Here is a 57,671-nt window from a genome sequence, read left to right as displayed (position 1 = left end):
GCGTGCCGCGCACGGAGTGATCGACATTCAGCGCCAGCAGCAGATTGTCGTAGATGGTCTGGCTCTCGAACACCGTCGGCTTCTGGAATTTGCGGCCGATGCCGAGCTCCGCGATCTTGGTCTCGTCCAGCAGCGTCAGGTCGTGAATGCCGTCGAAATAGACGTCGCCCTCGTCCGGCTTGGTTTTGCCGGTGATGATGTCCATCATCGTAGTCTTGCCGGCGCCGTTAGGGCCGATGATGGCGCGCATCTCGCCGGGAGCCAGCACCATCGACAGGTTGTTGATGGCATGGAAGCCATCGAACGAGACATGAACGCCGTCGAGATAGAGCTGTGCGGAGGTGATGCGCTTCTGCCGGGCTTCCGCTTCGCGTGCTGCGACCACTGGATCAATGATAGCGGGCGCGTGAGACACCGGCGTTGCCGGGACTGGCGTTTCGATCATAGTCATGACGCCTTCTCCGCCAGATGAGGTTTGGTGACGCCATCTTCCGCTGCGGCGCTATCGGCATTCGCGCTATTGCTGGCTTTGCGGCTTTCCGACCATGCATTGAAGGTGCCGATGATGCCCTTGGGCAGCAGCAACGTCACAAGAATGAATAGCGCGCCCAGCATGAACAGCCAGTAGGGAGCAAGGGCGCCGGACGTGAACACCGTCTTGGCGTAGTTGACCACGACCGCGCCGAGCGCCGCACCCACCAGCGTGCCACGACCGCCGACAGCGACCCAGATCACCGCTTCGATGGAGTTGGCGGGGGCGAATTCGCCGGGATTGATGATGCCCACCTGCGGTACATAGAGCGCGCCCGCAACGCCGGCCATGCAGGCCGACAGCGTGAACACGAACAGCTTGTAGGATTCGACACGGTAGCCCAAGAACCTTGTGCGGGATTCGGCATCACGTATGGCGATCAGCACCTTGCCTAGCTTCGAGGTGACGATGGCGCGGCAGACGAGGAAGCCGATGATCAGCGCCAGACAGCTCAACGCGAACAGCGCCGCACGCGTGCCGTCGGCCTGCACGTTGAATCCGAGGATGTCCTTGAAATCGGTCAGGCCGTTATTGCCGCCGAAGCCGAAATCGTTGCGGAAGAAGGCCAGCAGCAATGCATAGGTCATCGCCTGGGTGATGATCGATAGATACACGCCCGACACGCGCGAGCGGAAGGTGAGCCAGCCGAACACGAAAGCCAGGATGCCCGGCGCGATCAGCACCATCGCCGCCGCGAACCAGAACATGTCGAAGCCGTACCAGTACCACGGCAGCGCCTTGTAATTCAGGAACACCATGAAGTCCGGCAGGATCGGATTGCCATAGACGCCGCGCGAACCGATTTGGCGCATCAGATACATGCCCATGGCGTAACCGCCGAGCGCGAAGAAGGCACCGTGACCGAGCGAGAGAATGCCGCAATAGCCCCAGATCAGATCGATCGAGAGCGCGAGAATGGCGTAGCAGACATATTTGCCGAACAGCGCCATCAGATAGGTCGGTACCTGCAGCGGCGAATCCGCCGGCAGCAGCAGGTTCGACAGCGGAATGAGGATGCCGACGGCGGCGACGATCAGCAGGAAGATCGTGGCGCTGCGATCCAGCGTGCGGGTGAGGAAATGCGGCGTCATGCTTCGATCGCCCTGCCCTTGAGCGCGAACAGACCGCGCGGCCGTTTCTGGATGAACAGGATGATCAGCACCAGGATGGCGATCTTGCCAAGCACGGCGCCTGCGACCGGCTCGAGGAACTTGTTGGCGATGCCGAGCGAGAATGCACCGACCAGCGTGCCCCACAGATTGCCGACGCCGCCGAACACCACGACCATGAAACTGTCGATAATGTAGCTCTGGCCGAGATTGGGCGAGACGTTGTCGATCTGCGACAGCGCCACGCCGGCAATGCCCGCAATGCCGGAGCCGAGACCGAAGGTCAGCGCATCCACGCGCGAGGTGGCGATGCCCATGGAGGCTGCCATGCGGCGGTTCTGGGTGACGGCGCGCATCTCGAGTCCGATGCTGGTGTAGCGTAACATCGCCAGCAGGATCGCGAACACGGCGAGCGTGAAGCACAGAATCCAGAGCCGGTTGTAGGTGATGGTGAGCTGACCCAGCTCGAATGCGCCGGACATCCAGGAGGGATTACCGACCTCGCGATTGGTCGGGCCGAACATGGTGCGCACCGCCTGTTGCAGCACCAGCGACAGCCCCCAGGTCGCCAGCAGCGTTTCCAGCGGACGGCCATAGAGGAAGCGGATGATGGTGCGCTCGATGACGATGCCGAGGAGACCAGCGACGATGAAGGCCAGCGGCACGGCCATCAGCAGCGAGTAGTCGAACAGGCCGGGATAGCTGGTGCGGATCACGTCCTGCACCACGAAGGTGACATAGGCCCCGATCATCACCATCTCGCCATGCGCCATGTTGATGACGCCCATCACGCCGAAGGTGATGGCGAGGCCAATGGCGGCGAGCAAGAGAACCGAACCGAGCGACAGGCCGTACCAGGCGTTCTGGCCGATCGACCACAGCGTCTGCCGGCTGTTGATGGCGGTGACGGCGCTGGCCGCGCTGCGCGCCACACCAACGGTCTGATCGGCCGGCAGGCTGGTGAGCAGCGCCAGCGCGTCCTGATCGCCGCGGCCCTTGATGATCGCAATGGATTCGATCTTCTCGGCCTCGGTCGCATCTTCCTTGTAGAGCAGGATCGCGGCGCGGGCTTCGGTGAAGGCCTGCTTGGCGGATTTGTTGGTTTCCTTTTCCAGCGCGGTCTCGATCACCGGCAGCATCGCGGTCTCGTGGCTCTTGAACACTGATTGCGCCGAAGCGATGCGCTTGGCGGGATCCGGCGACATCAGCGTGAGCCCGCCCAGCGCGGATTCGATACTGCGGCGAAGACGATTGTTGAGGCGCACCGCTGCGGCACTGGCCGGCACTTCGGCAACGGCCTCGCCGGTCGCGGCGTCAGTCACCTTCCCGTCCGCGCCGGTGAGATAAACCTTCTTGCTGTCGGGATCGGCGGAGAGCCGGCCTTCCTGCAGCGCGGTGATCACAGCGAAAGCCTGCGGATTGCCCGAGGTGGCGATGATGCCCACGGCTTCGTCGCTATCGGAGAAATCATCATTGGCGAATTTGGCGACGGCATCCTCGAAAGGACCCGCAACGGCCGGAATAGCGGTCGCGACGATTAGCAGAAATGCAACAGCGATCGCGCGGAAACGATAAAGGAGATCAGTCACTGGAAAACCCCGGCCGAAGAAAAAAGAGAAGGCGACGGATTCACCGCCTTCTCCAGTTTTGGGAGTCTCGAGAGTCGAGATAGACACGAAACCATCAACCGTCATTGCGAGGAGCGAAGCGACGAAGCAATCCAGAAGCCGCAAACAAGAAAGAACTGGATTGCTTCGCTGCGCTCGCAATGACGGAGAGTGTGTGGAGCTAACTTACGAACCCTGACCGCCGCACTTGTTGGTCTTGGTGTTGAAGTTGCCGCACTTCTTGCCGACCCAGTCGCCGATCAGGTCCTTGGAGCCGTCGAGCTCCTTCGACCATGCATCGCCAGCCACCAGCGCCGGGGTCTTCCAGACCACGTCGAACTGGCCATTGGCCTTGATCTCGCCAATGAACACCGGCTTGGTGATGTGGTGGTTCGGCAGCATCTTCGAGGTACCGCCGGTCAGGTTCTTGGCTTCGATGCCGGGCAGTGCATCGATGACCTTGTCGGCTTCGATCGACTTGGCCTTTTCGACCGCCTTCACCCACATGTTGAAGCCGATCACGGTGGCTTCCATCGGGTCGTTGGTCACGCGCTTCGGATTCTTGGTGAAGGCCTGCCATTCCTTGATGAACTTCTCGTTCTCAGGGCTCTTGATCGACTGGAAGTAGTTCCAGGCCGCGAGATGGCCGAGCAGCGGCTTGGTGTCGATGCCGGCGAGTTCTTCTTCACCCACCGAGAACGCAACCACCGGAATGTCGGTCGCCTTGATGCCCTGGTTGCCGAGCTCCTTGTAGAACGGAACGTTGGCATCGCCGTTGATGGTCGAGACCACGGCGGTCTTCTTGCCGGCCGAGCCGAACTTCTTGATGTCGGCGACGATCGTCTGCCAGTCGCTATGACCAAATGGCGTGTAGTTGATCATGATGTCTTCCTGCTTGACGCCCTTCGACTTCAAGTAGGCTTCGAGAATCTTGTTCGTGGTGCGCGGATAGACGTAGTCGGTGCCGGCCAGCACCCAGCGCTTCACCTTCTCGTCCTTCATCAGGTAGTCGACAGCCGGGATCGCCTGCTGGTTCGGAGCAGCACCCGTGTAGAACACGTTACGCTCGGACTCTTCGCCCTCGTACTGCACGGGATAGAACAGGATGTTGTTCAGTTCCTTGAACACCGGGAGAACCGACTTGCGCGACACCGAGGTCCAGCAGCCGAACACGACGGCAACCTTGTCCTTGGTGATCAGCTCGCGCGCCTTTTCGGCGAACAGCGGCCAGTTTGAAGCGGGATCGACCACCACGGCTTCGAGCTTCTTGCCGTTCACGCCGCCCTTCTTGTTCTGCTGGTCGATCATGAACAGCACGGTGTCTTTCAACGTGGTCTCGGAAATCGCCATGGTGCCCGACAGCGAGTGCAGAACGCCGACCTTGATGGTGTCGTCTGCGGCTTTGGCCGGCGAAAATGCCGACAGGCCCAGAGCCAGACCCGTTGCCGCGGCCATCAGGCTGCGACGCGAGATCGGCTTGGCTATTGCGTGAGTCAAATTGGTAATCATGTGCGGTCTCTCCCTGACGCAGACGAAATCAATGCGGAACGGCCCCACGGCCGGCGCGTTAAGGAGATCGCAAGAAGTGTGCCAGCCCTCGAACACACGTTAAGTTATTGGGACTACTCGCATGTTTGCGATTTTCGGAAAGCGCGGAGGTTTTCCTGTTTATTTCTTGTGCAGAAAAATTGATCATGCACACGGCAAACAGCTTAAATAATCGCCAAAAATTGCCTCATGTCTAAATTTCATGCAGCGGTATTTTGTCGCTGCTTTTAACCCTCGCACCGATTAACCTTGAATCCGCCGCCTTGCTGTTCCATATCAATCGAACGACCTAGAGAATCATCAGGTCCTTGCGAGCCGCGTGTTCTGATCCCGTCTTTACTCTGATCTCCTCAGGGCAGTTCGACGGTTTCTGGCTTGCCCCTTCAGCTAACCAGAACTGACGCCCCAAACACGCGGGTGTCCCAGACACACTCGCGCGCTCCCTGGCCCCATGGTCTTTGAATCATGGCCGGGCGCCTGCTTTCACTTTGGAAAGATTAATCTTTTGACCACCTTTCAGGAATTCGGCCTCGCCGATCCCATCACCCGTGCGCTTAAAGAAGAAAACTACACCACCCCGACCCCGATCCAGGCCCAGACCATCCCGATTGCCATCACCGGCAAGGACGTGATCGGTATCGCCCAGACCGGCACCGGCAAGACCGCTTCCTTCGCGCTTCCCATCCTTCACCGCCTGCTCGAGAACCGCATCAAGCCGCAGCCGAAGACCTGCCGCGTGCTGGTGCTGAGCCCGACCCGCGAACTCTCCGGCCAGATCCTCGACTCGTTCAACGCCTATGGGCGCCATATGCACCTCGCATCGGCGCTGGCCATTGGCGGCGTGCCGATGGGCCGTCAGGTCCGTTCGCTGATGCAGGGCGTCGACGTCCTCGTCGCCACCCCGGGCCGCCTGCTCGACCTCGTGCAGAGCAACGGCCTCAAGCTCAACATGGTTGAGTTCCTGGTGCTCGACGAAGCCGACCGCATGCTCGATATGGGCTTCATCAACGACATCCGCAAAGTCGTCGCCAAGCTCCCGATCAAGCGCCAGACGCTGTTCTTCTCGGCCACCATGCCGAAGGATATCGCCGATCTTGCCGAAGCAATGCTCAAGGATCCGGCCCGCGTCGCGGTGACCCCGGTTGCCTCCACCGTGGAGCGCATCAGCCAGCGGATCATGCTGGTCGATCACTCCGCCAAGCCGACGATCCTCGCCCAGATACTCAAGACCGAGACGGTTGACCGCGCACTGGTGTTCACCCGCACCAAGCACGGCGCCGACAAGGTCGTGAAGGGGCTCGAGCGCGCCGGCATCGCCGCCGCCGCGATCCACGGCAACAAGTCGCAGAACCACCGCGAGCGCACGCTGGCCCAGTTCCGCACCGGCGAAATCCGCACCCTGGTGGCCACCGACATCGCCGCCCGCGGCATCGACGTCGACGGCATCACCCATGTGGTGAACTTCGACCTGCCGAATATCCCGGAAACCTATGTCCACCGAATCGGCCGTACGGCCCGTGCCGGACGCGAAGGCATCGCAATCTCGCTTTGCGCGGGCGAGGAAATGGCGTATCTGCGCGATATTGAAAAGCTGATCCGCATTTCGCTTCCGAAGGAAGACCGCCGCACCCCAGGCCGCAACGACGTGGGGCCGTCGCCTTCCCAGAACCGTGGCGGTCAGCGCAACGGTCGCTCCGCCCCGCACGCACCACGCAGCAATGACGGAGCGCCCAGCAAGAACGCGCGCAATCGTCGTCGTCCGCATGGCGGCAACGGTGGCGCATCGCAACCGAACCGCGATCATGGTCGGAACGAGAATGCGAGACACGAGAATGCACGGCATGAGCCGATCTCACGTCCGGCCAACCAGGCTGGAACTGCGACCAAAGAAGGGATGCAGGGCGTTGCCTTCCTGCACCGCGAAAGCCGACCGAATACAACCCCGAACCGCACCCAGCGGCCACGCTAACAGCCGATCGATCTGGAGCTAACAATGGCCAAAGAAGAGCTGATCCAGTTCGAAGGACTGGTGACCGAAATCCTCCCCGATGCACGCTATCGCGTGCAATTGGACGCAGGACACGAAATCGTCGCCTACACCGCCGGCAAGATGAAGAAGAACCGCATCAAGACGCTGGCCGGCGATCGCGTGACCATCGAGATGTCGCCCTACGATCTCGAAAAGGGTCGTCTGATTTTCCGCCACAAGGACGAGCGTCCCGGCGGTCCTCCGCGTGGCGCACCGCCGCGCGGTCAGTTCCGTCGCCGCTAAGCGCATCCAGCGTTTAAACTGTCGACAGTTTAAAATCGCGACGACAACCCATCCGCGCATCGGATCACTCGCGATGCGCGGATGGGTAAGCGTTCCTGACCGTTCGTGCGCAATCAAAAAATCGTGCGCGTCAGGATTGTTTTGAGGGGGCGCTTCCCCTAATATGAGTTAATCGATTTTCGGCCGGACGACATTATCTATCCCCCGGTGCAGCCGGTCTAGACTGACGACCCTTCCAAAAATTCGATGTCACCAGCCCACATTTGTTTCGTGGGCTACACTATATCTTTGAGAAGGGACTACCCCCATGAGCATGGGAACAGTGAAGTGGTTTAACGCGACCAAGGGCTTCGGCTTCATTCAGCCGGACGATGGTGGCAACGACGTGTTCGTTCACATCTCCGCCGTTGAGCGTGCCGGTCTCGGCACCCTGCGTGAAGGCCAGAAGATCAGCTACGAAATCGTTGCTGACCGTCGTTCCGGCAAGTCGTCGGCCGACAATCTCCGCGCCGCAGGCTAAACGATCACTCGCAAGCTTGATGCTTGCGAATTGATCGACTGAATACGAAAAGGCCGCGCTCTCGAGCGCGGCCTTTTTTCTGAAGCATGATCCGGGAAAGTGGACCGACGATCGTTCGCTGCAACTACAAACGCGCAGCGCATGATCGCAAATTACGGCGTGCAGCTCGTCACCATCACGACGCATGACGTTTGCCGCGGTCGCGTGAACATCGCATCGGACAGCGCGAGCCCGCCCTTCGGCACGACCCAGCCGATCGTCGGCACGTAGTCATAGTTGGCCTCGCCGAGGATCAGATACTGGTTCGGCAGATAGTTCCCGTTGGCGTCCTTGACAATCAGATTGGTGGGAACCGATACGATGTCGTTCACTTTCCTGACCACTTTCCCGACAAGAAAATCGCCGCGCGTCCACACCACCTTGGCGATCTTGGTCGACGGATCGATATATACCTGACTGATCGACGCCTTGAGCTGCGTCTTGTCATAGGGCGTCAGCATCGCATCGGCGATGATGAAGAAATTCGAGACATCGGTTTCCGCCAGTGTCGTGTAACGTGACGCCAGGTCGGCCATGCCCTGTGAGATCTGGCTGACTTTGCGATCGATGGCAAAGCCGTTGGTAAGGTCCAGCATGCCGAAGAACATCAGGAATATCAGCGGAATGATCATCGCGAACTCGACCGCGGATACGCCTCTCGTATCGTCTCGCAACAGCAAGGCCCGTCGCCAGGCTGCCAGTGCTGCCATCCGCACGCGCATTGTCCCGATCCCTGCCATCACTGCGGCCCGGTCGCCGCTGTCGCGGCCAGCAGGCGCTTGCTGCTCGTCGTTCCACGACTGATATTGGCGATGTTGTAGCCGAGGCCCGTCACATAGAGCGGCCACTGATAGAAGGCGCGCACGACCACCGTCTTGCTGGTTGGACAAGCCGGCGGCTCGTAGACGAAATTCGTCGACACGTAGTTGCCGCCGGCGTCGATCGGATTCGAAATGTTGATCGTTGTGCCGGGATCGTACGAGCGCACGTCGATGTCGATCTTGGCGCAATCCATCAGCGCCGATGTGCGCGCGCAGATCGGCGTTTTGAAATCGACGACTTTAGCTGCAGCGGAACACGTATAGACCGACCGCGCACCATCCTCGACGGCGGTTTCAAGGACCTGACCGGCGAAGAACACCATGCCGGTTTCCATGATGGCAAAAATCAGTGCGAAGAAGACCGGCGCAATCATAGCGAATTCGACCGCGGCCGAGCCGTTGCTGTTATGGCCGAAGCGGCGCAGGCGCCCGGCGAGCGTCGCCATCGAAATCAGCGGTAGCAGCATCTGCAAGTGCCTCGGTGATAGGAAATAACTACCGCCGAGGTGTATCGGAAACAGATTGTTGAAGTGTTTCGCCGGATCGAGACAAGATGGCTCGATGGGCTAACCCGCGATTAACCATGTGGCAGGAGGCTTGCAATGGTGTCCGGGCGGGATTGGCCTGACCGACGAAAAGTGGTGGCTTAGAGCATGATCCCGAAAAGTGGATACCGGTTTTCGGATAGGATCATGCTCCAATAAAGAAAAACGTTAGAGTCTGATTCATCGGAGATGAATCAGACTCTAGTTGTTCCTCGCCCCGATCGTCGCGGCCTGACTGCCGATGGCGCCGGCCTGATCCATCGTCGACTTGAAGAAGGTTTCCCCGTCACCCAGCGTCAAACGCCGCTCGCAATTCGCCGCGCAGCTATAGGTCTCCCGGCTCATACCGCGATAGACGGTCACAACCTTGTCGGTCGGGCCTTCCACCTGAATGACGCGGTCCATCAGCACGGAGCCTGTGCGATCAATGGCAATCACATTGGTGGCGCCATAGCTCTTGCCGGTGACAACGACCATGCCGCCGGCCTGCAGCGTCACATCGGCGATCAACGGGTTGCCGACCACGATGGTCGCGATCTTCTCGGGAAATTTGACGAGCCTGGCCTGATCGACGCTGACTGTGATCAGATCATTCGCAGGGGCCGCAAGACCGCCCGCCGGCAACAGCATGGTCCCTGCCGCCAGAGCACGGGCCACAAACACCGCGCGCATCCGCGCGCGCTTCGACTGAAACGACATCCTGTACTCCGGGACGATACAAGCCGACAAAAGCAGATACGCAGCGGTGCCGGCGCCCGACATGGCAAATGTGCCGTTAATTGATGAAGGAACTGGAAACGGCGGGGGCAGGGTGCATGATGGACGCTGTCCCGGCTTAGGAAGCCTGGATTGACTGGCATTCCGGGGCACTCGAAGGCGGCGAGGCCACTGCAGTGAGAACCTCAACCACTCCACCTGGAGCGGCGGGGAATCTCGACATGTTCAGCGCAAAACAGATCGGGATTCCGGGTTCGCGCGCGTAAAGATGCGCGCACGCCCCGGAATGACAGTGTGGGGCGGCAAGACAGCACCCAAACATTTTTTCCTATCTCTCGTTGACAATATCCCCATAAGGTTTATATTCCCATCCATCCTGCCCCACCGAGAGGGGCGATCGCGATCGTCACGTTCGCGGGGTGGGATGCGGTGGACGCCGGAGATGCGGCGTCACGCGATTCATGGGGGACGTCTGTCTTCGGGCAGGACGGATCTGCGCCAGCACTGCCACTGGCAAGGAGACGGCCGACCCTGGGATGGAAAGACTCCCTGGACAGTGTGACGGACGACCAAGTCAAAACGTGTCCGGCCTATTCGCTTGAGGCTCCCTTCCCATCGCCTTGGGACTTTAATTCGCGATCGGAGCGTTCGTCGAGGCAAAGTGCAAGCAACCGAAAAAACACCGCAGGCGGAACGTCGGGCACTCGCTCGGCGCCTCCGAAAGTCCTGATGCACTCTAGATTGCGGAAGACCGCATTCGCATCAGGCCCAAGGGTGCAACGGGCACCCGGCGTTCCGCACGCCCTCTCACAAGGGGCGGGAATGCAAAGGACGACGGCGCCCCCGCGCCGCAAACAATGGGGGCGATGACGCATGTCTGAAGAACAGTGGCTGTTTGATAGTTGAATCTGCGATGGCGCGTAGGCGCCAGAGGAATCCCTCCCTCAGCGCGGCTACGCCGCTTGGGGGAGGAGCAGGAGAGCGCGCTACTGCTTGAACGGATAGGCCAGTTGGCCGGTGAATTCGGTCGGCAACGGCTCGCCGTCGACACCGTAATTGTCCGGCAGTTCACCCTTCGGCATGCGGAAGGTCCCGAACATGATATCCCAGATCGGAAACGTGCCGGCGAAATTGGTGTTGCCGCCGCGCTCCAGCGACGTGTGGTGCCAGCGGTGGAACACCGGCGTCGCCAGCACATATTTAAACGGCCCGAGGGTCCAGTTCAGATTGGCGTGCACGAAAGCCGAGTGGAAGGTCGTGAACGGTCCGACCCACAGCATGATGTTCGGCGAGATACCGGCCATCAATAGCAACACGTCGACCGCGACGGTGCCGAGAAACAGGTTGACCGGATGAAACCGTGCAGCGGAGATCCAGTCGATCTCTTCCGACGAATGATGGATGGCGTGGTATTTCCAGAAGCCGCCGCCGTGATACATCCGGTGCAGCCAGTAGAGCATGAAGTCGGACACCACGAGAAAGAAGATCCCCTGTACCCAGAGCGGCATCTGCGCCAGCGGCCCGTGGCCGTTGTCGTAGAAGGCAATCAGTTCATCGGCATCGTGAATATTGAAGACGACGGCAGCGCCGACCACGAGGAGTCCGATTCGTACGACGCGGGTGATCAGCGGCACGAAGAACCAGTAAACCACGTCGGTCACGATCTCCGTCTTGCGCCACCAATGCTTGCCGGGATTGCAGGCCCAGAAATGCGTCAGCACCGTGAAGACCACCGCAACAACCAGCGTGATCGGCACCACCTTCATGATGGTCTCGCCGAACATGTTCAGGACTTCCATGGGGAGTATAGTCATCGCGACCTCGTAGGCTCCGGAGGCCAAGAGTTACCGCGGTATGCTTAAGGAGCAATGAAGCGAAAAGGACACGCCTGGTGTCATCACACCCAAGTCATTCTAAAATCGCCTTAAGTAGGTATTTACCGTGCAAAAGAAGAGACAAATGCGACCGACTTTCATCAATCGAATTAACCGCACTGCAATTCCCCACTCCTAGTGTCCCCTCATGGTCACGGTGCTGAGAACGCCGGGGAGACCAGGCATCACGATCGACAGCCACGTGCACATATGGAGTTTTGTATTATGAAGAACCTCGTTTCGCGTTTCATGAAGGATGAGTCCGGCGCTACTGCTATCGAATACGGCCTGATTGCTGCCGGCATCTCGCTGGCCATCATCGCGGTCGTTAACGGCCTCGGCTCGAACCTGAACGGCAAGTTCACCTCGATCAACGGCTCGCTCAAGTAAGCGACTGTTACGAGTGCATCAAAGGCTCCGGTGTCCGGAGCCTTTTTTGTTTCGGAATGCTGCTGAGCCGTCCTCGTCAAAAGTGTAATGCGTATGAGACACCCGGACATTCCCCGCTTTGTCCTGCAGGAACTTCAGATCTCGCTCCGCGACCCTGCCGGCCTGGTCTGCGCCGCATTGATCCTCGCGCTGGTCGCTGTTGCGATCCAGATCGCCAGCGTTTGGTAAATTCTTTCTTGTTGTCCGATTGTTCATTTCTGCTGGCTAGGTTTTCCGTCGTCGCCGTAACGGGCCCTTGAAGCCATGATCCTCGATTTGACGCGCCTCCTGCTGTTCCCGGGCCTGATGGCCTATGCGGCGATCAGCGACCTTTTCACGATGACCATTTCGAACCGCATCTCGCTGCTGCTGGTGGCGGGCTTCGCTGTACTGGCGATCTTCGGCGGGATGGGTCTTCACGATGCGCTGTCGCATCTCGGCGCGGGGGCGACCGTGCTGGTGGTCGCTTTCGCCTGTTTCGCGTTCGGCTGGATCGGTGGCGGCGATGCCAAGCTCGCCGCAGCCGCGGGATTGTGGTTCGGCTTCGACCATCTCCTGAACTACCTCGTTTATGCCTCGCTGTTCGGCGGCGCGCTCACATTGCTGCTGCTCCAGTTCCGGCAGTGGCCGCTGCCCTATGCGCTCGGCGGCCAGCCCTGGCTGATGCGTCTGCATCACAAGGAAACCGGCATCCCTTACGGTATTGCCCTCGCCCTCGGCGCACTGCTCATTTACCCCGACACCGGATGGGTGAAGACGATCGACCTGGCGCGTCTCGCTCTTCACTAAGATCGGAACTTTCTATTAACGCGATTTAGATACCGCTCATTAACCATGCTTTGACGAATAACTGGTCAACTCCCGTTACAGCGGCGGCAGCGTCGCGGCGTAATGTGGAAAGTTGAAGCGTATGAATACCGCACGCATTGTGGTCCTCGCCATTGCACTCGGCGCTGGCAGTGTGGCGCTATATCTTGCGAGCACATCGGACGCACCGCCGCCCCCTCAGGTCGCCGAAGCCCCGACAACTGACGTTCTCGTTGCCAAGGCCGATATCGCGCTCGGTCAGGCGCTCGGTCCCGATGATGTCCAGTGGCAGTCCTGGCCCGCATCAGCGGCGAGCACCAATGTCATCAGCCGTAACAGCCGCCCGGACGCCGCGACGCAAATCGCTGGCTCCATCGCGCGGTCGGCCTTCATTGCCGGCGAACCGATCCGCGAACCGAAACTGGTACGCGCCAATGGCGCTGGCTTCATGGCCGCCGTTCTGCCGACCGGCATGCGCGCCGTCTCCACCGAAATTTCGCCGGAAACTGGCGCCGGCGGCTTCATCCTGCCAAACGACCGCGTCGACGTGATCCTGTCGAAGCGCGAACGCGGTACGGATCGCAGCGGCATTGAGGTCATCAACTCCGAGATCATCCTGAATAATATCCGCATCCTCGCCATCGATCAGGCGCCCAAGGAAAAGGACGGTCAGAACTCAGTCGTCGGCAAGACCGCAACGCTCGAATTGAAGCCCGAACAGGCCGAGTTGCTCGCCCGCGCGCGGCAGAGCGGCACGATCTCACTGGCATTGCGGGCCCTGGTCGACGCTAACGCGCCTGCGCTGGTTGAAGATCCCAATGGCGGTAAGCGCGACAGTATTAGCATCGTGCGTTACGGCATCCCGTCGACCGCGACCATGACGAAGTGATGAAGAGGACGCAGGCGATGAAGCGCATCACAACAGGCGGATCGATGCGGGCTCTTGCAGCCCGCGCGCTGTCGCTCACCGCCATCACGGCGCTCACGATCAATCCCGTATTGACGCCCGTTTTCGCGGCCGACTCCGCGTCCATGCAAGCCGGCAGCGCCGGCGCCTTGAACGCAAAATTCCTGCCGCTCGGCATCGGCAAGTCGATCGTTATCGACCTGCCGCGCGACATCAAGGATGTGCTGGTCGCCGATCCCAAGATCGCCAACGCCGTCGTGCGTTCGGCGCAGCGCGCCTACATCATCGGTGCGACCGTAGGCCAGACCAACATCGTATTCTTCGACGTCAACGGCCAGCAGATCGCCGCCTATGATATCGCCGTCACGCGCGACCTGAATGGTATTCGGGCCGCGCTCAAGCAGACCATGCCCAATACGGATATTCGCATCGAAGGTCTCGGCGATGGCGTGATGCTGTCGGGTACGGCATCGAGTCAGGTCGAAGCGCAGCAGGCCGCGGACCTCGCGGCGCGCCTCGTCGGCGGCATGGACAAGGTCGTGAACAGCATCTCGGTGCGCGGGCGTGATCAGGTCATGCTCAAGGTCACCGTTGCGGAAGTCCAGCGCAACATTGTCAAGCAGCTCGGCGTCGATCTGTCGGCGTCGATGAGCTACGGCACGTCCGTCGTCAACTTCAACAATAGCAACCCGTTCACGGCGCGCGGCGGCAGCCTGGTCTCCGATAATGCCCTCAAGGCATCCTTCGGATCGACGCCATCCGTCACGGCAACGCTGAAGGCGATGGAAAACGCCGGCGTCATCCGGACGCTCGCCGAGCCCACGCTGACCGCGATCTCCGGCGAGACCGCCAATTTCCTTGCGGGTGGTGAATTCCCGGTCCCCGGCGGTAATACCTGCGATCCCACGACGCGGATCTGTACGACGCAGATTACCTTCAAGAAATTCGGTATTTCGCTGGGCTTTACGCCGGTGGTTCTGAGCGAAGGTCGTATCAGCCTGCGTGTCGGCACCGAAGTCTCCGAGCTGTCGCAGGAAAATTCCGTCACGATCAGCGGAACGTCGATCCCGGCGATCAAGGTCAACCGTGCGGACACCACGCTCGAGATTCCGTCCGGCGGTTCGATGGTGATGGCCGGCCTTATCAAGCAGCAGACCAAAGCGGCCATCAGCGGCCTGCCGGGCATGTCGCAATTGCCTGTGCTGGGCACGCTGTTCCGCAGCCGGGATTACGTCAACAACAACACCGAGCTGATGGTCCTGGTCACGCCCTATGTGGTCCGCGCCGTCGCGCAGAAGGATCTCTCGCGTCCGGACGACGGCTTCGTGGATGCATCCGATCCGCAGGCCGATCTGCTCGGCAACGTCAACCGCATCTATGGCGCACCGCACCGCACCGAGCCGACCCAACCGACGCGCAGCTATCGCGGCGTTTTCGGCTTCATCACGGATTGAGACGGGGCAAGTATCCGATGACCATGATCAATCACACAGCGATACACTCTTCGCGCACACGGAATGCCACTGGCGCGCTGCTGGTCCTGGCGCTTGCGCTCGGCGGCTGCAAGACCGTTGCGCAGGACACCACGTCGAGCATACCGGACGATTACCGGCTGCGGCATCCCATCGTTGTCGAAGAACGGGCCAAGACCACCGAGGTCTTCGTCGGCAGCCAGCGCGGCGGCCTGTCGGCCACACAGCGCGCGGATGTCGTATCGCTCGGTCAGGACTGGTTGCGCGAAGGCACCGGCGTCATCACTGCGGAGGTGCCGGTCAATACACCGAATGCACGCGCCGCCAAAGAGTCTTATCGTGAGGTTCATTCACTTCTGATGGCGATCGGCGTGCCGCAGAACGGCGTCCTGATGCGCAGCTATCAGCCGAGCGATCCGCGTATGTTGCCAACCATCCGCGTCAGCTACCCGCTGATCGCGGCTTCGGCCGGTCCGTGCGGCACCTGGCCCGACGACCTTGCGTCGTCGATCAAGAACAAGGGCTATCTCGCGAACAAGCCGTACTACAATCTCGGCTGTGCGCAGCAACGCAATCTCGCCGCCATGGTCGCCAATCCTTCGGATCTGGTTCAGCCGCGCGCCGAAACCCCTGTCTATGCCGGCCGACGTACCGTCGTGCTGGACAAGTATCGCAAGGGTGAGAGCACCGCGACGACCTATCCCGAAGACAAGACCAGAATCAGCAATGTGGGCCAATGATTAGCTACGCGCAGAAAACCGCAGACGAGCAGCCCTCCGCCGCAACACCCGCGGCAGAGGAGCATATTGCGCCGGCACCGCGGGTGTCGGTGCAGGCGTTCTGCGAGACAGTGGAAACCGCTGCCGCTGTGCAGGCCGCCGCCGAGGACAGGCGCCTGGGCAAGGCTCACATCAAGATCCAGATGGGCGGCATGCCTGCGGCCATCGAGGCCTATCGGTCGGCACCGACGCCTAACGTCATCGTTCTCGAGACCGAACCGCGCGGCGACATTCTCGCTGGCCTTGATCAACTGGCGACTGTTTGCGATTCCGGTACCCGCGTCGTGGTGATCGGCAAGGTCAACGATGTCACGCTCTACCGCGAGCTCGTTCGTCGCGGCGTCAGCGACTACGTGATCGCGCCTGTTGTGACCATCGACGTCGTTCGTTCGATCTGCGGACTGTTCTCGGCACCGGAAGCCAAGGCGGTCGGCCGCATCATTGCCGTGGTCGGCGCCAAGGGCGGCGTCGGCGCGTCCACCATCGCTCACAACGTCGCCTGGGCGATCGCGCGCGATCTGGCACTGGACTCCGTTGTCGCAGATCTCGATCTCGCCTTTGGAACTGCCGGGCTGGACTACAACCAGGACCCGCCGCAGGGCATCGCCGACGCAGTGTTCTCGCCGGATCGTGTCGACACCGCCTTCATCGATCGTCTGCTGTCGAAGTGCACCGACCATCTCAGCCTGCTGGCTGCCCCCGCCACGCTGGACCGCGTCTACGATTTTGGCGCCGAGGCCTTCGACTCGATCTTTGACACGCTGCGGTCGACAATGCCCTGCATCGTGCTCGACGTGCCGCATCAATGGTCGGGCTGGACCAAGCGGGCCCTGATCGGCGCGGACGACATCCTGATCGTTGCAGCACCGGATCTCGCCAACCTGCGCAATACCAAGAACATGTACGATCTGATCAAGGCCTCACGCCCCAATGATCGCGCACCGCTGTACTGTCTCAATCAGGTCGGCGTTCCAAAGCGGCCCGAAATCAGCGCCAGCGAATTCGCCAAGGCCATCGAGACACCGCCGATCGTCACGATCCCGTTCGATCCGCAGATGTTCGGCTCGGCCGCCAACAACGGGCAGATGATTGCCGAAATTGCCGCCGGCCATCGCACCACCGAACTCTTTCTGCAAATTGCGCAGCGGCTGACGGGCCGCGGTGAGGCCAAGAAGCCACGAGGATCCTTCCTGGGTCCGTTCCTGGAGAAATTGCGGTCGAGGTAATTCACCGCATGGAGTGTTGTCGTGTTTGGTAAGCGTAGCGGAACAGATACCGATGTCCGGGCCGTCAAGCCCACCAGCGCGCCGGAGCCCTCTCCCGGCGCGATGGCTGCGTCTGCGCCACCGGCTGTGTCATCGCCGCCGCTGTCACCCGCGCGTGCTGCACCAGCGGCCCCCGTCATCGCAGAGCGTCGCTCCGAAAATTACTATCAGGTCAAAGCCACGATTTTCGGCGCCCTGATCGAGGCGATCGACCTCGCGCAGCTCGCCAAGCTCGACGGCGAATCCGCGCGCGAGGAAATCCGCGACATCGTTAACGAGATCATCGCGATCAAGAACATCGTGATGTCCATTGCCGAGCAGGAAGAACTGCTCGACGACATCTGCAACGACGTGCTCGGTTACGGGCCACTCGAGCCGCTTCTGGCGCGCGACGACATCGCCGACATCATGGTCAATGGCGCCGGCACAGTGTTCATCGAAGTCGCCGGCAAGATCCAGAAGACCGGTATCCGTTTCCGCGACAATCAGCAGCTGCTGAATATCTGCCAGCGCATCGTCAGCCAGGTCGGCCGCCGCGTCGACGAATCCTCACCGATCTGCGACGCTCGTCTTGCCGACGGTTCCCGCGTCAACGCCATCGTGCCGCCGCTGGCCATCGATGGTCCCGCGCTGACGATTCGTAAGTTCAAGAAGGACAAGCTGACGCTCGAGCAGCTGGTCAAATTCGGCGCAATCTCGCCGGACGGCGCCCAGATCCTCCAGATCATCGGCCGCTGCCGCGCCAACGTGCTCATCTCCGGCGGTACCGGTTCGGGCAAGACCACGCTGCTGAACTGCCTCACCAACTATATCGACGACGACGAGCGCATTATCACCTGTGAGGACGCCGCTGAACTTCAGCTGCAGCAGCCCCACGTGGTGCGGCTCGAAACCCGGCCGCCGAACATCGAGGGCGAAGGCCAGGTCACGATGCGCGAACTGGTGCGTAACTGTCTGCGTATGCGTCCGGAGCGGATCATCGTCGGCGAAGTCCGCGGACCCGAGGCATTCGACCTGTTGCAGGCGATGAATACCGGCCATGACGGCTCGATGGGCACCCTCCACGCCAACAATCCGCGTGAAGCGCTGTCGCGCTGCGAATCCATGATCACCATGGGTGGCTTCTCGCTGCCCTCGCGCACCATTCGCGAAATGATCTGCGCGTCCATCGACGTCATCGTACAGGCCGCCCGTCTGCGCGACGGCTCGCGCCGCATCACGCACATCACCGAGGTGATGGGCATGGAAGGCGACACCATCATTACGCAGGACCTGTTCGTCTACGACATGGTCGGTGAAGACGCCAACGGCAACATCATCGGACGACACCGCTCGACCGGCATTGGCCGCCCGCGGTTCTGGGATCGTGCCCGCTATTACGGCGAGGAGAAGCGGCTCGCGGCGGCGCTCGATGCTGCCGAAGTCATAGCGCCGAACTGAGGAGCGAATGATGAACATGCAGGCGCTCGCATTGGCATTCATGGCCAGCATCGCTGTCGGCGGTCTGGCCTGGGTTTTTCTCTATCCGCTGTTGTCCGGCGAGAAGAAGGCCGAAACCCGCCGCGCATCGGTCGCGCGGACGGAGCCCGTGGCGCGCCAGGTCGACAGAAACCAGCGCTCCCGGCGCGAGCAGGTCGAAGGATCTCTCAAGGAAGTCGAAGCACGTCTCCAGAAGGAAAAGAAGATCCCGCTCGGAATCCGGATCGCGCAGGCCGGCCTCGACTGGAGCGACCAGAAATTCATGGTGATCTCCGGCATTCTGGGAGGCGGAAGCTTCCTGGTGACCATGATGTTTGGCGGCGGTCTGCTCGCGGCCGCCGGTCTCGGATTCGCCGCCGGCTTCGGCCTGCCGCGCTGGATCCTCAGCTTTCTCAAGAAGCGGCGCGAGGCGGCCTTCCTCAAAGCGCTTCCAGATGCTGTCGACGTCATCGTTCGCGGTATCAAGGCCGGTCTGCCGCTATTCGACTCGATCAAGGTTGTCGCCGCCGACGCGTCGGAACCCCTACGCAGCGAATTTCTTGCCATCATCGAAACTCAGACCATAGGTATGCCGCTCGGCGAGGCTTGTGCACGACTCTATGAGCGCATGCCGCTTCCGGAGGCCAACTTCTTCGGCATCGTCATCGCGATTCAGCAGAAGTCGGGTGGCAACCTCTCGGAAGCTCTTGGCAATCTCTCCAAGGTGCTGCGCGACCGCAAGAAGATGGCCGAGAAAATCCAGGCCATGTCGATGGAAGCCAAGGCGTCCGCCGGCATCATCGGCTCGCTGCCGCCGATCGTGATGTTGCTCGTCTATCTCAGCACGCCTGAATATATTTCGCTGCTGTGGACCCATCCGACAGGCCGCCTGATGCTGGCGGCCTGCGTGGTCTGGATGTCCTGCGGCATCTACGTCATGAAGCGCATGATCAACTTCGACTTCTGATGGTGCCAGCATGCTCGATCTCCTGATAGCAAAGCTTCACGACATCCGTTTCATGACGATGCTGCTGGCCGCGATCGCGGTTGCGGCAACGGCCTACAGCCTGCTGACGCCGCTATTCGCCGGCGATGGCCTCGCCAAGCGAATGAAAGCGGTCGCCAGCGAGCGGGAGCGGCTGCGGCAGCGCGAGCGGGACCGCATGGCCAAAGGCGAGAGAGTGTCGCTGCGCCAGACGCCGAAGCAACTCGTCTCCAAGGTTGTGACCGACTTCAACCTCAGCAAATGGCTGGCGCAGGAAGCCGCGCTCGACAAGCTGGTCATGGCCGGCTATCGCGGCCAAGCGCCCTATATCACCTTCCTGTTCTTCCGCGCTGTGACACCAATCGTGTTCCTCGTCTTCGCGATCCTCTATGTGTTCGTCATCTCGCGCATGGAACAGTCGATGCCCATCAAGATCGGCATGTGCCTCGGTGCCGCCTATCTTGGCCTGCAGGCGCCGATGATCTTTCTCAAGAATGCAATCACCAAACGCCAGCTTTCGATCCGCCGCGCGTTTCCGGACGCTCTCGATCTGCTGCTGATCTGTATCGAATCCGGCATGTCCATCGAAGTCGCGTTTCGCCGCGTGTCCATCGAGATCGGAACGCAGTCGGTGGCGCTGGCCGAGGAATTCACACTGACCACGGCCGAACTGTCTTATCTGCAGGATCGCAAGGTTGCATATGAGAACCTCGCAAAGCGTACCGGATTGGAGGGCGTCAAATCAGTCTGTCTGGCGCTAATGCAGTCGGAACGCTACGGCACTCCGCTCGGTCAGAGCCTTCGCGTGATGGCGCAGGAAAACCGCGACATGCGCATGAACGAAGCCGAGAAGAAGGCCGCCGCGCTGCCGCCGAAGCTGACGGTGCCGATGATCCTGTTCTTCCTGCCGGTTCTGTTCGTCGTCATTCTCGGCCCAACGGGCATCAAGGTCGCAGCGATGCAGTGACGCCGGTGAGCTTGGCCTTGCTCAGCGTCATTGCGAAATTTGACCTGCGAGAAATTACGACCGACGCGGTGCGTCGTCGTCCCGGGCGCCCAGGCGGGGCTGACCTTTACTGCTCAGCATCTGCTTGAGATAGGCGACATTCGCCGCTGCTTCATCTGGCGGCAGGTCAGCCCTCACAATGGATTCCGCTTCACCGAACCGGCCTTGCAGGCCAACCACGAGACCGAGATTCTGGCGAACGCGCGGATCGACATTGCCGCGGCCCTGCGCGCGGCGCAGCGTCGCCTCGGCCTGCGGCAGATCCTTCGAAAGCATGTAGGACAGACCGAGATTGGAGAGCACGGACGGCTCCTCCGGCCTGATCTTCAGCGCGCTGTCGTAGTAACGGCGGGCTTCGTCATGCCTCCCCATCTGGTCAAGGACGGCGCCTTGTGCCGACAGGATACGCCAGTCCGGATTGGCTGGGCTATGTGCGGTGGTCAGCACATCGAAGGCGCGCTGGAAGCTGCCGGCGTCGGCCAGCGCGCGGCCGTAGCCTGCCAGCAGCGGCCTGTTGCCGGGATTCGTCAGCGTCGCCTGTTCGAACACCGAAACGGCCTGGGCCCGCTGGCCGTTGGCCCGGAGCGCCTGGCCGTAACGCAGGGCAGCGTCAGCATCCTTGGGATTGGCGCGATAGCGTTCGCCATAGACTTCGGCAGCACGCGCGGGATCGGCATCGGCTGGTGCTTCCGCCCGAGCGCCAAGGGAACCGGTGATATCGGACATGCCCGCCGTCTTGCAGCCGGCAAGGCCTGCGGCCAGGATCGCGGTCACCGCCGCGGTCGTCAAAAGCCGGGCAAGACAAGGGGGCTGACGCATGACAGGTTGACTCAACAATGGAGCGAACGGGCGGGCCGGATGCCTTCAGCAATAGAGTGTTAACCCTAATGGCTGGTTAATCGGCGCGGGCCACGCCATATCCTCCCATACCGTCGCTTGACGCCCTTTGCGCTTCAGGTGTCATTGCCGCTCCCCTTCGCGAGATTCTGCATATGCATTCCGCCTTTGAGACCGCCGCCGCATCCGCCATCCCGATCACCTTCGCGACCAAGACAAACTGGCCTGAAATCGGCGCGGCACTCCCCGCGCGGGCGAGAGCTTTCGCCGCGGCCAACGGTTTTGCGGCGAAGCCCGGCGCCTGGCTGGCGCTGCCAGCAGACGATGGCGCCATCGCCCAGGTGATCTTCGGGCTGGAAGACGACAGCGCGACCTACCGTGACCTGTTTCGCCCCGGACAGTTGCCCGGCCTGCTGCCGCCGGGCACCTACCGTTTCGCCAACGCCCCCCACGACACCCGCCTCGCCGTACTCGCTTTCGCCCTCGGCAGCTATCGTTTCGGCCGTTATCGCAAGAATGATGAGCCCAAGGCGAAGCTGGTGCCGCCGGATGGTATCGATGTCGCCGATATCAGCCGCATGGCCGAGGCTGCAGCATTGGCGCGCGATCTCATCAATACGCCGTCGAACGATATGGGACCGGAAGAACTCGCCGCGACCGCAAAGAATCTCGCCACGCGTTTTGGCGCAGAGTTCAACTGCATCGTGGGCGACGACCTCGTGCAACAGAATTTCCCACTGATCCACGCTGTGGGCATGGCCTCGACACGTGCGCCACGACTGATCGATTTCTCCTGGGGAGATCCGTCGCATCCCAAGGTGACGCTGGTCGGCAAGGGCGTCTGCTTCGACACCGGCGGTCTCGATCTCAAGCCATCGAGCGGCATGCTGATCATGAAGAAGGATATGGGCGGTGCGGCCAATGTCCTGGCGCTGGCGCTGATGGTGATGGACGCCAAGCTCAAGGTGCGGTTGCGCGTACTGATCCCTGCGGTGGAGAACGCCGTTGCCGGCAACGCCTTCCGCCCGCTCGATATTTTCAAGTCGCGCAAGGGCCCGACCGTCGAGATCGGCAACACCGACGCCGAGGGCCGCCTGGTGCTGGCCGATGCGCTGGCCTATGCCGATGAGGAGAAACCGGACCTGCTGGTCGATCTGGGCACGCTGACCGGCGCCGCACGCGTGGCGCTCGGCCCCGATCTGCCGCCCTACTACACCAATGACGAAACGCTTGCGCTCGACATCGCGCGCTGTGCGAAGGAGCAGAACGATCCGCTGTGGCGGCTGCCGCTCTGGGCTCCCTACGATGCGTGGCTCGACTCCAAGGTCGCCAACATCAACAACGCGCCCTCCGGCGGCTTTGCCGGCTCAATCACATGCGCGCTATTCCTGCAGCGTTTCGTCGAAGCTGCGAAGAGCTGGCTGCATGTTGATATCTATGGCTGGACGCCATCGGCGAAGCCAGCGCGCCCCGAAGGTGGCGAATGCCAGGCTGCACGTGCAATCTATCAGCTATTGAGTCAGCGCTATGGATAAACGAGATCCCCGGCTCACGCCTGCGCGACCTGACGTGGCCGCGCGATATCTTGAAGGTCAGGTCGAGGCCGCACGTTTCGTCGACGGCGAAGAATTCGAGGTTGCCGATGGCGTCGCCTCCATGCGGCTCCAACCATTCTCCGGCGCCGAAATGAATACGCAGGCCTTGAAGGGCGAGCGCTTCACCATCTACGATCGCAACGACGAAGGCTGGGCCTGGGGCCAACTCAATGGCGACGGCTATGTCGGCTGGCTTTCGGATCTCGCACTCTATCCACCCGGGCCGACGCCAACACACAAAGTGACCGCGCTCCGGACGTTCCTTTTCCCTGGGCCCTCCATCAAGCTGCCGCCGACAGATACGCTGCCGCTCGGCGCGCGCCTGGCCATCGTCAAGATGACCGACGCGTTTGCGATAACCAATGCCGGACATTGCGTACCGCGGCGGCATGTCACGGAGATCGATGCGTTCGAGACCGATTTCGTTGCGGTCGCCGAGCGCTTCGTCGGCACACCCTATCTCTGGGGCGGCAAGAGCAGCCTCGGTATCGATTGCTCGGGGCTGGTGCAAATCGCGCTGACCGCCGCAGGAACTGGGTGCCCGCGTGACAGCGACATGCAGGAGAGCGGCCTCGGCCGCGCCTTGTCAGACGCCAAGATGCAGCATCTGAAGCGCGGCGATCTGATCTTCTGGAAGGGCCACGTCGCCATCGCCCGCGATGCCGACACGATCGTGCATGCCAATGCGCATCACATGGCGACGGCCATTGAAGACACGAAAGGCGCCATTGCGCGGATCAGGGCGGCCGGCAGCAACGTCACGAACATCAAACGGCTGGACTAGGCACCGCGCGCTCGTAGTAATCCCGCAGTCGGTCACGATGCAGCGCCAGCCATTGCAGGGCGCTAACCATCAAGCCGTTGTAAACTGCGCCGCTATCCAGCGCCGCGATCGCCTCGTCGATGGAGACCACGAAAGGCCGCGTATCCTCCGTCTCTCCGACGAGGCCACCCCGAACAGGCACCTTGCTGCTGTCGACGAAGCCGAGAAAGAACGTGATATATTCGTCGGTGCAGCCTGGCGTTGGCAGCACGCTATAGAGTTCAAACAAACGCTGCGGCGTTACGCCGATCTCTTCCGCGCATTCTCGCGCAGCGGCAGCGAGCGGCGTCTCATCGCCATCGATCCGCCCGGCGACGATCTCGACCATCTCGCCACGCCCCGTGGCCAGATGCGCCGGTAAACGGAACTGGTGAATCAGCACGATCTTGCCGCGCTCCAGATCGATGGGAATTACTGCTGCCACCTTGCTCGCGCGCAACACATCGCGCTGCTGCCGCAACGTCTCATCGTCCGCGCGAATGATCGCGATGTCGTAGCGCTCGTAGGTCATGAAGCCGCGTCCGACCACCGTCGGGGCCGAGACAGCGACATCGGCAGCACGGTCTGCAATGGCGGGACGGTGATCGTTGTCTTTCGTCATCGTGTCCTACTGCGCAGCATCCCCGCCCGGTGCCGTTTCGATCCTGAACGCTGCGGCAAACAGCGCGCGGGTGTAATCGCTCTTCGGATTCTTGAACAGCTCGGCCGCCGGCCCTTCCTCGACCACCTTGCCATGGCGCATCACGATGAGATGGCTGGCCAGTGACGCGACCACGCGCAGGTCATGCGAGATGAACAGATAAGTGAGATCGCGCTTGCGCTGCAGCTCGCGCAGGAGGTCCACCATCTGCGCCTGGAACAACATGTCGAGCGCGCTGGTCGGCTCGTCCAGAACGACGAAACTCGGCTCCAGCACAGCAGCGCGCGCGATGCTGATACGCTGGCGCTGGCCGCCGGAGAATTCATGCGGATAACGGAACCGCGTCTTCGGATCGAGCCCGACATCCTGCAGTGCCTTGACGACGCGCGTCTCACGATCCTCCGGCGAAAGAGAGGGCTGATGCACGCTGAGCCCCTCGGCGACGATATCTCCGACTGACATACGCGGCGACAGCGCCCCGAACGGATCCTGAAACACGATCTGCATGTCACGCCGGATCGGCCGCATGTCCTTGAATTGCAAACCCTGGATATCCTTGCTCAGGAACACGATCGGCCCCTGCGAGGAGATCAGCCGCAGCAGCGCAAGACCGAGCGTGGTCTTGCCCGAACCGGACTCGCCGACGACACCCAGCGTCTCGCCCTGGCGCACCTTCAGACTGACGCCGTCCACGGCCTTCACGTGACCCACCGTCTTGCGCAGCAATCCGCGCTTGATCGGAAACCAGACCTTGAGACCGTCCGTCGACATCACCACCGGCGCTTCCGGCCGTGGCGGCGCAGGATCAGGCTTCGGCTCGGCTGCGAGCAGCGCCTTGGTGTAGGCATGCTGCGGCGACGTGAACACCTGCTCCACCGGACCCTGCTCGACGATCTTGCCATTGTTCATGACGCAGACGGTGTCGGCGATACGGCGGACGATGCCGAGATCGTGGGTGATGAAGAGGAGGCTCATGCCGAGCCGCTGACGAATATCGGCCAGCAGAGCGAGGATCTGCGCCTGCACCGTGACGTCCAGCGCCGTGGTCGGTTCGTCGGCGATCAGCAGATCGGGCTCGTTCGCGAGCGCCATCGCGATCATGACGCGCTGGCGCTGACCGCCAGACAGCTGATGCGGATAGCTGGCGAGACGCGTTTCCGGATCGGGAATGCCGACTTGCGTCAACAATTCCAGCGTTCGTTCGCGCGCCTTGTTGCCGCGAATGCCGTTATGGAGTTGCAGTATCTCGCCGATCTGCGCACCGATGGTGTGCAGCGGGTTCAGCGAGGTCATCGGCTCCTGGAAGATGATAGAGATATCGTTGCCGCGGATGCCGCGGATCTCGCGCTCCGACATGCTCAGGAGCTCATGGCCCTTGAAGCGGATATGGCCGGACGGATGTGATGCCGTCGGATAGGGCAACAGCCGCAGGATCGACATGGCGCTGACGGATTTGCCCGAGCCGGACTCGCCCACAAGCGCAACGCACTCGCCGCGTTTGATCTCGAACGACACCCTGTCGACAGCGACCGACGTATTGCCGCCATGGTGGAAGGCGACCGAAAGATCGCGCACATCGAGCAGCGGCTGGTTGATGGCATCCATGCTGCGGCCCTACCTGAACGTCTTGCGCGGATCGAAGGCATCGCGCACGCCCTCGCCGATGAAGATCAACAGCGACAGCATGATCGCCACCGCAAAGAAACCGGTGAAGCCGAGCCATGGCGCCTGCACATTGGCTTTGCCCTGCGACAACAGCTCGCCGAGCGACGGCGACCCCGGCGGCAGACCGAAGCCGAGGAAATCCAGCGCGGTCAGTGTCATCACCGAGGACGAGACGATGAACGGCAGGAACGTCATGGTAGCGACCATGGCGTTCGGCAGCAGATGCCGGATCATGATCTTGGCATTGGATACGCCGAGCGCCCGCGCCGCCATGATATATTCGAAGTTGCGACCGCGCAGGAATTCAGCGCGCACGAGGCCAACCAGCGATACCCATGAGAACAGCAGCAGAATGCCGAGCAGCACGAAGAAGCCGGGCACCAGCACCGATGACAGGATCAGCAGCAAATAAAGTGACGGGATCGCACTCCAGATTTCGATGAAGCGCTGAAAGGCCAGATCAACCCAACCGCCGAAATAGCCCTGCACACCGCCGGCAGCGATGCCAATGATCGACGAGACGATGGTAAGCGCGAGACCGAATAGCACCGAGATGCGGAAGCCGTAGATCAGCCGCGCAACAACATCGCGGCCCTGATCGTCGGTGCCGAGCCAGTTATATTCAAGGTCGCGGCAGCTCTTGAGGCCCTTCTTCTCGACCACCGGCTTGCACTGTTCTTCAGTGAGCATCCATGTCGGTTTAGACGGTGCCGGCGTCGGCAGATCGAGATTATGCGTATCGTAGGAATAGCGGATCAGCGGCCAGAGGATCGTGCCGTTCTTCTCGGCGATCAGCTTCTGCAGGAACGGGTCGCGATAATCCGCGGCCGTCTCGAAGTCGCCGCCGAAGGTCGTCTCCGAATAGGTAACGAAAGCCGGGAAATACATCTTGCCGTCGAACTTGATGAAGAACGGCCGGTCATTGGCGATCACCTCGGCGAACAGCGAGATGAAGAACAGGAACAGGAAAAGCCAGAACGACCAGTAGCCACGGCGATTGGATTTGAAGTTCTGCCAGCGGCGCTGGTTGAGTGGCGAGATGCCGAGCGGATGCCGCGATGGCGGCACGGCTTCGCCGAACGGCGACTGTGTGGTGCTCTCCACGGGAAGGGGCGCGGTGATGGTCATCAGACTTCTCGCGCCTCAAAGTCGATCCGCGGATCGATCCACATATAGGCCAGATCGGACAGCAGGTTCACCACCAGACCGACCAGCGAGAAGATGAACAACGTGCCGAACACCACGGGATAATCGCGGTTGAGCACGCTCTCGAAGCCGAGGAGACCGAGCCCGTCGAGCGAGAAGATCGTCTCGATCAGCAGAGAACCCGAAAAGAAGGCGTGGATGAATGCGCCCGGGAATCCGGCGATCACGATCAGCATGGCATTGCGGAAGATGTGATTGTAGAGCACCTGCCGTTCGTTGCAGCCCTTGGCGCGTGCGGTCATCACATATTGCTTACGGATTTCATCAAGGAACGAGTTCTTGGTCAGCAGTGTCATGGTGGCGAAGGCGCCGAGCACCATGGAGATCAGCGGCAGCGTCATGTGCCAGAAGTAGTCGATGATCTTCCAGTACCACGGGAACTGGCTCCAGCCGTCCGAGGTCAGACCGCGTAGCGGGAAGATGCTCCAGAACGATCCGCCTGAAAACAGGATGATCAATAGGATTGCAAACAAGAAGCCGGGAATGGCGAAACCGACAATGATGACGGCTGAGGTCCAGGTGTCGAAGCGCGAGCCGTCCTGCACCGCCTTGCGGATGCCGAGCGGGATCGAGATCAGGTAGGTGATTAGCATCATCCAGATACCGAGCGACATCGAGACCGGCAGCTTCTCCTTGATCAGTTGCAGCACTGTCGTGTCACGGAAGTAACTCTTGCCGAAATCGAAGCGGGCGAAGTTCCACAGCATCAGCGCGAAACGTTCCGGCGCCGGCTTGTCGAAGCCGAACTGCTTTTCAAGGCTCTTGACGAAATCCGGATCAAGCCCCTGCGCGCCGCGATATTTCGAATTCACCGCGTCGCCTGCGGCGCCCGGCTGCGCACGGTTGCCGAAGTCGCCGCCGGACGAGCCGGAGACGCGCGACGCGCCGGTATCGGCACCGCTGAGCTGTGCGATCACGCGCTCGACAGGACCTCCGGGCGCAAATTGCACCACCACAAAGGAGACGAACAGGATTCCCAACAGCGTGGGAAACATCAGCAGCACGCGCCGTGCGATATATGCGCCCATGCTATTTGGCCTGCTCACTTGAAGGTTTTGCGGACGCCCACCACAGATCGGGGGCACCGACGCCGATATATTTCGGCAGATTGGCGGGATGGCCGAACACATCCCAATAGGCCACGCGATGCGAGGCGGAGTACCATTGCGGCACCCAGTAGCGGCCGGCGCGGATGACACGATCCAGCGCTCGCGCCGCGAAAACCAGCTTGGGCCGCGTATCGGCGGCGATGACTTCGTTCATCAGGGCATCGACCACAGGATCGGAAATGCCGGCGAGATTGTTCGAGCCCTTGGTCGCTGCCGACTGCATCGAGAAGAACGAACGCAGCGAATCACCGGGAATGGTGGAAAAGCTGAAACGTTCGATGGCCGCATCGAAGTCGAAATCGTCGCGGCGTGCGCGGAATTGCACGGGATCGACAAGGCGCACACTGGCCTCGATACCCAGCGTGCCGAGATTCTTGATATAGGGCATGTGATGCGCCTGGAAAGCAGGCTCATCGAGCAGAAACTCGATCTTGAACGGCTCACCCTGCGCCGTCATGCGCTTGCCGTCCTTCATTGCGCAACCTGCGTCGTTCAGGAGCTGGATGGCCTTGCGCAGCAGCGCACGGTCCTGACCTGATCCATCCGATGTCGGTGGCAGATAGGGCGCTCCGAAAACCTCGGCCGGCACCTTGTCGCGGAATGGCTCCAGCAATGCGATCTCTTCCGGCGACGGCGCGCCGGTCGCCATCAGGTCAGAGTTCTGGAACGGTGACACCGTGCGCACATAGGCGCCATACATGATGGTCTTGTTGGTCCATTCGAAATCGAATGCGTTACCGAGCGCCTCGCGCACACGCGGATCCTTGAACTTGGCGCGGCGTGTGTTGAGGAACCAGCCCTGCGCACCGGACGGTGTGTCGTCGGGCAGCATCTCCTGTTTGACCCGGCCATCCTTCACCGCCGGGAAATCGTAACGCGTGTTCCAGATGCGCGAGGTGAACTCCTCGCGATACAGATAATTGCGGCCGGTGAAGCCTTCGAAAGCCACGTCGCGGTCGCGATAGAAGTCGAACCGCACCGTATCGAAATTGTAGCTGCCGCGATTGACCGGAAGGTCCGCGGCCCACCAGTCCTTCACACGATCGAATTCGATATAGCGTCCGACCTCGAAGCGCCCGACCTTGTAGGGGCCGCTGCCGAGCGGCGTCTCCAGCGAGGTCTCATCGAATGCGCGTTTGTCGTAATAGGCCTGCGAGAAGATCGGCATGCCGGCGACAAACAGCGGCACATCGCGGCCGCGTTTCTCGGCGAATGTCACCACCAGCGTCAGGTCGTCCACAGCCTCGGCCTTCACCATGTCGCGCATCTGCTGCGTGATGATGGGATGGCCCTTCGTCTTGAGGGCCGTCAATGAGAATGCCGCATCGCGTGCAGTGAGCTTGCTGCCGTCGTGGAAGCGAGCTTCCGGCCTCAGCGTAAAACGATAAGTCAGGCCATCGGCAGAGATCTGCACGGACTTCGCGACCAGCCCGTACATCGCGTCTGGCTCGTCGCCCGCACGCACCATCAGCGGGGCGAAGGTCATGCCCATGCCCTGCGCGCCGTCGCCCTTCAGAACATAGGCGTTCAGCGAATTGAAGGTCTGGAACGACTGGTTGAATGCACGGCTCGACGGCACCGTCGAGAAGGCGCCGCCCTTCGGCGCCTTGACGTTGACGTAGTCGAAATTCGGAAAATCGGCCGGATATTTCAGATCGCCAAAGGCGGAGATGCCGTGGGCTTCGCTCGGCGCCTGTGCCAAAGCGGGGCTGAAGCGCGAAGCCGCGATAGCGCCGATCCCGAGACCCAGCACGTGCCGACGATTGAGCTGCGCCATGCGCGATGTGCTCCTCAAGAGCGCTTGCCGATCTTTGCGGCCTTGTCGGCGTCGTACCACCAGATGGCTGGGAAACCCGACTGGCCGTATTTCGGCGGCTCGGGCGGTCGGCCAAAGCGATCCCAGCGCGCGGTGCGGACCTTGTTGTAGGTCCATTGCGGCACCACGAAGTTATTCCACAGCAGCACGCGATCCAGCGCCTTGGTCGCAGCGACGAGATCGTTGCGGTCCTTGGTGAAGATCACGCGATCGATCAGCTTGTCGATCGCAGGATTCTTGATGCCGACGATGTTGCGTGAGCCGGCCATATCGGCAGCCTGCGAGCCCCAGAATTCACGCTGCTCGTTGCCGGGTGACAGCGACTCCGGCCAGGACGACACGACGATGTCAAAATCCCAGGTCCGCAGCCGGTTCTCATATTGGGTGGCATCGATGGTGCGGACCGACACGCCGATGCCGAGACGTTCGAGCGACGGCTTGAAGAACAGCATCACGCGCTCGAAAGAAGGATCCTCGCCGAGCAATTCCAGCTCAAACGGCGCACCGGTCTTGGCATTGACCAGTTTGCGATCACGGACTTCGTAGCCCGCTTCCTTGAACAATTGTAGCGCTTCGCGAAGATTGCCGCGTACATTTTCAGCACTGCCACCGACCGGATTCGTATAGGGCTTGGTGAAAACCTCCGGTGGCACTTCGGCACGCACCGTCTCCAGAATCTCCAGCTCCTTGCCTTCCGGCAGGCCCGACGACGCAAGCTCGGTGCCGTCGAAATAGCTGGAGATGCGCTTGTACTGGCCGAAGAAGATCTGCTTGTTCATCTCCTCGAAGTCGAACGCATAGTTCAGCGCGCGGCGAACACGCGCATCCTTGAACTTGTCGCGGCGAATGTTGAGCGCGAAGCCCTGCATGATGCCCGACGAGCGATTGAGGAATTCTTCGAGGATGACGCGCTTCTCGGCCACCGCCGGAAAGTCATAGGCCGTCGCCCAGTTCTTGGCGCTGTTCTCGGTGCGCCAATCCACCTGGTCGCCCTTGAAGGCTTCGAGCGCGACGGTCCCGTCACGGAAATACTCGTAGCGCAGCTCATCGAAATTATTGCGACCGACATTCACGTTGAGGTCGCGGCCCCAATAGTCTTTCACGCGCTCCACCGACACCGAACGGCCCGGCACGAAATCCTTGATGCGGTAGGCGGCGCTGCCGAGCGGCACCTCCAGCGTGGTGCTGCCGATGTCGCGCTTGGCGCCGGAAGCGTTCGTGCCCTCCCACCAGTGCTTGGGCAGCACGGTGAGCTGGCCGACGATCTGCGGCAATTCGCGGTTGCCGGGTGCATCGAAGGTGAACTTGATCTCGCGCTCGCCGACCTTCTCGGCCTTCACCACATGGCGGTAATAGGCAGAATATTGCGGGTGATATTTCTTGAAGGACTCAAGCGAAAAGATCACGTCTTCCGGCGTCACCGGCTTGCCGTCATGCCACCTGGCATTCGCGCGCAACCGGTACGACACCCAGGAATAATCCTCGGGGTGGCTGACGGCTTCGGCCAGTAATCCATATTCGGTCGAGACCTCGTCCAGCGATCCCGTTGTGAGAGACTCGTAGATCAGCCCAACGGCACCCGCGAGATTGCCCTTCACGCCGGCCACCGCAATGTTGAAATTGTCGAAGGTGCCGATGGCGATCTGGCGGACGGTGCCGCCCTTGGGCGCTTCCGGATTGACGTAGTCGAAGCGCTTGAACTCCGCCGGATACTTGATCTCCCCGAACAGGGACAGCGCATGGCGCCATTCTGCACCTTTTGCCGCAGACTGGGCACTTGCTGCATCGATGACGGAGAGGCTGCCCGTACCACCGATGACAGGGGCAAGTGCGGCGAAGGCGCTGGTCTGGAGAAGGCGGCGTCGGGAAATCGTCAATGTGCTGAATCCTGTGAACCGAAGCAGTCTATTAGAACGGTCATATAAGGCGAGGGTTCGACCGATTATGCCGGCTTTTCCGCAGGATACCACCCGTCACGCTGGTTGCATCCTAACGCGTTGCGGCCAAACGTCCCGCTTAAGCTTTGGTAATGCAGATACGAAAACGGCCAGGCTGAGCCTGGCCGTTTAATCGATGATAAATTACCAAGGAACAGCGTTACGACACCGTCCTCATTTCGCTGCAGTGGGCAGCGGCACCGGCTTATCGGCGAGAGTTGCCAGATAGGCGATCACGTCGGCGCGCTCGCTATCCTTTTGAATGCCGGCGAAGCCCATGGCCGTGCCCGGCACGGTGCCCTTCGGATTGGCGATGAACTTGTTCAGCTCCTCGAAGGTCCAGGTGCCGCCCTTGGCCTTCATGCCCGCCGAGAAGTTGAACCCGGCCTTGCCTTCGCCCACCTTCTCATTGACGACGCCGAACAGGTTCGGGCCAACGCGGTTCGGACCGCCCTTTTCGAATGTATGGCAGGCAGCGCACTTCTTGGCTGCGGTTGAGCCCTTCTCGACCGAAGCGGTCTGCAGCAGCTTCTCGATCGGTTCGGACGGCGCGGCAGCGGCCTTGGCACCGCCGGCAGCCTCTTCCTTCACGGCGATATCAAAGCCGGGCTTTTCCATATGCTTCGGTGAAAACACGGCCTGGGCGGTGAAATTCGTCACCATCAGAACCAGGCAGGTGCCGAGAATGGCGCCCATAATCTTGTTGAGTTCGAAGGAGTCCATAGTCGAAAAGCCCCACGCCGTTTTAGGTCATTGGAAGGCCGCTCCAACGGCCTCGACACACTCAGGAATCACGTTCCTGCGGCCCTTGGGCCTGCCGTTTTGAGATAACGGTTTGCCCATCCTCTGGCAACCCGTATAAACGCCGCGCCCTTTGATCTGCATCATACTTTTCGGGGGGAAGATCACTGGAATCCAAGCCGATTTTGACATGACAGACACACGCACCCTGGTGCTCATACCCGCCCGCATGGCCGCCACCCGCCTGCCCGGCAAGCCTCTACTCGATATCGGCGGGCTGCCGATGATCGTGCATGTGGCGCGACGCGCCAAAGAGGCCGGTCTGGGCCGTGTCGCCATCGCCACCGATACGGCCGACATCGCGGACGCCGTTAAAGCCCACGGGTTCGAGGCGGTCATGACCTCCCCGGACCATCCATCAGGGTCCGACCGGATATTTGAGGCCCTGTGCAAACTGGACCCGGCCGGGCACGTCCAGACCATCGTCAATGTCCAGGGCGACCTGCCCACTATTCCGCCGGGCGACATTAGCGCCGCGGTCCGCCTGCTCGACGACCCCGCGGTCGACATCGCGACCCTGGCGACCGAGATCCACAAGGATGACGAACATACCAATCCGAGCGTGGTGAAGCTGATCGGCTCGCCAGCCGGGCCCGACCGGCTGCGTGCGCTGTATTTCACCCGCGCCACGGCGCCCTATGGCGACGGGCCCCGCTACCATCACATCGGGCTTTATGCCTATCGGCGCGCCGCGCTCGAAGCCTTCGTCAAACTCGCGCCGTCGACACTGGAGCTGCGCGAAAAGCTCGAACAGCTGCGCGCACTTGAGGCCGGCATGCGGATCGATGCCGCCATCGTCGATAGCGTCCCACTGGGCGTCGATACGCCCGCCGATCTCGAAACTGCCCGCCGCCTGCTGGCAAAAACCTGAGCGACTGATACAAGGCCCGCCATGACCATTCCCAAAAATCAGATCATGAAGATCGCATTCCAGGGCGAGCCCGGCGCCAATTCCCATATCGCCATCGTCGAGGCGTTTCCGAATGCCGAGCCGCTGCCGTGCGCCACCTTCGAGGATGCGCTGGCCGCGATCACCTCGGGCGAGGCCGATCTCGGCATGATCCCGATCGAGAACTCGATTGCCGGCCGCGTCGCCGACATCCATCATCTGCTGCCGCAGTCGGGCCTGCATATCGTCGGCGAGTGGTTTCTGCCCATCCACCACCAGATGATGGCGCTGCCCGGCGCGAAGCTCACCGACATCAAGACGGTGGAAAGCCACGTCCACGCGCTCGGCCAGTGCCGCCGCATCATCCGCAAGCTCGGCATCAAGGCCATCGTCGCCGCCGACACTGCGGGCTCGGCCCGCGCGATTGCCGAACGCGGCGACAAGAGCTGCGCCTCGCTGGCCTCGCGGCTCGCGGCAGATATCTACGGGCTCGAAATTCTCGCCGAGGACGTCGAGGACGAGGATCACAACACCACGCGTTTCGTCATCCTTTCCAAAGACGCCAAATGGGCGCCGCAGGGCTCCGAACCGCTGGTCACCAGTTTTGTTTTCCGCGTCCGCAACCTTCCTGCGGCGCTCTACAAGGCACTCGGCGGCTTCGCCACCAACGGCGTCAACATGACCAAGCTGGAAAGCTACATGGTCGACGGCGAGTTCTTCGCCACGCAGTTCTACGCCGATGTCGACGGCCATCCGGATGACCGCAACCTCGCTTTCGCGCTCGAAGAGCTGAAGTTCTTCTCACGCGAATTCAGGATCGTCGGCGTCTATCCGGCGCATCCTTTCCGCGCGACCTTCGGCGAACCGACCTCGTAACCGGCAAGTTCAGGACGACGCCGGCCGGACGTGATCGGTCAGCGCATGCGTCGCCGCCATAGGCGAACCGGGCAGAAATAGCTGAACCGGACGGATTTCATAGACCGCAGTCGGATTGACGCGGCGCAGATCGCGCGCGGTCGCGACGGCGTCCTCACGGGTCGCACAATCGACGACATAGAAGCCGAGCAACTGCTCCTTGGTCTCGGCAAAAGGACCGTCGATGATCACGCCAGCGCCGGGTCCGCGCAAGGTGAATGCACCCTTGGTACCTCCGAGACGCGCAGCCGGCCCCATCCGGCCGTCGGCCGTCAGCTTCTCGTGAAGCTCATGAAGATTGGCCATCACCGCAGTGTCTTCGTCGGCCGTCCAGGACACGACGACGTCTTCGACGTGATAGGCCAGAATTGCATAGAGCATAGGTTTTACCTCGTGTGGTGACGGCGCCGATCCAAGGACGTTTCGGTAGTCCCGATCCCGACATTGCCTCTCGAAACTTTACGACGCCTCGCAAATTGACGCATCCGCCGCAACCAACTCGACGATATTGCCGTCCGGATCGGTGACGTAAATGGAGCGCCAACCGATCCATCGGTGTTCGTAGGTGTTCGGCTTGAAACCCGCTTTCGTCAGGGCATCGAGAGCAGGCTGATAGTCCGATAACGCAATCTCCAGCGCAAAGTGATGCAGAGTGGGCGCCCGCGAATCGGGAGCGGACCATTCCGTGTCGTCACGATTGGACGGCTGATCGGCCCTGAAAAGGCCGATGATACGGTGATGGCCTTCAAAGCCGTCCTCCACTTTGAGAAACACGATCCGATCGTCGAAGGCGCGCAGCAGACTGAGGCCAAGGACATCTCGATAGAAACTGACCGCGCGCGGCATATCGCGGACACGCAGAACAACTTCGCCAAGGCCACGCGGTGTTACCAGAGGCGCCATCATCCCCTCCCATTGTCGCGGCGCTCGCTAACCTCGCTGCGCCTAGGCTGCTGCTCTCTGCAATTGAAATACATCCGCCAACAGATCATAGGACCGCTTCCGCGCCTCATGATCATACATCGCGGTAATGACCATCAACTCATCGGCCTGGCATTCGCTGACGAGCGGCTGCAGCTTTTCCAAGACTGTTGACGGACTGCCGACGAACAGCCGTGAACGATTGCGCGCGATCTTCATCTTTTCGCTGTCGCTATAGGGATAGGCCAGCGCCTCTTCGACGCTCGGCAGCGGCGCGTATTCGCCGCGGTCGCGGCGGAGGCGATTGAGGTCGGCCGACGAGGCCAGCCGCTCGGCCTCGGCATCCGTCTCCGCACAAATCACTGCGACGGCGAGAATCGCATGCGGCACCTGTCGCCAGCCGGATGATTTGAAGCGCGCGCGGTAATGCACCATCGCGTCGGCCGCATCGTGGGATGCGAAATGGTGGGCGAAAGCGAAACCCATGCCGACCTGCGCGGCCAGATCCGAACTGTAGTCGCTGGAGCCGAGCAGCCAGAGCGGCGGCAGTGGCACGTCATTCGGCATCGCCACGACCTTGTTATAGGGATGACCTTCCGGGAATTGCCGCGTCTCCCACAGTACCAGCTCGCTCAGTCGCTCGAGGAAATCATCGCCTTCACGGCCGGCAAAACGGTTACGCAGCGCGTAGGCTGTCGCACCATCGGTGCCCGGCGCACGGCCGAGACCGAGATCGATCCGGCCGGGAAACAGCGCCTCCAGCATCTTGAAGCGCTCGGCCACCATCAATGGCGCATGGTTCGGCAGCATCACGCCGCCGGAACCGACGCGAATATGCTGCGTCACTGCCGCAATCTGCCCGATCATGATCTCCGGCGCCGGACTCGCGACCGATGCCAAATTGTGGTGCTCGGCCAGCCAGTAGCGGACATAGCCGAGGCGATCGGCATGTTTGGCCAGATCTATGCTGTTGCGGAGCGCGCCCGCGGGCGGCGTGCCTGACGTGACGACCGAGAGGTCGAGAATGGACAATGGGATCATGGCGCCAAGCTAGTGCCTGCGCTGGAGAGGGCAAAGAGCGTTTTGGGCCACCAACGCCTCCCCCAAACGCCGACGGCAGCAAGAGCCGCCTCTCGTGGGACGAATTCTGATATAAGAATAATTGCACGACATCTGCCCACATACACCGTCCATAGATCAAAGTGGCTAAATTGGCTATTTAAAGCCATATTCTGGCAGTTTTGCGGGAAACCGGCGCTGCCCACTTATATTCCAATGAGGGAAATTACGCGGAGATATCTGCCCTTAGTTGGGCCAATTCCCACCCTAAAACCGCTCTAGATGGGCTATTTCAGTCACCGACCATAGCCTATCTTTGTGCAGTGCAGCCAAAGTCCCTTGGACTTGGCGCCAGATGACACCCGGTACCGCTTCGTGCGGTGGAGTTCGACGCGATGACCGAGATCAACCCGGCCACCCCCACCAAGCTTCCCAATATCTCCTTCGAGTTCTTCCCGCCGAAGACCGAGGAGATGGACCGCACCCTGTGGGACACCATTGAGCGCCTGGCGCCGCTGAACCCGTCCTTCGTGTCGGTGACCTATGGCGCCGGTGGGTCGACGCGCGAACGCACCCACGCCACCATCGTCCGTCTGCTCAAGGAGACCGCCCTCACCCCGGCGGCGCATCTGACCTGCGTCGGCGCGCCGAAAAGCGAAATCGACGATGTCGTAACCCGCTATCATGAGGCCGGCGTTCGCCACATCGTGGCCCTGCGCGGCGATCCGACCACGGGCATCAGCACGGAATATATACCGCACCCCGACGGTTACAAGACCTCCGCCGATCTGGTCGCCAGCATCCGCAACCGCTATCCCGATATCGACGTCACCGTCTCCGCCTATCCGGAGAAGCATCCCGAGAGCGCCGACTTCGATGCTGACATCGATACGCTGAAGGCGAAAGTCGATGCCGGCGCGACTCGCGCCATCACCCAGGTGTTCTTCGATAACGATCTCTACTTCCGCTACCTCGACAAGGTCCGCGCCCGCGGCATCGATATCCCTGTGCTGCCCGGCATCATGCCGATGCATAATTTCAAGCAGGCGAGAGCCTTCGTCACCCGTGCTGGCACCACAGTGCCCGACTGGCTCGCCGCCAAGTTCGACGGCCTCGATAACGATGCCGAGACACGCAAACTGGTAGCCACCACCGTGGCCGCTGGCCAGGTGCAGAAGCTCGCCAAGCAGGGCGTCTCCGATTTCCATTTCTACACGATGAACCGCGCCGATCTCGTTTTCGCCATTAGTCACCTGTTGGGCTTCCGGCCGAACGGCGCGCAGAAAGCTGCCTGATCTCATGTCCGTACCCGTTTCGCCGAAGCGTACCGAACTGCTTGCCGCCGCTGCCGAGCGCATTCTCGTGCTCGACGGTGCCATGGGCACTATGATCCAGGGCCTGCAATTCGACGAGGCCGCATTCCGCGGTGAGCGCTACAAGAATTTCCACCGCGACCTCCGCGGCAACAACGACCTGTTGATCCTGACGCAGGCCGACGCCATCGAGGACATCCACGCGCAATATCTGCGCGCCGGTGCCGACATCGTCGCCACCAACACCTTCTCCTCGACCTCGATCGCGCAGGCCGATTATGACCTGCAGGACATCGCCTATGAGATGAGCCGCGAAGGCGCGCGCCTCGCCAAGAACGCCGCGATCACCGTCGCTGCCGAGGACGGCAAGCCGCGCTTCGTCGCCGGCGCCATCGGCCCGACCAACCGCACCGCCTCGATCTCGCCGGATGTCGCCAATCCCGGCTATCGCGCGGTGACCTTCGACGATCTGCGCATCGCCTATAGCGAGCAGATCAACGGTTTGCTTGACGGCGGCGCCGACCTCCTGCTGGTCGAAACCATCTTCGACACGCTGAACGCCAAGGCGGCGCTCTATGCCATTGCCGAAATCTGCGAGGCGCGCGGCATCGACGTGCCCGTGATGATCTCCGGAACCATCACCGACAAGTCAGGTCGCCTGTTGTCAGGCCAGATGCCGGAAGCGTTCTGGAATTCGGTGAAGCACGCCAGGCCAGCTACCATTGGCTTCAATTGCGCCCTCGGCGCCGAAGACCTGCGCGCGCATATCGCCGATATCGGCCGCGTCGCCGATACCCTCGTATGCGCCTATCCGAATGCCGGCCTGCCCAACGAATTCGGCCAGTATGACGAGAGCCCGGAATTCATGGCGGGGCTGATCGGCGAGTTCGCTGCCAGCGGCCTCGTCAATGTGGTCGGCGGGTGCTGCGGCACCACGCCGGACCATATCGCGGCCATCGCCAAGGCCGTCGCGCCGCACAAGCCGCGCGTTGTGCCGGAGATCGCCCCGCTCCTGCGCCTGTCAGGTCTGGAGCCGTTCGAACTGACCTCGGTGATTCCCTTCGTCAATGTTGGCGAGCGTACCAACGTCACCGGCTCGGCTAAATTCCGCAAGCTGATCACCGCCGGCGACTACACCGCCGCGCTGCAAGTGGCGCGCGACCAGGTCGAGAACGGCGCGCAGGTCATCGACGTCAATATGGACGAAGGCCTGCTCGATTCCGAAGCGGCGATGGTCGAATTCCTCCATCTGGTCGCCTCCGAGCCGGATATCGCCCGCGTGCCGGTGATGGTCGACTCGTCGAAATTCAATGTCATCGAAGCCGGCCTGAAATGCGTTCAGGGCAAGCCGATCGTCAATTCGATCTCGATGAAGGAAGGCGTGGAGAAATTCATCCATGAGGCCAAGATCGCGCAGCGCCATGGCGCCGCCGTGGTCGTGATGGCCTTCGACGAGGTAGGCCAGGCCGATACATTCGCGCGCAAGACCGAGATCTGCAAACGCGCCTACGACATTCTGGTCAAGGAGCTGAACTTTCCGCCGGAAGACATCATCTTCGATCCGAACATCTTCGCCATCGCGACGGGCCTCGAAGAGCACAACAATTACGGCGTCGACTTCATCGAGGCGACGCGCTGGATCCGCCAGAACTTGCCGCATGCGCATATCTCCGGCGGCGTTTCCAACCTTTCCTTCTCGTTCCGCGGCAACGAGCCGGTGCGCGAAGCGATGCACTCAGTGTTCCTGTATCACGCCATCAAGGCGGGCATGGATATGGGCATCGTCAATGCCGGGCAGATGATCGTCTATGACGACATCGATCCTGAATTGCGCCAGGTCTGCGAGGATGTCATCCTCAACCGCGATCCCGGCGCCTCCGAACGGCTGCTCGAACTCGCCGAGAAATTCCGCGGCCAGACCAAGCAGGCCAAGGAACAGGATCTGTCCTGGCGCGAATGGCCGGTGGAGAAGCGGCTGAGCCACGCGCTGGTGCACGGCATCACCCAATATATCGACGAGGACACCGAAGCTGCACGCCTGACCGTGGCGCGCCCGCTGCATGTCATCGAGGGCCCGCTGATGGCCGGCATGAACATTGTCGGCGACCTGTTCGGCGACGGAAAGATGTTCCTGCCGCAGGTGGTGAAGTCGGCCCGCGTGATGAAGCAGGCGGTGGCCTACCTGATGCCGTTCATGGAGCAGGAGAAGGCCGACAATCTCGCCGCAGGGATCACCGGCGACGGCCGCAAGAATGCCGGCAAGATCGTGCTCGCGACCGTGAAGGGCGATGTCCACGACATCGGCAAGAACATTGTCGGCATCGTGCTCCAGTGCAACAATTTCGAGGTCATCGATCTCGGCGTCATGGTGCCGGCCTCGAAGATCATCGACACCGCCAAGGCCGAAGGCGCCGACATTATCGGCCTGTCAGGCCTGATCACGCCGTCGCTCGATGAGATGACATTTTTGGCCGGCGAGATGGAACGGCAGGGTCTGAAGATGCCGCTGCTGATCGGCGGCGCGACGACCAGCCGTGTGCATACCGCGGTAAAGATTGATCCGAACTACCGCGCCGGTGCCGTCGTACATGTCAACGACGCCAGCCGCGCCGTGGGCGTTGCCTCGTCGCTGCTGTCGCCAGAGAAGAGCGTCGCCTATGCGGCCGAGGTGCGCGCCGATTATGCGAAGATTTCTGCCGCGCATTTCCGCGCCCAGCAGGACAAGAAGCGCCTCTCGCTCATCGCAGCGCGCGCCAATGCGCATGTCGCGGACTTCAGCAAGACGGTGCGCAAGCCGACCTTCCTGGGCATCCGGACTTTCAGCGATTATTCGCTCGAAGAGCTTGCTGCCTATATCGACTGGACGCCGTTCTTCCAGACCTGGGAACTGTCCGGCCGTTTCCCCGGCATCCTCACCGACAGCGTGGTCGGCGAAGTCGCGACGTCGCTCTATGCCGATGCGCAGAAAATGCTCAAGCAGATCGTCGAGGAGAAGTGGTTCACGGCGAAGGCAACCATCGGCTTCTGGCCGGCCAACGCCGTGGGCGATGACATCCGCCTCTATGCGGATGACAGCCGCACAACTGAGATCGCGACGCTCTACACGTTGCGCCAGCAGCTCGAAAAGCGCGAGGGTCGCTTCAACGCTGCGCTCTCCGACTTCATCGCGCCAAAGACCTCGAATGTGCCGGATTATATCGGCGGCTTCGTGGTCACAGCGGGCATCGGCGAGGACATCATCGCCGACCGTTTCAAGAATGCGAATGACGACTATTCGTCGATCCTGTGCAAGGCACTGGCCGACCGTCTCGCCGAAGCCTTTGCAGAACGCATGCATGAGCGCGTGCGCAAGGAGTTCTGGGCCTATGCGCCGGACGAGAACATCTCGACCGACGATCTGATCCTTGAAAAGTATCAAGGCATCCGCCCTGCCCCCGGCTATCCCGCGCAGCCCGATCACACCGAGAAGGCGACGATCTTCAAATTGCTCGATGCGGAGAACACTGCGGGCGTAACACTCACCGAAAGCTACGCCATGTGGCCGGGCTCGTCGGTGTCCGGGCTCTATTTCAGCCATCCCGAGAGCTATTATTTCGGCGTCGGCAAGATCGAGCGCGATCAGGTCGAGGAATATGCTGCGCGCAAGGACATGAGCGTGGCCGAGGTGGAACGCTGGCTGGCGCCGGTGCTGAACTACATTCCGGGTGCCGGTGCCGAGCCTGCGCCGGTCGCCGTACCCGCGCCTGCCAATGACGAACTCGCGACCCATCCGCCGGGATGTAACTGCGCGGTGCATCTGATGTATCGCGGCAAGAAGGTCGGAGCGAAGTAGCGCTTTGCAAGTCGCAGGATGTGCTTGTCAAACAGCCAAGCTCTCGCATTCTCGCGGCGCTTGCGCGTCCGAGGTGTGAGCAGTGCCCCTCGAAACATGAGGGGTGGCGGCGCGCCGTGAGGCGCAAAGGGTGGTTTTATCGCGATCCGCTCCACCGGAACGCCGGCAAGCTGCAACCGCGCAACGCCTCACGGCGCGCCACCGCGGCGATTTCTGTCCCCGGGACCGTTCTTCCGGGCAAAGGCGCAGAGCTCCGCACTCCGCTGATCCCGACGGTTTCCCGCCGTTCACCAATGCCACGTCCAGCCAGCATGAGTGGCAGACCCCCGTAGTGGGGTCGGACGGTGACCCAAGGCCTCCCGAGTGCGCGGGGTACGTCACCCCACACCCGCAGGCGCCACATCCCAGTCCCACTTCAAGACGCCTCTAGAAGCGCCCCTCGCGAACGGGATAAAAGGCATATAGACCTATATAGGATTTTAGTCAATATGGCGCGAGGGATTATTTTCTCTCTACCACTGCCGCGACGAATTCCGGTCCCGGCAAAGTTATCGTTTCAATCCCGTGGCGACGGAACGATCAGGAAGGCCGCAGCTTGTCGTATGCGCAATATTTGCTTGGAGGGTTGAAATGAAACGTACCATGATCGCGACGGCAGCCGCGGCACTCCTGGGTCTGGGCCTGATGCTTCCAGCGAACGCCATGCCGGTCGGTGGGCTTGCACCTGCGAGCACCGCCAGCGACATCATCCAGATTCGTGGCCATGGCGGCGGACATCACGGCATGCACCGCGGCGGGCGTGGACATCATTACGGCTGGGGTCGCGGACGCGGCCATCATTATGGCTGGTCGCGCGGACGGCATCGCGGCTGGCGCTAACAACCAACAACAGGCACGGTCAGCCTGACATGACCATTATAGGAGCCGCCCGCACAGGCGGCTCTTTCTGTTTGGTGAGCAAGCTTTCAATCTTTCCCCGGATCGCTCGCCAATACGCCCTTCACTGCCTGCGCCCAGCCCTTCAGTTTTCGTGTCCGTGTGGCTTCGCTCATGGCCGGCTTGAAGCGGTGTTCGAGCCGCCAGTTGTCGGCGAATTTGGCAGGCTCCGGAAATACGCCGGCCGTGAGACCGGCGAGATAGGCAGCACCCAGCGCGGTGGTTTCCTGGATCATCGGGCGATCGACTGGTGCATTCAGGAGATCGGCGAGACGCTGCATGGTCCAGTCCGATGCGGTCATGCCGCCATCGACGCGCAGCACCACGGTGGCGGCGGAGACATCCGGCCAGTCGGCGCGCATCGCCGCGTAGAGATCGCGCGTCTGGTAGCAGACGCTTTCCAGCGCGGCATGGGCGAGTTCGGCCGGGCCGGTGTTGCGCGTCAGTCCGAACAGCGCTCCGCGCACATCGGGATTCCAGTAAGGCGCGCCGAGGCCGACAAAGGCCGGGACCAGATAGACCGATTGTGAAGAATCGTTCTGATCCGCGAGCGGCCCGCTTTCGGCCGCGCTCTTGATGATGCCGAGCCCGTCACGCAGCCACTGCACGGCGGAGCCGGCAACGAAGATCGAACCTTCCAGCGCATAGGTGCGCACGCCGTTGAGCTGATAGGCAACCGTGGTGAGCAGCTTGTTCTTCGATTGCACCGGCGTCGTACCAGTGTTGAGCAGGGCAAAGCAGCCGGTGCCGTAAGTGGACTTGATCATGCCCGGCGCGAAACAGGCCTGCCCGATGGTTGCAGCCTGCTGATCCCCGGCAATACCACCGATCATGATCGTGCCACCGAACAGATCGGTGCTGCCGAAATCCGACGACGAGTCCTGCACCCTGGGCAGCATCGCCTTGGGCACGCGCAGCAGCTTCAGCAGTTCGTCATCCCATGCGCCGGTGTGGATGTTGAACAACTGCGTGCGCGAGGCATTGGTGGCGTCGGTGGCGTGCACCCTGCCCGCCGTGAGCCGCCACAGCAGATAGCAATCGACGGTGCCGAACAGCAATTCGCCGCGCTCGGCGCGGTCGCGCGCGCCGGGGACATGATCGAGAATCCACGCCACTTTCGTTCCGGAGAAATACGGATCGATGATCAGGCCGGTCTTTTGCGTGATCAACGGCTCATGGCCGTCGGCTTTCATCTGCGCGCAGATCTCCGCGGTGCGGCGGTCCTGCCAGACGATGGCACGGTGCACAGCCTGGCCGGTGACGCGGTCCCACACCACCACCGTCTCGCGCTGATTGGTGATGCCGATCGCGGCAATATCCTTCGCGGTCACGTCGGCCTTCTTCATCGCCTCGCGGCAAACGGCCAGCGTCGAGGTCCAGATATCCTCCGGCTCATGCTCGACCCAGCCGGAGGCCGGGAAATGCTGCGGGAATTCCTGCTGCGCGGAGGCCGCGATCGAGATGTCGGCGCGGAAGATCATCGCGCGCGAGGATGTGGTGCCCTGATCGATGGCCATCACGAAAGACATGACGTTTCTTCCCGAAAGATTGTGGTCGCGTTGTGTTGGGAGGCGCAGGCAACCGGATTAGCGCGGGCGCGTCAAGCGGCAGCGCCGGCGGTCAGGTCGCCGAGTCGATCATCATGACCAGAGCGGACGCGACCATCGCCAGTTCGCGCGGCAGCGTCTCGCGGGCCCGCCGCACCATGCCCTCGCCCAGCCGGCCGAAGAAACGTGCCCAGCGCTGTGTCCGCCAATACAGCGAATTCTCGACAGTGACTGAGCGCAACTTGAACGCCTTGCCGGTGGCCCAGGCGTCGCATTCCAGTTTCAGAGGATCGGCGTAATATTGCGCGATCTTCGCCGCATCCATGCCGGGTGTGGCCAGCCAGATCGGGATGTGCACGCTGCAAAGCTGTGCGACATCAGTGAACACCTTGTCGGTGCCGGTGCCGCTGCCCGGGCACGGCGAGGCAAAGGCATCGCCCACCAGCACGACACCGGGCTGGACCACGTTGTCGCTCTCGTAGAGATCGATGGGGCGGATCTTGATATCGCCGGATATCTTGTAGTCGCCGATCAGCGCGCGCAGTTTCGGCAGGCAGGCGTCAAGCGCCGCCTCGGGCGTCCGGCGCATCTGGCGAATCCAGGGATCGTCGGTCTCGCGATAGACGAACAGATTGCCGCGCATCGTGTCGCCGATTGGGAACAGCGTGACATAGGCGGTGCGATGAACCGTGGTTTCCGCGAAATAAGTGAGCGCCGGAAAGGCAAAACGTTCACGGCCGACGGGCGCGATATCGAAACCCACCGAGATCGAATGATTGGCCGAGATGACCGGGCGGCCGATATTGAGCTGATTGCGCAGGCTGACGCTGGCGCCGTTGGCGAGCACAACGAGACGCGCGGAAATCTCCTCGCCATTGGACAGGCCGATGGTCTGACGGTCATCCGATGTGGCGATCGACGTCGCCTTGGCGTGAATGGTCTCGACAGATGACGGGATCTGGCCGCGCACGGTATTGACCAGCGTGTCGTAGAGAAAGCCGTGCTGCTGACTGGGGCGCTTGTCGATCACGCGGCCGAAACGCGCGATCCAGATCTCGTCGTCATGGGTGGCGGCACCGAGCACCGCATCGACGAGACCCGTCTTGCGGAGCCGCTCGAGCTGGACGCCGCCGCTGATCTTCTCGCAGCGGAGTTCGGGCGGATGGACCTGATGCGGCTCGATCAGGATCGCAGACACACCGGCGCGACCGAGCATCGCCGCAGCCGTCGACCCGGCGAGGCCGCCACCAATGATCGCGATATCCGTCTGCCGCACGGGAACTCTCCAGCTGCGGCTATCCGTGCGCCCGAAATGTTAAAAAACGGGAAAGGATTGAGGCAGGCGGCAAGTGGCTACCGCCGGAGGTTTGTTTCGCGGGATTTCTTACCCTCCCCTGCAGGGGGAGGGTCGGCGATCATCGCGCGCAGCGCGGTGAGAGGCGGCGTGGGGTGAAGCTGCGGGCGACAGCGTCTGTGGCACCCCACCCCGACGAACGCTACGCGTTCATCGACCCTCCCATTCAGGGGAGGGTAAGGACGTCACACCGATGCGGTCGTCACGCCGCCGTCGATGACGATGGTCTGGCCGGTCATGAAGGTGGAGGAATCCGAGCCGAGATAGGCGACGGCACCGGCGATCTCGTGGGGCTCGCCGATCCGGCGCAGCGGCGTGGTTGCGGTGCGGCGCTTGAGATTGGCCTCGTCTTCCCACAACGCCTTCGCGAAGTCGGTCTTCACCAGCCCCGGCGCGATGCAATTGACGCGCACGCCCTTCGGTCCCCATTCGCCGGCGAGACTGCGGCACAGGGAGAAGTCGGCAGCCTTGGAGATGCCGTAGGCGCCAATCACCGTGGAGCCGCGCAAGCCGCCGATGGAAGAGATAATGACCACCGAGCCCTTGCCGCGCTCGGCCATCGCCGGGATCGCCTTGGCGCAAAGCCAGATGTTGCTCTTGACGTTGGAGCCCATGATCTTGTCGAAGGCTTCGTCCGCAATATCGAGCAACGGACCGTAATAGGGATTCACCGCCGCATTGCAGACCAGAATGTCGATCGGGCCGTAGTGCTTCACCGTGCCGTCGATCAGGCCTTCGACTTCGTCGCGGCGCGAGATGTTGCACGGGATGACATGGGCATCGCCGCCATTGGCCTTGATGCCATCGACCACGGCCTGACAGGCATCGGCCTTGCGGCTGGAGACGACAACCTTGGCACCGAGGCTGGCGAGCAATTCCGCGGAGGCCTTGCCGATGCCGCGGCTGGACCCGGTGATGACGGCGACCTTGCCGGTGAGATCGAAGGGATTTTTCACGGGCGGTCTCCTTGTTGTTGATTGATTTTAGCGACGGCGCATTCCTTCTCCCCGCATGCGGGGAGAAGGTGGCTCGAATGCGCGTAGCGCGTTCGAGTCGGATGAGGGGGACTCTCCACGAGTTCATGAGCGCGTGGAGAGTCCCCCCTCACCCGGATTGCTTCGCAATCCGACCTCTCCCCGCAAGCGGGGAGAGGTTAAGAGCAGAGTTACTCCGTGATCCCGCCCGCCTGCGCGACGCGGCGCAGGTGATAATCGGCATCGCCGAACTGCTGCTCGATCATGGTCAGCCGCTTGAAGTAGTGGCCGATCTTGTACTCCATGGTCACGCCGACGCCGCCATGCAGCTGCACGCCGCCCTGACCGACGAAGCGCGCGGAGCGGCCGATCTGCACCTTGGCAGCGGCGACCGTCTTGGTGCGTTCGTCAAGATCGGTGAAGCTCGACGCCATCGAGGCCAGGAACGACATGCTGCGCGCGGTTTCCAGCGCGGTGAACATGTCGGCTGCGCGGTGCTGCAGCGCTTGGAACGAGCCGATGGCGACGCCGAACTGCTTGCGCTCCTTGATGTATTCGACGGAGATCTTCAGCGCTTCTTCCATCGCGCCGACCGCTTCGGCGCACAGTGCGATGCGCGCGTCATCGACGACCTGATTGACGATCGACAAGCCATCCTCGGCATTGCCGATCGCGGCGTCAGCGCCGACTTCGACATTGTTCAGCTTGATATCGGCGGCGCGGCTGCCATCCTGCGTCTCATAGCCCTTGATGTCGACGCCCTTGGCATTGGCGGGCACCAGGAATACGCCGACGCCCTTGGCATCGCGCTGGCCACCAGCGGTGCGCGCGGTGACGATCAGCGTATCGGCGGTGTCGCCGTGACCGACGACGAATTTCTCGCCGGACAGCACATAGCCCGAACCGTTCTTCTTGGCTGAGGTCGTGACATCACCGAGATCGTAGCGCGAGTTCTTTTCGACCTGTGCGAAAGCCATGGTCTTGGAGCCGTCGATGATCCCGGGCAGATGCGCAGCACGCTGCTCCGCCGAGGCGCGGCGTAGGAAGCCGCCGCCGAGCACCACCGTGTCGAGATAGGGCTCGACCACGAGATTACGGCCCAGCGCTTCCATCACGATCATGGTCTCGATCGGACCGGCACCGAAGCCACCGTCATCTTCCGAGAACGGCAGGCCGAGCAGCCCCTGTTCAGCAAACTTGCCCCAGACGTCGCGGCTCCAGCCGCCCTTCTCGGCGCGATACTTCTTGCGAGCCTCGAATTCGTAGGACGATTTCAGCAGGCCGTCGACGCTGTCCTTGAGGAGGCGTTGCTCCTCGGAAAGATCAAAATCCATTTTTCTTTTCTCTCGGATCGCGCGGGTCGCGCGTGGTGAATTGTCTTGGCTCCCTAACCTCTCCCCGCTTGCGGGGAGAGGTCGAGGCCTGAGCGATAGCGAGGGCTTCGGGTGAGGGGGACGATCCTCGTGCTCTGAGCCCGCGGAGGCTCCCCCTCATCCGTCGCGGACTACGTCCGCGCCACCTTCTCCCCGCGCGCGGGGAGAAGGTAAAACTTACAGCCCCAGCACCGCTTTCGCGATGATGTTGCGCTGGATCTCGTTGGAGCCGCCATAGATCGACACCTTGCGGTAGTTGAAATAGGTCGGCGCGATCGGCGAGGCCCAGTCGCCCTCCTCGTTCTGCCCCTCGCCTTCCGGCATGAACGGCAGTGCGAATGGGCCGGTGACTTCGAGCAGCAGCTCGGTGAGCGTCTGCTGGATTTCCGAGCCCTTGATCTTGAGGATCGACGAGGCCGGATCCGGCTTGCCCTTGCCGTGCTTGCCTTCGGCCGCGACGACGCGCATCTGCGTCAGTTCGAGCGCCTTCAGCTCGATCTCGGTCGCAGCCAGCTTCTGGCGGAACTGCGGATCCTCGATCAGCGGCTTGTCACCGGACATCACGCTGGACGCCAGCTCCTTGATGCGGCGGATGCGCTCCTTCGACATGCCGACGCGCGCGATGTTGACGCGCTCGTTGCCGAGCAGGAATTTCGCGTAGTCCCAGCCCTTGTTCTCTTCACCGACCAGATTCTCGGCCGGCACCACGACCTCATCGAAGAACACTTCGTTGACTTCGACGCCGCCATCGATGGTCTGGATCGGGCGGACGGTGATGCCCTTCGACTTCATGTCGATGAGGATGAAGGAGATGCCCGACTGCTTCTTCGCATCGGGGTCGGTGCGACAAAGGCAGAAGATCCAGTCGGCATGTTGCGCGAGCGTGGTCCAGGTCTTCTGGCCGTTGACGATATAGGTATCGCCCTTCTTCTTCGCCGTGGTCTTCAGCGAGGCGAGGTCCGAACCCGAGCCCGGCTCCGAGAAGCCCTGGCACCACCAATCGTCCATATTGGCGATGCGCGGCAGGAAGTGCTTTTTCTGCTGCTCATTGCCGAAAGTGTAGATCACCGGACCGACCATGTTGACGCCGAACGGCAGCGGCGGCGGCGCCGGGGTCTTCTGCAGCTCTTCCAGGAAGATGTACTGCTTCGCGGCGCTCCAGCCGGTGCCGCCATATTCCTGCGGCCAATGCGGGACGGCCCATCCCTTCTTGTTGAGCGTGCGCTGCCAGTTCACCAGATCGTCTTTGCTGGTGTGATGACCTTCCTGCAGTTTCTTGCGCACCGCCGGGTCGAGGCTTTCGCGGAAAAAGGTGCGCACCTCGTCGCGGAATGCTGTTTCTTCTTTGCTGAAGCTCAGATCCATCGGATCCTCCTTGTGAGCAGATGTGTAATTACTGAACGATTTCGAGCAGGCCGGCGGAGCCCATGCCGCCGCCGACGCACATGGTGACCACGGCATATTTCGCCTTGCGGCGACGGCCTTCGATCAGTGCGTGACCAGCGAGACGTGCGCCCGACATGCCATAGGGATGGCCGACCGAAATCGCGCCGCCATTGACGTTGAGCTTCTCCGGATCGATGCCGAGCTTGTCGCGGCAATACAGAACCTGCACGGCAAAAGCTTCATTGAGTTCCCAGAGATCGATGTCCTCGATCTTGAGGCCATGACGCTTCAAAAGACGTGGCACGGCGAACACCGGACCGATGCCCATCTCGTCCGGCTCACAGCCGGCAGAGACGAAGCCGCGGAAGATGCCAAGCGGCTTGAGGCCCTTTTGTGCGGCGAGCTTGTCGCTCATGATCACGGTGGCGCTGGCGCCGTCCGAGAGCTGCGAGGCATTGCCGGCGGTGATGGTGAAGCCATCGCCGCGCACAGCCTTCAGGCCGGCGAGGCCTTCCGCAGTGGTCTCCGGACGCGGGCCTTCATCCTTGGACAGCGTGATGTCCTTGAACGAGACTTCGCCGGTCGCCTTGTCGACGACGCCCATCCTGGTCGCGATTGGCGCCAGTTCGTCGTTGAACTTGCCGCCCTGCTGCGCGGCCGCCGTGCGGCGCTGGCTCTCCAGCGAATATTCGTCCTGGCGTTCGCGCGAGATGTTGTAGCGCTTGGCCACCGTCTCGGCAGTGTCGAGCATCGGCATATAGACGTCGCCCTTGATCTTCATCAGTTCGGGATCGACGGTGTGGAACTTGTTGGCATGCTCGTTCTGCACCAGCGAGATCGACTCGCCGCCGCCGCCAACCGCGATCTCGACGCCGTCGAAGATCACCGAACGCGCAGCCAGTGCAATCGCCTGCAGGCCCGAAGCGCACTGACGATCGATGGTGGTGCCGCCAACCGTGACCGGCAGGCCGGCGCGGAGCAGCGCCTTGCGTGCGATGTTGCCGCCGGTCGCGCCCTGCTGCAGGGCTGCGCCCATCACCACATCTTCGACTTCCTTGGGATCGATGCCGGCGCGCTTGACGGCATGCTCGATCGCATGGCCGAGCAGCGTCGCGCCCTCGGTGGCATTGAGGGCGCCGCGAAAGGCCTTGCCGATCGGCGTACGGGCGGTGGAAACGATAACGGCTTCGGTCATGGGCGGGGTCCTCCAGAGGCGGTTTGTTGTTGCGAGGTTGTTTCTTGGTTCATGATGGGCGTGGGTTGCAACCCGCGCAAGGCGTGGCGCGAGAGTTTTCCGACCGCGGTGCGCGGCAAGTCGTCGACGAAGTCCAAAGCTGCCGGCAGTTCATGCTTGCCGAGCTTGCCGGTGAGAAACGCGCGCAGCTCGTCGATGGTGAACGGCGCTGCGCCATTGCGCAGCCTGATAAAGGCCTTGGCCGCCTCGCCGCGATACTGATCGACGACGCCGATCACGATCACTTCCTGTACGGAGGGGTGTTCGTAAATCGCCTGCTCGATCATCTGCGGATAGACGTTGAAACCGCCGGAGATGATCATGTCCTTCTTGCGATCGACCAGATAGAAGAATCCGTCTTCATCCATGTAGCCGATATCGCCGGTGAGGAAGCGATCGCCGACGAATGACTCGGCACTCTCCTGCGCGCGGTTCCAGTAGCCTTTGGTGACGTTCGGCCCCTTGATGCGAATTTCGCCGGTCTCGTTGACACCGAGCACCCTGGTCGGATCATCGAGCGACACAACGTCAATGTCGATCCCCGGCAGCATCAGGCCGATCGAGCCCGGCTTGTCGAGGCCGCCGGGCGGATGGCTGGTGCCGGGCGAGCAGGTTTCGGTCATGCCCCAGCCGCTCTTCAGCGACAGGCCAGTCTTGCGCTCGAACAGACGCGCCACTTCATCGGGCAACGGCGCGCCGCCTGAAGCAGCCGACACCAGCGACGACAGATCGCGCGTTTCCAGCGACGGATCGGCCGCGATGGCGATCCACATGGTGGGCACGCCGGGAAATACGGTGGCCTTCTTCTTCTCGATATCGTCGAGCACGCGGCTGACATCGAAACGCTGATGCAGCGAAATGGTGTCGCCGAGGCTGATGCGGGCGAGCAGGATCACGGTCAGTGCATAGATATGAAACAGCGGCAGCACGCAGATGACGCGCTCGATCCGATTGCGCCCGGCGCGTGCCGGCGCGCCCCATAGATTGTAGATCGAGACGGCCGAGGTGAGATTGCCGTGGCTCAGCATCGCGCCTTTCGGCAGGCCGGTGGTGCCGCCGGTATATTGCAGCAATGCGACGTCATCGGCAGAAATCTCGGGCCACTGCGCCGGCGGCGTGGCGCCCGCGGTGAAAATGCGGAAAGTGACAATCGCGGGATTTTCCGGCAGCGGCAGCTGCGGATTGTTCACAGCGCCCCAGTCGTCGTCCTCGCAGACGATCAGCCTGTCGAGCAGGCCCTTGTCGAGAAACTTCAGCGCCATCGGCAGCAACGCGGCAAGGTTGCTCGTCACGAGCACGCGTGCGCCGGAATCCTTGAGCTTGTGCGACAGCGCGATCTCGCCATCGAGCGGCGACAGATGCACGAGCCGCGCGCCGGCCTTGAGACCGCCGAAGAAATGGACCGGATGATCGGGCGTATTGCCGAGGAAGATACCGATGGAGGAGCCCTTGCCATAGCCGGCGCGCATCAGCGCGGCAGCTACGATATCGACACGCGCCTGCAGATCGTTGAACGAGATCGGCTGATCCCGAAATTCGATGGCGGTGCGGTCGCCATGTTTTGCAACGGAGTCGGCAAGCAGACCCGGCAGCGACCCACGCGCAATCGGGGCGTCCCATGTGACGCCCGGTGGGTAGTGCTGTTCGCCGGGATGGGTCATGGCGTGGCCTGCTTACATAAGGAGCGCACGGCGCCAATGTTCCCTCCCCCCTTGCGGGGGAGGGTCAGGGAGGGGGGTAAGCCACAAGTGACGTCGCCCGGGGACCCCCGCCCCCGGCCCCTCCCCGCAAGGGGGAGGGGAGCACATCGTGCTCGCGTCACCACAACTAGCCCTTCGCCAGCGAAGCAAACGTCTTGCCTTCATCGGCCAGCTTCTTCAGCAGCGCGGCCGGCTCCAGCGACGGATCGTTGGTCTGCTTGGCGTAGAACTGCAGGCGCTCGACGATCTGCTTGAGGCCGACCTGATCGGCGTAGAACATCGGGCCGCCGCGATAGATCGGCCAGCCATAGCCATAGAGCCAGATCACATCGATATCGCTCGGACGCGAGGCGACCTTCTCTTCGAGGATGCGGGCACCCTCGTTGATCATCGGATACATCATGCGTTCCAGGATTTCCTGGTCGCTGACGGCGCGACGGGTCAGGCCCAGGCTCCGGCAGGTGTCGTCGATGAGCTTCTCGACGTCCGGATCCGGCACCGGCGCGCGGGAGCCGGCTTCATACTTGTAATAGCCCTTGCCGGTCTTCTGACCGAAGCGGCCGGCTTCGCAGAGCGCATCGGCGATCGGCGAGGTGATGCCGCGATCCTTGCGCGAGCGCCAGCCGATATCGAGGCCAGCGAGATCGCCCATGGCGAACGGGCCCATCGGCATGCCGAACTTGGTGACGACGGCATCGACCTGCTGCGGCAGCGCGCCTTCGAACAGCAACTTCTCGGACTGCTTGGAGCGGGCCGCGAGCATGCGGTTGCCGACGAAGCCGTCGGAGACGCCGACCACGGCCGGCACCTTGGCGATCTTGCGGGCGACAGCGACAGCGGTGACGAGCGCATCCGGCGCGGTCTTGTCGGCGCGGACGATTTCGCACAGCTTCATGACGTTGGCTGGCGAGAAGAAGTGCATGCCGAGCACGTCCTGCGGACGCTTGGTGACAGCTGCGATCTCGTCGATGTTCAGATACGAGGTGTTACTGGCGAGGATGGCGCCCGGCTTGGCATAGGCATCCAGCGCGGTGAACACTTCCTTCTTGATCGCCATGGTTTCGAACACGGCCTCGATCACCAGATCGACATCCTTGACGTTCTCAAGGCCAACGACGCCGTTGATCAGCGCCATGCGCTTGGCCGGCGCATCGGCAGGAATGCCGCCGCGCGCTGCAGTCGCCTCGTAATTCTTCTGCATGATACCGAGACCACGCTTGAGCTGCTCCTCGCCGGTCTCGATCAGCGTGACGGGAATACCGGCATTGGCGAAGGACATCGCAATACCGCCGCCCATGGTGCCGGCGCCGATGATGGCGACGCGCTCGACCGGACGGGGCTTGACGCCTTCCGGCACGTTCTGGACCTTGGCGGCTTCGCGCTCGGAGAAGAAGGCATAACGCTGCGCCTTCGACTGGTCGTCGGCGACCAGCTTGAGGAACATCTCGCGCTCCTTCTTGAGCGCCTCGTCGAACGGCACATCGAGCGTCCAGCTGACGGCTTCGGCGCAGGCCAGCGGCGCATTCATGCCGCGGTTCTTCTTGTTGGCGGCTGCGGCGGCGTTGGTGAAGATGGTGCGATCGGCGCGAGCGGCGGCGAGCTTGGAATCGTCGTTACGCAGCAGGCGCAGCGGACGCTTTTCGGTGATCACCTTGCGCGCGAAGGCTTCTGCGCCCGAGGCCGGACCTTCGACGATCTCTTCGATCAGACCGTTCTTCAAGGCTTCAGCAGCGCTGATCGGATCGCCGGTGACGACCATCTTGACGCCGAGTTCAGGACCGACTGCGCGCGGCAGGCGCTGCGTTCCGCCGGCACCCGGCAGGAGGCCGAGCTTCACTTCGGGCAGACCAAGCTTGGCTTCTTTTGTCGCCACGCGGAAATGACAGCCGAGCGTGAGCTCGAGGCCGCCGCCGAGCGCGGTGCCATGGATTGCGGCGATTACCGGTTTGGAACAATTCTCGATTTCCGCAATGACTTCGCTCAATCCGGGCGACTGCGGCGGCTTGCCGAATTCGGTGATGTCGGCGCCGGCAACGAAGGTACGGCCTGCGCATGCGATGACGATCGCCTTCACGGCAGGATCGGCAGCGGCCGTTTTGACGTTCTCAAAAATGCCGCGGCGAACCGCCGCACTCAGCGCATTTACAGGGGGAGAGTTGATCGTGACGATGGCGACTTCATCATGACGTTCAAGCTTTACGACATCGCTCACGGCATTCTCCTTGGCTACGTTTACCGGTCTGATTTTCTTAGTTTCGCACTGCGAAATTTAATTCCACATCTTGACACGGAGGGTTATTTTGAAGAGCGTCCCTTGTCAACGAGGGCCGTGGTGCAATCGTATGAAACTGACAAAACCAAATTTTGGGAAGCATGAAACGTCCAGCGAAGAATGTGGCGACAGATCGCAATTTCGTCGTCGCATTGGCTCGCGGCCTGGATGTCTTGCGTGCATTTCGCCCCAATGACGGGCTTCTCGGCAATCAGGAGATTGCCGCCCGCACCAAATTGCCGAAGCCAACCATCTCGCGATTGACTTACACACTCACGAAGTTGGGCTACCTTACACCTGTGCCACGCTTCGAGAAGTATCAACTCGCGCCAGCAGCCATGGCCCTGGGGTATGCTGCACTTGCGAACTTAGGCGTTAAGCATCTCTCGGAATCATTTCGCGACGAATTGATGCGGCAGACCGGCGGCGCCTGCGCAGTCGGCGCGCGCGATCGATTGAGCATGATCTATTTCGGGCAGAGCCGCTCCAGTCTCACTGTCGGCGTTCAACTCGACGTCGGCTCGCGCATCCCCATTGCAACCACGGCGATGGGCCGCGCCTATTTCTGGGCGTTGCCGCCGGAAGAACGTGCCCAATTATTGCGCGAATTTCGCGAACATTACGGACATCGCTGGTCGAAGATGCGCGACGGGCTTGAGCGCGCAGGCGAAATGGTCGCGCGCCACGGCTTCGTCATCTCGGCTGGCGAGTGGCAGGACGATGTGCACGCTGCCGGTGTCGCAATGACATTGAATGACGGCACCGGTCCTTATGCCTTTAATTGCGGCGCGCCCGCGTTCCGTTTCACGGAAGAGCGCTTGCTCAACGATATTGGACCTCGGCTATTGGCGATGGTAAGAAACATCGAAGCGGCGCTCGGGGGAACAGCTGCACCACAATCCAAAAAACTCGACAGCAAAAAAATCAAATCAGGAGGGAAAGTTGCACGCATTGTTGAAGGGCTCTGACAGCCTTCATCGTCGTGACCTGCGCAAGACTTCGCCGCAACCGACGATCGAGGGACGCCGCACATGACACAGGCACAACTCGCAGAGCGCGCGCCCGTCGCATCGACGGCGCCGCTGCTTTCAGTTCGCGACGTCAGCGTTGTGTTCGGTGGCATCATCGCGTTGAACGGCGTCTCGTTCGACATGCAGAAGGGTCACATCCTCGGCCTCATCGGACCGAACGGCGCCGGCAAGACCACGCTGTTCAATTGCCTCAGCCGGCTCTACCAGCCGAGCAAGGGCGATATCCTGATGGACGGCCAGACGATCCTGAATCGTCCGGCCCACAAGATTTCCGAGATCGGCATCGGCCGCACCTTCCAGAATGTTGCGCTGTTTCCGAACCTGACCGTGCGTGACAATGTCCGCGTCGGCAAACATGCGCGCACCAACAGCGACATCATCAGCGATTCGCTGAAGCTGCCATGGGTTCGGAGTGGAGAAGCTGCGATCAACAAGGACGTCAACGACATCCTTGATTATCTCGATCTGCACAGCGTTGCCGATACGATCGTCAGCGGTCTTCCGTTCGGCACGCAGAAGCGCGTCGAACTCGCGCGTGCGCTCGCCGCCGAACCGAAGATCCTGCTGCTCGACGAGCCCGCAGGCGGTCTCAACCATGAGGAAGTCTACATTCTTGGCGACCTGATCCGCCGCATCCGCGACGATCGCGGCGTGACGGTGCTCCTGGTCGAGCATCACATGGGTCTCGTGATGTCGATCGCCGACCATGTCGTCGCATTGAATTTCGGCAAGAAGCTCGCTGAAGGCACACCTGCTGCCGTCCAGAAAGACCCTGCTGTGATCAAGGCCTATCTGGGAGACAAAGACTCATGACCGCGATGCTTCACGTAAAAGACCTGCGTGCGTATTACGGCCAGGTCCAGGCACTGCACGGCCTCGAATTCGAACTGCAGGAAGGCAGCCTCACCACCCTGCTCGGCGCCAACGGTGCCGGCAAGACCACCACGCTGCGCTCGATCTGCAACATGATCCGCTCCACAGGCTCGATCGAGTTCGAGGGCAAGAAGCTCGACAACAAGTCGACCGAAAGCATCGTGCGGCTGGGCATTGCCCATGTTCCACAGGGCCGCGGCACTTTCACCACCATGACGGTGGAAGAGAACCTGCAGCTCGGCGCCATCAGCCGCAAGGACACCAAGGCGATCGATGACGACATCGAGCGCATGTATGCCCACTTCCCGGTGCTCAAGCAGCGCCACACCCAGCAGGCCGGCACGCTGTCCGGCGGTGAACAGCAGATGCTCGCGGTCGCCCGCGCGCTGATGCTGCGTCCTCGCCTGATGCTGCTGGACGAGCCGTCCTTCGGCCTTGCGCCCCTGATCGTGCGGGATCTGTTCAAGATCCTTGGCAAGATCAACCGCGAGGACAAGGTCAGCATTCTTGTCGTCGAACAGAACGCGCAGCTCGCGCTCGAGCTCGCCGACAAGGCCTATGTCATCGAAACAGGACGCATCGTGATGTCCGGCACCGCCGACGAGATCGCGAACAACGAAGACGTCCGTAAATCGTATCTGGGATATTGAGGGGGCGGCCATGGAACTCTTTACCAACCAAGTCCTGGCTGGCATCGCCACCGGCGCGATCTACGCCTGTATGGCGCTCGCCGTGGTCATGATCTACCAGGCGATCGACCACCTGAACTTCGCCCAGGGCGAAATGGCGATGTTCTCGACCTTCGTCGCCTGGCAGATGATGCAGTGGGGCATACCCTATTGGGGCGCATTCGCGCTGACGCTGATTTTCTCCTTTGTCGGCGGCATCGTCATCGAGCGGGCTTTGTTCAAGCCCCTCGCCAAGGCGCCGGTGCTGACCCA

51 protein-coding genes (2 of these 51 only partly in view) are annotated in these 57,671 nt (G+C 61.7%); 24 read left to right on the top strand and 27 right to left on the bottom strand.

The window, feature by feature from the left end:
- The 4 genes from urtD to urtA form a co-directional block, all read right to left on the bottom strand.
- Positions 1–451, bottom strand: partial view of an urea ABC transporter ATP-binding protein UrtD gene (gene urtD / locus AB7783_RS00800; protein ID WP_441276513.1) — the 5' portion only. It extends 398 nt beyond the left edge of the window; only the first 451 of its 849 coding nucleotides appear in the window; the start codon lies at positions 449–451; its stop codon lies off the left edge, out of view.
- Complete coding sequence (gene urtC, locus AB7783_RS00795; RefSeq protein WP_441276512.1) at positions 448–1,623, bottom strand: urea ABC transporter permease subunit UrtC; 1,176 nt, start codon at positions 1,621–1,623, stop codon at positions 448–450. The genes urtD and urtC overlap by 4 nt, the downstream gene beginning before the upstream one ends.
- On the bottom strand, positions 1,620–3,230 hold the full coding sequence (gene urtB, locus AB7783_RS00790) for an urea ABC transporter permease subunit UrtB (protein ID WP_441276511.1): 1,611 nt from the start codon (positions 3,228–3,230) through the stop codon (positions 1,620–1,622). Before urtB ends, urtC begins: the two co-directional genes overlap by 4 nt.
- Before the next feature lie 204 nt (positions 3,231–3,434).
- On the bottom strand, positions 3,435–4,757 hold the full coding sequence (gene urtA / locus AB7783_RS00785; protein WP_092149862.1) for an urea ABC transporter substrate-binding protein: 1,323 nt from the start codon (positions 4,755–4,757) through the stop codon (positions 3,435–3,437).
- Positions 4,758–5,247: 490 nt separating this feature from the next.
- On the opposite strand from urtA, the gene AB7783_RS00780 reads away from it, so the two are divergent.
- From AB7783_RS00780 to AB7783_RS00770, 3 genes are all read left to right on the top strand, one after another.
- The gene (locus tag AB7783_RS00780) at positions 5,248–6,765 is read left to right on the top strand and encodes a DEAD/DEAH box helicase (protein ID WP_441276510.1); all 1,518 of its coding nucleotides are present in this window, start codon (positions 5,248–5,250) and stop codon (positions 6,763–6,765) included.
- A gap of 24 nt (positions 6,766–6,789) precedes the next feature.
- Entirely contained in the window at positions 6,790–7,068 is a 279-nt protein-coding gene (infA, locus tag AB7783_RS00775; RefSeq protein WP_068733922.1) for a translation initiation factor IF-1, read from the top strand.
- Positions 7,069–7,375: 307 nt separating this feature from the next.
- Complete coding sequence (locus tag AB7783_RS00770; RefSeq protein WP_011474122.1) at positions 7,376–7,588, top strand: cold-shock protein; 213 nt, start codon at positions 7,376–7,378, stop codon at positions 7,586–7,588.
- A 152-nt stretch (positions 7,589–7,740) separates the two neighbouring features.
- On the opposite strand, the gene AB7783_RS00765 is transcribed toward AB7783_RS00770, so the two are convergent.
- The 4 genes from AB7783_RS00765 to AB7783_RS00750 form a co-directional block, all read right to left on the bottom strand.
- A complete protein-coding gene (locus AB7783_RS00765; protein ID WP_320447146.1) occupies positions 7,741–8,349 on the bottom strand; it encodes a TadE/TadG family type IV pilus assembly protein in 609 nt (202 codons plus the stop codon).
- Between the two features lie 17 nt (positions 8,350–8,366).
- Positions 8,367–8,915, bottom strand: coding sequence for a TadE/TadG family type IV pilus assembly protein (locus AB7783_RS00760; RefSeq protein WP_441276509.1), 549 nt, complete (start codon positions 8,913–8,915; stop codon positions 8,367–8,369).
- 279 nt (positions 8,916–9,194) lie between these two features.
- Positions 9,195–9,692 carry a pilus assembly protein N-terminal domain-containing protein gene (locus AB7783_RS00755; RefSeq protein WP_441276508.1) on the bottom strand — a complete coding sequence of 166 codons (498 nt, stop codon included), beginning with the start codon at positions 9,690–9,692 and terminating at the stop codon, positions 9,195–9,197.
- Between the two features lie 1,004 nt (positions 9,693–10,696).
- A complete protein-coding gene (locus AB7783_RS00750; protein ID WP_089263571.1) occupies positions 10,697–11,524 on the bottom strand; it encodes a sterol desaturase family protein in 828 nt (275 codons plus the stop codon).
- 285 nt (positions 11,525–11,809) lie between these two features.
- Here AB7783_RS00750 and AB7783_RS00745 point away from each other — a divergent pair, with 285 nt between their 5' ends.
- From AB7783_RS00745 to AB7783_RS00700, 10 genes are all read left to right on the top strand, one after another.
- Entirely contained in the window at positions 11,810–11,974 is a 165-nt protein-coding gene (locus tag AB7783_RS00745) for a Flp family type IVb pilin (RefSeq protein WP_089261533.1), read from the top strand.
- A gap of 87 nt (positions 11,975–12,061) precedes the next feature.
- On the top strand, positions 12,062–12,202 hold the full coding sequence (locus tag AB7783_RS00740) for a hypothetical protein (RefSeq protein WP_320447143.1): 141 nt from the start codon (positions 12,062–12,064) through the stop codon (positions 12,200–12,202).
- A gap of 75 nt (positions 12,203–12,277) precedes the next feature.
- Positions 12,278–12,802 carry an A24 family peptidase gene (locus AB7783_RS00735; RefSeq protein WP_120288698.1) on the top strand — a complete coding sequence of 175 codons (525 nt, stop codon included), beginning with the start codon at positions 12,278–12,280 and terminating at the stop codon, positions 12,800–12,802.
- Between the two features lie 121 nt (positions 12,803–12,923).
- Positions 12,924–13,709 carry a Flp pilus assembly protein CpaB gene (gene cpaB / locus AB7783_RS00730; RefSeq protein ID WP_441276507.1) on the top strand — a complete coding sequence of 262 codons (786 nt, stop codon included), beginning with the start codon at positions 12,924–12,926 and terminating at the stop codon, positions 13,707–13,709.
- 17 nt (positions 13,710–13,726) lie between these two features.
- Complete coding sequence (locus tag AB7783_RS00725; protein WP_439057442.1) at positions 13,727–15,181, top strand: type II and III secretion system protein family protein; 1,455 nt, start codon at positions 13,727–13,729, stop codon at positions 15,179–15,181.
- A gap of 23 nt (positions 15,182–15,204) precedes the next feature.
- On the top strand, positions 15,205–15,939 hold the full coding sequence (locus tag AB7783_RS00720) for a CpaD family pilus assembly protein (RefSeq protein WP_120289170.1): 735 nt from the start codon (positions 15,205–15,207) through the stop codon (positions 15,937–15,939).
- The gene (locus tag AB7783_RS00715) at positions 15,936–17,204 is read left to right on the top strand and encodes an AAA family ATPase (RefSeq protein WP_441276506.1); all 1,269 of its coding nucleotides are present in this window, start codon (positions 15,936–15,938) and stop codon (positions 17,202–17,204) included. The genes AB7783_RS00720 and AB7783_RS00715 overlap by 4 nt, the downstream gene beginning before the upstream one ends.
- A gap of 21 nt (positions 17,205–17,225) precedes the next feature.
- Positions 17,226–18,683, top strand: coding sequence for a CpaF family protein (locus AB7783_RS00710; RefSeq protein WP_441276505.1), 1,458 nt, complete (start codon positions 17,226–17,228; stop codon positions 18,681–18,683).
- 10 nt (positions 18,684–18,693) lie between these two features.
- Entirely contained in the window at positions 18,694–19,668 is a 975-nt protein-coding gene (locus AB7783_RS00705) for a type II secretion system F family protein (RefSeq protein ID WP_175365648.1), read from the top strand.
- Between the two features lie 10 nt (positions 19,669–19,678).
- Positions 19,679–20,653: a type II secretion system F family protein gene (locus AB7783_RS00700; protein ID WP_089261544.1), complete on the top strand. Its 975-nt coding sequence runs from the start codon at positions 19,679–19,681 to the stop codon at positions 20,651–20,653.
- A gap of 54 nt (positions 20,654–20,707) precedes the next feature.
- Here the strand turns inward: AB7783_RS00700 and AB7783_RS00695 are convergent, their stop codons facing one another.
- A complete protein-coding gene (locus AB7783_RS00695; RefSeq protein ID WP_441231783.1) occupies positions 20,708–21,511 on the bottom strand; it encodes a tetratricopeptide repeat protein in 804 nt (267 codons plus the stop codon).
- 173 nt (positions 21,512–21,684) lie between these two features.
- Between AB7783_RS00695 and AB7783_RS00690 the strand changes: the two genes are divergently transcribed.
- Together AB7783_RS00690 and AB7783_RS00685 are read left to right on the top strand one after the other, a co-directional pair.
- Positions 21,685–23,064, top strand: coding sequence for a leucyl aminopeptidase family protein (locus AB7783_RS00690; RefSeq protein WP_441276504.1), 1,380 nt, complete (start codon positions 21,685–21,687; stop codon positions 23,062–23,064).
- Positions 23,057–23,908, top strand: a complete 852-nt coding sequence (locus AB7783_RS00685; RefSeq protein ID WP_309947392.1) for a C40 family peptidase — start codon at positions 23,057–23,059, stop codon at positions 23,906–23,908. The genes AB7783_RS00690 and AB7783_RS00685 overlap by 8 nt, the downstream gene beginning before the upstream one ends.
- Here AB7783_RS00685 and AB7783_RS00680 read toward each other — a convergent pair.
- From AB7783_RS00680 to AB7783_RS00650, 7 genes are all read right to left on the bottom strand, one after another.
- A complete protein-coding gene (locus tag AB7783_RS00680; RefSeq protein WP_309947391.1) occupies positions 23,892–24,548 on the bottom strand; it encodes an NUDIX domain-containing protein in 657 nt (218 codons plus the stop codon). The genes AB7783_RS00685 and AB7783_RS00680 overlap by 17 nt on opposite strands.
- 6 nt (positions 24,549–24,554) lie before the next feature.
- Entirely contained in the window at positions 24,555–26,192 is a 1,638-nt protein-coding gene (locus AB7783_RS00675; RefSeq protein WP_441276503.1) for an ABC transporter ATP-binding protein, read from the bottom strand.
- Positions 26,193–26,201: 9 nt separating this feature from the next.
- Positions 26,202–27,380, bottom strand: a complete 1,179-nt coding sequence (locus AB7783_RS00670) for an ABC transporter permease (protein ID WP_441276502.1) — start codon at positions 27,378–27,380, stop codon at positions 26,202–26,204.
- Complete coding sequence (locus tag AB7783_RS00665) at positions 27,380–28,486, bottom strand: microcin C ABC transporter permease YejB (protein ID WP_068736211.1); 1,107 nt, start codon at positions 28,484–28,486, stop codon at positions 27,380–27,382. The genes AB7783_RS00670 and AB7783_RS00665 overlap by 1 nt, the downstream gene beginning before the upstream one ends.
- 1 nt (position 28,487) lies before the next feature.
- Entirely contained in the window at positions 28,488–30,344 is a 1,857-nt protein-coding gene (locus tag AB7783_RS00660) for an extracellular solute-binding protein (protein ID WP_441276501.1), read from the bottom strand.
- Positions 30,345–30,358: 14 nt separating this feature from the next.
- Complete coding sequence (locus AB7783_RS00655; RefSeq protein WP_441276500.1) at positions 30,359–32,260, bottom strand: extracellular solute-binding protein; 1,902 nt, start codon at positions 32,258–32,260, stop codon at positions 30,359–30,361.
- Positions 32,261–32,494: 234 nt separating this feature from the next.
- Entirely contained in the window at positions 32,495–33,043 is a 549-nt protein-coding gene (locus AB7783_RS00650; RefSeq protein ID WP_068736206.1) for a c-type cytochrome, read from the bottom strand.
- 208 nt (positions 33,044–33,251) lie between these two features.
- Here AB7783_RS00650 and AB7783_RS00645 point away from each other — a divergent pair, with 208 nt between their 5' ends.
- Both AB7783_RS00645 and AB7783_RS00640 read left to right on the top strand, forming a co-directional pair.
- On the top strand, positions 33,252–33,992 hold the full coding sequence (locus tag AB7783_RS00645; protein ID WP_441276499.1) for a 3-deoxy-manno-octulosonate cytidylyltransferase: 741 nt from the start codon (positions 33,252–33,254) through the stop codon (positions 33,990–33,992).
- Between the two features lie 45 nt (positions 33,993–34,037).
- Positions 34,038–34,886 carry a prephenate dehydratase gene (locus AB7783_RS00640; RefSeq protein ID WP_068736325.1) on the top strand — a complete coding sequence of 283 codons (849 nt, stop codon included), beginning with the start codon at positions 34,038–34,040 and terminating at the stop codon, positions 34,884–34,886.
- A 9-nt stretch (positions 34,887–34,895) separates the two neighbouring features.
- Here AB7783_RS00640 and AB7783_RS00635 read toward each other — a convergent pair whose 3' ends face one another.
- The 3 genes from AB7783_RS00635 to AB7783_RS00625 all read right to left on the bottom strand — a co-directional run bounded on the left by AB7783_RS00635 (position 34,896) and on the right by AB7783_RS00625 (position 36,887).
- On the bottom strand, positions 34,896–35,306 hold the full coding sequence (locus AB7783_RS00635) for a YciI family protein (protein WP_089261564.1): 411 nt from the start codon (positions 35,304–35,306) through the stop codon (positions 34,896–34,898).
- A gap of 78 nt (positions 35,307–35,384) precedes the next feature.
- Complete coding sequence (locus AB7783_RS00630; RefSeq protein WP_441276498.1) at positions 35,385–35,831, bottom strand: VOC family protein; 447 nt, start codon at positions 35,829–35,831, stop codon at positions 35,385–35,387.
- Between the two features lie 39 nt (positions 35,832–35,870).
- Positions 35,871–36,887, bottom strand: coding sequence for an LLM class flavin-dependent oxidoreductase (locus tag AB7783_RS00625; RefSeq protein ID WP_441276497.1), 1,017 nt, complete (start codon positions 36,885–36,887; stop codon positions 35,871–35,873).
- 413 nt (positions 36,888–37,300) lie between these two features.
- Here AB7783_RS00625 and metF point away from each other — a divergent pair, with 413 nt between their 5' ends.
- From metF to AB7783_RS00610, 3 genes are all read left to right on the top strand, one after another.
- Positions 37,301–38,200, top strand: coding sequence for a methylenetetrahydrofolate reductase [NAD(P)H] (metF, locus tag AB7783_RS00620; RefSeq protein WP_441276496.1), 900 nt, complete (start codon positions 37,301–37,303; stop codon positions 38,198–38,200).
- Positions 38,201–38,204: 4 nt separating this feature from the next.
- Positions 38,205–42,050: a methionine synthase gene (gene metH, locus AB7783_RS00615; RefSeq protein WP_441276495.1), complete on the top strand. Its 3,846-nt coding sequence runs from the start codon at positions 38,205–38,207 to the stop codon at positions 42,048–42,050.
- A gap of 630 nt (positions 42,051–42,680) precedes the next feature.
- Entirely contained in the window at positions 42,681–42,929 is a 249-nt protein-coding gene (locus tag AB7783_RS00610) for a hypothetical protein (protein WP_089261574.1), read from the top strand.
- An 86-nt stretch (positions 42,930–43,015) separates the two neighbouring features.
- On the opposite strand, the gene glpK is transcribed toward AB7783_RS00610, so the two are convergent.
- From glpK to AB7783_RS00570, 8 genes are all read right to left on the bottom strand, one after another.
- On the bottom strand, positions 43,016–44,515 hold the full coding sequence (gene glpK, locus AB7783_RS00605) for a glycerol kinase GlpK (protein WP_441276494.1): 1,500 nt from the start codon (positions 44,513–44,515) through the stop codon (positions 43,016–43,018).
- 91 nt (positions 44,516–44,606) lie between these two features.
- The gene (locus AB7783_RS00600) at positions 44,607–45,809 is read right to left on the bottom strand and encodes an FAD-dependent oxidoreductase (protein WP_441276493.1); all 1,203 of its coding nucleotides are present in this window, start codon (positions 45,807–45,809) and stop codon (positions 44,607–44,609) included.
- Positions 45,810–46,072: 263 nt separating this feature from the next.
- The gene (locus AB7783_RS00595; RefSeq protein ID WP_320447125.1) at positions 46,073–46,843 is read right to left on the bottom strand and encodes an SDR family NAD(P)-dependent oxidoreductase; all 771 of its coding nucleotides are present in this window, start codon (positions 46,841–46,843) and stop codon (positions 46,073–46,075) included.
- 209 nt (positions 46,844–47,052) lie between these two features.
- The gene (gene pimD, locus AB7783_RS00590) at positions 47,053–48,195 is read right to left on the bottom strand and encodes a pimeloyl-CoA dehydrogenase small subunit (protein ID WP_441276492.1); all 1,143 of its coding nucleotides are present in this window, start codon (positions 48,193–48,195) and stop codon (positions 47,053–47,055) included.
- A gap of 216 nt (positions 48,196–48,411) precedes the next feature.
- Positions 48,412–49,599 carry a pimeloyl-CoA dehydrogenase large subunit gene (pimC, locus tag AB7783_RS00585; RefSeq protein ID WP_089261586.1) on the bottom strand — a complete coding sequence of 396 codons (1,188 nt, stop codon included), beginning with the start codon at positions 49,597–49,599 and terminating at the stop codon, positions 48,412–48,414.
- 28 nt (positions 49,600–49,627) lie between these two features.
- On the bottom strand, positions 49,628–50,815 hold the full coding sequence (locus AB7783_RS00580) for an acetyl-CoA C-acyltransferase (RefSeq protein ID WP_089261588.1): 1,188 nt from the start codon (positions 50,813–50,815) through the stop codon (positions 49,628–49,630).
- Positions 50,812–52,515, bottom strand: coding sequence for a dicarboxylate--CoA ligase PimA (gene pimA / locus AB7783_RS00575; RefSeq protein WP_441276491.1), 1,704 nt, complete (start codon positions 52,513–52,515; stop codon positions 50,812–50,814). Before pimA ends, AB7783_RS00580 begins: the two co-directional genes overlap by 4 nt.
- A 166-nt stretch (positions 52,516–52,681) precedes the next feature.
- Entirely contained in the window at positions 52,682–54,766 is a 2,085-nt protein-coding gene (locus AB7783_RS00570) for a 3-hydroxyacyl-CoA dehydrogenase NAD-binding domain-containing protein (RefSeq protein ID WP_441276490.1), read from the bottom strand.
- Positions 54,767–54,927: 161 nt separating this feature from the next.
- Here AB7783_RS00570 and AB7783_RS00565 point away from each other — a divergent pair, with 161 nt between their 5' ends.
- From AB7783_RS00565 to AB7783_RS00550, 4 genes are all read left to right on the top strand, one after another.
- Entirely contained in the window at positions 54,928–55,794 is an 867-nt protein-coding gene (locus AB7783_RS00565) for an IclR family transcriptional regulator (RefSeq protein ID WP_120288678.1), read from the top strand.
- 63 nt (positions 55,795–55,857) lie between these two features.
- Positions 55,858–56,670 (top strand): ABC transporter ATP-binding protein, encoded by an 813-nt coding sequence (locus AB7783_RS00560; RefSeq protein ID WP_093759246.1) that lies wholly within the window; start codon positions 55,858–55,860, stop codon positions 56,668–56,670.
- Positions 56,667–57,380, top strand: coding sequence for an ABC transporter ATP-binding protein (locus AB7783_RS00555; protein WP_439067372.1), 714 nt, complete (start codon positions 56,667–56,669; stop codon positions 57,378–57,380). The genes AB7783_RS00560 and AB7783_RS00555 overlap by 4 nt, the downstream gene beginning before the upstream one ends.
- Positions 57,381–57,390: 10 nt before the next feature.
- Positions 57,391–57,671: the start of a branched-chain amino acid ABC transporter permease gene (locus tag AB7783_RS00550; RefSeq protein WP_089261600.1), read on the top strand. It continues 598 nt past the right edge of the window; the window shows 281 of its 879 coding nt (coding positions 1–281); it begins with the start codon at positions 57,391–57,393; its stop codon lies beyond the right edge, outside the window.

It is taken from the genome of Tardiphaga sp. 172_B4_N1_3 (genome assembly GCF_052076035.1).
Taxonomy (GTDB): domain Bacteria; phylum Pseudomonadota; class Alphaproteobacteria; order Rhizobiales; family Xanthobacteraceae; genus Tardiphaga; species Tardiphaga robiniae.
Note: the sequence above shows the minus strand (reverse complement) of the source record. Positions and strands in the feature narration are given on the sequence as shown.

Bases quoted from the DNA above. Each gene is read 5' to 3' on its own strand.
- urtC (WP_441276512.1), bottom strand. From the start codon at position 1,623: ATGACGCCGCATTTCCTCACCCGCACGCTGGATCGCAGCGCCACGATC.
- urtA (WP_092149862.1), bottom strand. From the start codon at position 4,757: ATGATTACCAATTTGACTCACGCAATAGCCAAGCCGATCTCGCGTCGC.
- AB7783_RS00780 (WP_441276510.1), top strand. From the start codon at position 5,248: ATGGTCTTTGAATCATGGCCGGGCGCCTGCTTTCACTTTGGAAAGATT.
- infA (WP_068733922.1), top strand. From the start codon at position 6,790: ATGGCCAAAGAAGAGCTGATCCAGTTCGAAGGACTGGTGACCGAAATC.
- AB7783_RS00770 (WP_011474122.1), top strand. From the start codon at position 7,376: ATGAGCATGGGAACAGTGAAGTGGTTTAACGCGACCAAGGGCTTCGGC.
- AB7783_RS00765 (WP_320447146.1), bottom strand. From the start codon at position 8,349: ATGCGCGTGCGGATGGCAGCACTGGCAGCCTGGCGACGGGCCTTGCTG.
- AB7783_RS00760 (WP_441276509.1), bottom strand. From the start codon at position 8,915: ATGCTGCTACCGCTGATTTCGATGGCGACGCTCGCCGGGCGCCTGCGC.
- AB7783_RS00755 (WP_441276508.1), bottom strand. From the start codon at position 9,692: ATGTCGTTTCAGTCGAAGCGCGCGCGGATGCGCGCGGTGTTTGTGGCC.
- AB7783_RS00750 (WP_089263571.1), bottom strand. From the start codon at position 11,524: ATGACTATACTCCCCATGGAAGTCCTGAACATGTTCGGCGAGACCATC.
- AB7783_RS00745 (WP_089261533.1), top strand. From the start codon at position 11,810: ATGAAGAACCTCGTTTCGCGTTTCATGAAGGATGAGTCCGGCGCTACT.
- AB7783_RS00740 (WP_320447143.1), top strand. From the start codon at position 12,062: ATGCGTATGAGACACCCGGACATTCCCCGCTTTGTCCTGCAGGAACTT.
- AB7783_RS00735 (WP_120288698.1), top strand. From the start codon at position 12,278: ATGATCCTCGATTTGACGCGCCTCCTGCTGTTCCCGGGCCTGATGGCC.
- cpaB (WP_441276507.1), top strand. From the start codon at position 12,924: ATGAATACCGCACGCATTGTGGTCCTCGCCATTGCACTCGGCGCTGGC.
- AB7783_RS00725 (WP_439057442.1), top strand. From the start codon at position 13,727: ATGAAGCGCATCACAACAGGCGGATCGATGCGGGCTCTTGCAGCCCGC.
- AB7783_RS00720 (WP_120289170.1), top strand. From the start codon at position 15,205: ATGATCAATCACACAGCGATACACTCTTCGCGCACACGGAATGCCACT.
- AB7783_RS00715 (WP_441276506.1), top strand. From the start codon at position 15,936: ATGATTAGCTACGCGCAGAAAACCGCAGACGAGCAGCCCTCCGCCGCA.
- AB7783_RS00705 (WP_175365648.1), top strand. From the start codon at position 18,694: ATGAACATGCAGGCGCTCGCATTGGCATTCATGGCCAGCATCGCTGTC.
- AB7783_RS00700 (WP_089261544.1), top strand. From the start codon at position 19,679: ATGCTCGATCTCCTGATAGCAAAGCTTCACGACATCCGTTTCATGACG.
- AB7783_RS00695 (WP_441231783.1), bottom strand. From the start codon at position 21,511: ATGCGTCAGCCCCCTTGTCTTGCCCGGCTTTTGACGACCGCGGCGGTG.
- AB7783_RS00690 (WP_441276504.1), top strand. From the start codon at position 21,685: ATGCATTCCGCCTTTGAGACCGCCGCCGCATCCGCCATCCCGATCACC.
- AB7783_RS00685 (WP_309947392.1), top strand. From the start codon at position 23,057: ATGGATAAACGAGATCCCCGGCTCACGCCTGCGCGACCTGACGTGGCC.
- AB7783_RS00680 (WP_309947391.1), bottom strand. From the start codon at position 24,548: ATGACGAAAGACAACGATCACCGTCCCGCCATTGCAGACCGTGCTGCC.
- AB7783_RS00675 (WP_441276503.1), bottom strand. From the start codon at position 26,192: ATGGATGCCATCAACCAGCCGCTGCTCGATGTGCGCGATCTTTCGGTC.
- AB7783_RS00670 (WP_441276502.1), bottom strand. From the start codon at position 27,380: ATGACCATCACCGCGCCCCTTCCCGTGGAGAGCACCACACAGTCGCCG.
- AB7783_RS00665 (WP_068736211.1), bottom strand. From the start codon at position 28,486: ATGGGCGCATATATCGCACGGCGCGTGCTGCTGATGTTTCCCACGCTG.
- AB7783_RS00660 (WP_441276501.1), bottom strand. From the start codon at position 30,344: ATGGCGCAGCTCAATCGTCGGCACGTGCTGGGTCTCGGGATCGGCGCT.
- AB7783_RS00650 (WP_068736206.1), bottom strand. From the start codon at position 33,043: ATGGACTCCTTCGAACTCAACAAGATTATGGGCGCCATTCTCGGCACC.
- AB7783_RS00645 (WP_441276499.1), top strand. From the start codon at position 33,252: ATGACAGACACACGCACCCTGGTGCTCATACCCGCCCGCATGGCCGCC.
- AB7783_RS00640 (WP_068736325.1), top strand. From the start codon at position 34,038: ATGAAGATCGCATTCCAGGGCGAGCCCGGCGCCAATTCCCATATCGCC.
- AB7783_RS00635 (WP_089261564.1), bottom strand. From the start codon at position 35,306: ATGCTCTATGCAATTCTGGCCTATCACGTCGAAGACGTCGTCGTGTCC.
- AB7783_RS00630 (WP_441276498.1), bottom strand. From the start codon at position 35,831: ATGATGGCGCCTCTGGTAACACCGCGTGGCCTTGGCGAAGTTGTTCTG.
- AB7783_RS00625 (WP_441276497.1), bottom strand. From the start codon at position 36,887: ATGATCCCATTGTCCATTCTCGACCTCTCGGTCGTCACGTCAGGCACG.
- metF (WP_441276496.1), top strand. From the start codon at position 37,301: ATGACCGAGATCAACCCGGCCACCCCCACCAAGCTTCCCAATATCTCC.
- metH (WP_441276495.1), top strand. From the start codon at position 38,205: ATGTCCGTACCCGTTTCGCCGAAGCGTACCGAACTGCTTGCCGCCGCT.
- AB7783_RS00610 (WP_089261574.1), top strand. From the start codon at position 42,681: ATGAAACGTACCATGATCGCGACGGCAGCCGCGGCACTCCTGGGTCTG.
- glpK (WP_441276494.1), bottom strand. From the start codon at position 44,515: ATGTCTTTCGTGATGGCCATCGATCAGGGCACCACATCCTCGCGCGCG.
- pimD (WP_441276492.1), bottom strand. From the start codon at position 48,195: ATGGATTTTGATCTTTCCGAGGAGCAACGCCTCCTCAAGGACAGCGTC.
- pimC (WP_089261586.1), bottom strand. From the start codon at position 49,599: ATGGATCTGAGCTTCAGCAAAGAAGAAACAGCATTCCGCGACGAGGTG.
- AB7783_RS00580 (WP_089261588.1), bottom strand. From the start codon at position 50,815: ATGACCGAAGCCGTTATCGTTTCCACCGCCCGTACGCCGATCGGCAAG.
- pimA (WP_441276491.1), bottom strand. From the start codon at position 52,515: ATGACCCATCCCGGCGAACAGCACTACCCACCGGGCGTCACATGGGAC.
- AB7783_RS00565 (WP_120288678.1), top strand. From the start codon at position 54,928: ATGAAACGTCCAGCGAAGAATGTGGCGACAGATCGCAATTTCGTCGTC.
- AB7783_RS00560 (WP_093759246.1), top strand. From the start codon at position 55,858: ATGACACAGGCACAACTCGCAGAGCGCGCGCCCGTCGCATCGACGGCG.
- AB7783_RS00555 (WP_439067372.1), top strand. From the start codon at position 56,667: ATGACCGCGATGCTTCACGTAAAAGACCTGCGTGCGTATTACGGCCAG.